Below are 56,391 nucleotides of genomic sequence, written 5' to 3' on the forward strand. Positions count from 1 at the left end.
CGGCACCCCGGCGGTTTTGTGCGAGCACGTCGGCACGCGGTGGGTCCAGCACCCCAGGGGCGCGGGGAACTGCGCGACCGGCCACGACCGGCCCGCAGCCGCCTCTCCGGGCGCACCCCTGCGGCGCGTGGGCGCCGAGGCGCGAAAACTACGCGTCGCGGCGAAGCGAAGGCTTCAGTTCCTTCAGGCGGCCCAGGAGGCCGTTGACGAACGAGGGCGACTCGTCCGTCGAGAACTCCTTCGCCAGCTGCACCATCTCGTCCAGCACGACCGCGTCCGGGGTCTCGTCGACCCAGATCAGCTCGTACGCGCCGAGCCGCAGAATGCTGCGGTCCACGACGGGCATCCGGTCGAGCGTCCAGCCGACCGAGTACTGGGCGATCAGCTCGTCGATCCGCTTCGCGTGCTCCGCGTAGCCCTCGACGAGCTGCATCGTGTACTCGCTCACCGGCGGCTGCCGGGTGTCGGTCCGGGAGTGCCGGATCCAGTCGGCGAGGACCGTCAGGACCTCGGTGCCGCGCTGGTCGCCCTCGAAGATGATCTGGAAGGCGCGCTTGCGGGCCGTGTTGCGGGCAGCCACGGTTAGCTGTTCACCCGGCCGAGGTAGTCGCTGGTGCGGGTGTCGACCTTGATCTTCTCACCGGTGGTGATGAAGAGCGGGACCTGGATCTGGTGGCCGGTCTCCAGCGTGGCGGGCTTGGTGCCGCCGGTGGACCGGTCGCCCTGGACGCCCGGCTCGGTCTCCTGGATCGTCAGCTCGACGGCGGCCGGGAGCTCGACGAAGAGCACCTCGCCCTCGTGCTGCGCGACGGTGGCCGTGAAGCCCTCGACGAGGAAGTTGGCGGCGTCACCGACGGCCTTGCGGTCGACCATGAGCTGATCGTAGGTCTCCATGTCCATGAAGACGAAGTAGTCGCCGTCCATGTAGGAGAACTGCATGTCGCGCTTGTCGACGGTGGCCGTTTCGACCTTGACGCCGGCGTTGAAGGTCTTGTCGACGACCTTGCCGGAGAGCACGTTCTTGAGCTTGGTGCGCACGAAGGCCGGGCCCTTGCCGGGCTTGACGTGCTGGAACTCGACGACGGACCAGAGCTGGCCGCCTTCGAGCTTGAGCACCATGCCGTTCTTGAGGTCGTTCGTGGAAGCCACGGTTGCGGAATCTCCTGGACTGGACTGACGTGGACGACGGCCGGGGCGAAGGCAGGCGCACTGCGCGAGGTCAGAGCGCGAGCAGCTCCTTGGTCGTGATGGTGAGTAGCTCGGGTCCGCCGTCCGCCTCGGGGCGTACGACGAGCGTGTCATCGATCCGGACTCCGCCCCGGCCGGGGAGGTGCACCCCCGGCTCGACGGTGACCGGCACGCAAGCGTCCAGTTTACCCATGGCCGCCGGGGTCAATTGAGGGTCCTCGTCGATTTCCAGTCCGACGCCGTGACCTGTGAGGACGGGAAGCGCCTCCGCGTACCCGGCGGAGTCCAGCACCTGGCGCGCCGCACGGTCCACGTCACGGCATGCGGCGCCGGGCACGAGGGACTCGCGTCCCGCGCGCTGGGCGGAGAACACCAGGTCGTACAGCTCGATCTGCCAGTCGGCCGGGGCGGTGCCGATGACGAAGGTGCGGCCGATCTCGCAGCGGTAGCCGCGGTAGGTGGCGCCGAGACAGACGGAGAGGAAGTCGCCCTCCTCCACCCGCCGGTCGGTGGGGCGGTGGCCGGGGCGGCCGGCGTTGGGTCCGGTCGCGACGGAGGTGGGGAAGGCAGGGCCGTCGGCGCCGTGGTCGACCAGGCGGCGCTCCAGCTCCAGGGCGAGATGGCGTTCGGTGCGGCCGACCAGGATGGACTCCAGGAGTTCGCCCAGGGCCTGGTCGGCGATCTCCGCGCCGATGCGGAGGCAGGAGATCTCCTCCTCGTCCTTGACCACGCGCAGCTGTTCGACGGCGCCGCCGACGCCGGTGAGGCGCACCCGGGGGGCGGCGTCCCGCAGCGCGCGGTGCCGGGTGACGGTGAGGTGGTGCTCCTCGACGGCGAGGGCGTCGACGCCCTGGGCGACGGCGAGGGCGGCGGCCTCCACGGCGGGGTCGCCGCCGATGCCGGTCATGACGTGCAGGCGCAGGGCCTCGTCGGGGCGGTGGTGCGGGACGCGGTCGTCCGGGGGCTCCGCGCACACCAGTACGTCCTCGGTCCTGCCGAGCAGCAGCACGGCGTTCTCGGGGGCGGCGCCGGACAGGTAGCGGACGTTGGCGGGCCGGGACACCAGCGCGGCGGTGCTGCCGCTCGCGTTGCAGCGTTCCCGGAGGCGCGTCCGGCGGACCGCGTAGACCTCAGACATGGTTCGAGCCTAGGAGCGGCGGCGGGATGTCGCCGGTCGAGCGGGGCCGACCGGGGGCCCGGCCGCCCGGCGCCGGGGCCCGCGTCCTCAGCAGGCGGGGCTCACCACTTCGGCGGGCTGGCTATCGCCCGGGTGAGGACGTCGTCGAGGACGCGGGCCGTCTCGGGCACGTCCAGCTGGGAGTTGTCGATGATCGGCAGCCCCGAGCCGTACCAGCCGGCCATGCGGCCGTGGATGCGGGCCACCTCCTCGTCGCTGAGGCGGCGGTTGCCGGAGCGCTCCGCGTTGCGCTCCAGGACGACGTCCAGGCCGGGCAGGAGGACGACGGGCAGCAGGCCGGGGCCGACGTGCCGCTTCCAGCCGCCGAGGCCGACCACCGGACGGTCGGGGAAGACCGCGTCGTCGAGGATGCAGGAGATGCCGTTGGCGAGGAAGTTGCGGGCGGCGAAGCCGCAGGTGCGGCGGGCCAGCCGGTACTGGGCCTCGGAGTTGTCGTTCCAGCCGGTCTGCGGGTCGGCGAAGCCGGAGCGGACCCATTCGCGGACGTCGTCCAGGCTGATGTGCGCGGTGGGCACCCGGCGGTGGTCCGCCCAGTACTTGGCCACGCTCGTCTTGCCGGCGCCCGCGGGGCCGATGAGCAGCACGGCGAGGGTCGTCGCGCCCGGGTCGGGGGTCGCCGGGGCCTGCGGCGGGCTCGGCACGCCGACCGGGCCGCCGGGCGGCAGCGTGACATGGCCGGTGGTGTCCGGCGGCGGGGGCATGGAGGCGTGCTGGGGGCCCGCCTGGGGCGGGGGCGCCGGGTAGCCGGGGGGCTGGGCGGGCATCGGGGCCGCGGGGCCCTGCGGGTGCTGACCTGGGTGGTGCGCGGCCGGTGACCAGCCGGCGGCCGGTCCGTGCCCCGGCTGGTGGGGCGGCGGCAGCGGAGAACCCACTGCGTGCTGCATCCGGTGCCACTCCGTCTCGTACAGGCAATGGGTCACTGACAGCGGGGGCCGTCCCCGCGTTACCGAACAGTACCGCCCCCTGCCGTCGGTCTGTGAACGGCCGGGGGCGGTGATGAGTGCCCGTCAGGCGGCCGCTACTGCCCGACCTCGCCGTAGGCGGCGAGCAGGACGGCCGGGTCGGGGCCCTCCAGCACGGTGGGCTTGGCGAGCCCGTCGAGGACGACGAAGCGCAGCAGGTTGCCGCGGGACTTCTTGTCGACCTTCATGTTCTCCACCAGCTTGGGCCACTGGTCGTGGCGGTAGTGCAGCGGGAGCCCGACGGCCTCGAGGACGGTGCGGTGGCGGTCGGCGGTGGCGTCGTCCAGGCGGCCGGCCAGCCGGCCCAGTTCGGCGGCGAAGTGCATGCCGACGGCGACGGCGGCGCCGTGGCGCCACTTGTACCGCTCGTTCTTCTCGATGGCGTGGCCGAGGGTGTGGCCGTAGTTGAGGATCTCGCGGAGGCCGGACTCCTTGAGGTCGCTGGAGACCACGTCGGCCTTCACCCGGATCGAGCGTTCGATCAGCTCGGCGGTGTGCGGTCCGGCCGGGGTGCGGGCGGCCTCGGGGTCGGACTCGATCAGGTCGAGGATCACCGGGTCGGCGATGAAGCCGGCCTTGATGACCTCGGCGAGCCCCGAGACGTAGTCGTGGACCGGGAGGGAGTCGAGGGCGGCGAGGTCGCACAGGACGCCGGCGGGCGGGTGGAAGGAGCCGACGAGGTTCTTGCCCTCGGCGGTGTTGATGCCCGTCTTGCCGCCCACGGCCGCGTCGACCATGCCCAGCACGGTGGTCGGCACGGCGATCCAGCGCACGCCCCGCAGCCAGGTCGCCGCGACGAACCCGGCGAGGTCGGTGGTGGCGCCGCCGCCGACGCCGACGACGACGTCGGTGCGGGTGAAGCCGGACTGGCCGAGCGCCTTCCAGCAGTAGGCGGCGACCTCGGCGGTCTTGGCCTCCTCCGCGTTCGGCACCTGGATGGCGACGGCCTCGTACCCCTGCCCGGCCAGGTCGGCGCGGAGCGCGTCCCCGGTCTCGGCGAGGGCCTCCGGATGGACGATCGCCACCCGCTGGGCCTTGTCGCCGATCAGCCCGGGGAGTTCGCCGAGCAGCTGCCGGCCGACCAGGACGTCGTAGGGCTCGGTGCCCGCGGTGCCCTCGACGTGGATGCGGGTCACTGCCTCGTTGCTCATGCTTCCTTCAGCTCCAGTGCGTCCAGGACCGCCTCGGTGACCTCGTCGGGCGTGCGGCCGTCGGTCGGCACGACGGCCGTGGCGACCTCCTCGTACAGGTGGCGGCGGGCCTCCATCAGCTCGCGCCACTGCTTGCGCGGGTTGACCGCGAGGAGCGGGCGGGCGGCGCCGAGTCCGGTGCGGCGCACCGCCTCCTCGACGTCCATCGACAGGTGGACGACCCGCTCACCGGCGAGCAGCGCCCGGGTGTCCGGGTCCAGGATCGCGCCGCCGCCCAGGGCGAGGACGCCGTCGTGCTCGGCGAGCGCCCGCCGCACGGCCTCCTTCTCCAGGGCGCGGAAGGCGGGCTCGCCGTCCTCCACGAAGATGTCGGAGATGGCGCGGCCCTCGGCGGCGACGATGTCGTCGTCGGTGTCCCGGAAGCCGACGCCGAGCCGGCCGGCGAGGAGCTGCCCGACGGTGGACTTGCCCACGCCCATCGGGCCGGTCAGGACGATCCGCGGGCTCACCGGATCGCCAGGTGGTCGAGGTACGAGGTGACGTTGCGGCGGGTCTCGGTGACGCTGTCGCCGCCGAACTTCTCCGCCACCGCGTCCGCCAGCACCAGGGCGACCATGGCCTCGGCGACGATGCCGGCCGCCGGGACGGCGGAGACGTCGGAGCGCTGGTGGTGGGCCTGCGCCGGCTCGCCGGTGGTGACGTCCACCGTCCTCAGGGCGCGGGGCACGGTGGCGATCGGCTTCATCGCCGCGCGGACGCGCAGCAGCTCGCCGGTGGACAGGCCGCCCTCGGTGCCGCCGGCCCGGCCGGAGACCCGCTTGATGCCCTCGGGGGTGCCGACGATCTCGTCGTGCGCCTTGGAGCCGGGGACCCGGGCCAGTTCGAAGCCGTCGCCGATCTCGACACCCTTGATGGCCTGGATGCCCATGAGGGCGCCGGCCAGCCGGGCGTCCAGCTTGCGGTCCCAGTGCACGTGCGAGCCGAGGCCCACGGGGACGCCGTAGGCCAGCACCTCGACGACGCCGCCGAGGGTGTCGCCGTCCTTGTGCGCCTGGTCGACCTCGGCGACCATCGCCTTCGACGTGTCCGCGTCCAGGCAGCGCAGCGGGTCGGCGTCCAGCTTCTCCACGTCCGCCGGCGTCGGGTACACGCCCTGCGGCGCCTTCACCGAGCACAGCTCGACGACGTGGGAGACGATCTCGACGCCGGCCGTCTCCTTCAGGTAAGACCGGGCCACCGCGCCGAGCGCCACCCGGGCGGCGGTCTCACGGGCGGAGGCGCGCTCCAGGATCGGACGGGCCTCGTCGAAGCCGTACTTCTGCATGCCGGCCAGGTCGGCGTGGCCGGGACGCGGGCGGGTCAGCGGCGCGTTGCGCGCGAGGCCGGCCAGCACCTCCGGGTCGACCGGGTCGGCCGCCATGACCTGCTCCCACTTCGGCCACTCGGTGTTGCCCACCATGACCGCGACCGGGGAGCCCAGGGTGAGTCCGTGCCGGACGCCGCCCAGGAACGTGACCTCGTCCCGCTCGAACTTCATCCGGGCACCGCGACCGTAGCCGAGCCGCCGCCTCGCCAGGTGGTCCGCCACCATGTCCGTGGTGATCGGCACGCCGGCGGGAAGGCCCTCCAGCGTCGCGACGAGTGCGGGACCGTGGGACTCCCCCGCGGTCAGCCAGCGCAACCTGCTCAACGGTGCTCCTCCGTGTTCGCGCCCTGGTACTCCCCCGCGCACGCTCCTGTTCGCGTACGCGCGCGGCGGGACGGGGTGCGCGGGTCCCGGTCCGCCGTCCTTCGATCCTCCCACGCCGGGCACGGCATCCGGCCGCCGGTCCACCTGACGGACGGCCGGGATCACCGGTCGGGCACGGGATTCAGGCCCGGTCGCCGCCCTCACGGCGCGGGGCGTACGGGCCGAGGAAGTCGGCGCCGCTCGGCTCCCGGGCGCCCGAACGGGCGGCGTCACCGCCCTGGTTTCCCGGCGCGTACGGGCCGAGGAAATCGGCGCCGCTCGGCCCGGACGGGACGGGCGCCCCCGTGCGCCGGGCGCGGCGGGCGGCGATCCTGCGCTTCAGCTTGAGCGTCCAGGCCGTCAGGAAGCCGAGCACCACCAGCGCCAGTACGGTGATCTGCACCCAGTCGGGCAGAAAGCCCAGCAGCGACTCGAACACTTGCGTCTTCCAGGACGCCAGCGGCACGCCTGCGGACATGAAAAGGGTCCCCTCCCTCGACGTTCCGCCCCCTGCGGAACGAGCAGGGATCCTACCGGGCGGCCAGGGCCTGTTCGCCCGCGCGCCGCATGGCCTCCAGCGGGGCCGGGGACCGGCCGGTCATCTGCTCCACCTGGAGCACCGCCTGGTGCACCAGCAGGTCGAGACCGCCGACCACGGCACCGCCGTACGCGGACCAGCGGGCCGCGAGGACGGTCGGCCACGGGTCGTACAGCACGTCGAAGAGGGCGGCCGGGCGCTCGGGCACGGCGTGGGCGAGGGAGTCGGTGACTCCGGCCGGGGTGGTGCTGACGACCAGCGGGGCGCGCAGGGCCTCCGCGGCGTCGTCCCAGGCCGCGATCCGCACGGTGACGTCGAGGCGTTCCGCCCACTGCCGCATCTCGTCGGCCCGGGCCTTGCTGCGCACGTGGACGACGATCTCGCCGGTGCAGACGCGGGACAGCGCGGCCAGCGCGGAGGAGGCGGTGGCGCCGGCGCCGAGGATCGCGGCGGTGTCCACCTTGTCGATGCCGTGCTCGTGCAGGGCCGCGACCATGCCGGGGATGTCGGTGTTGTCGCCGGTGCGGCGGCCGTCCTCGGCGCAGACGACGGTGTTGACCGCGTCGACCGAGGCCGCGGTCTCGCTGACGGCGTCGAGCAGCGGGATGACGGCCCGCTTCAGCGGCATGGTCAGCGACAGCCCCGCCCACTCCGGGCCGAGGGTCCCGAAGAAGCCGGGCAGCGCCTTCTCGTCGATCTCGAAACGGTCGTAGGTCCAGCCCCGAAGGCCCAGCTCGGCGTAGGCGGCCCGATGCAGCACCGGGGAGAGGGAGTGGGCGATCGGGGAGCCGAGCACGGCGGCACGGCGGGCGCCCGGCATCAGTCGCCCCTCGACGCGTTGAACTTGTCGACGAGCTTCTGGTGCTCCGCGATGGTCTTGGCGAACTCGGTCTTGTCCATGCCGTCGGTGGCCACGAAGTACATCCAGCCGTCCCGGGTCGGCTTCAGCGCGGCCTGGAGCGCCTCGTCGCCAGGGTTGCCGATCGGTCCGGGCGGCAGGCCCTTGTTGGTGTAGGTGTTGTACGGGTCGGGGTTGCTGTTGATCTCCGACTCGGAGATGTCGATCTCGCTCTGGCCCAGGAGGTAGTTGAAGGTCGAGTCGAACTGAAGCTTCTGGTTGGTCTCGGTGTTGGTCGGCTTCAGCCGGTTGTAGACGACCTCCGACATCTTGCGGAAGTCGTCGTGGGTCTTGCCCTCCGCCTGCACCAGGCTGGCGACCGTCACCAGTTCCCAGGGGCCTTCCAGGCCGAGGCTCGCCGCCTTGGTCTCGAAGTCCAGGGCCTCGTACTTCTCGGTGGCACGAGCCACCATCTGCTTGAGCACGTCCTCCGGCTTCTGCCCCTTGGCGACGGCGTAGCTGGAGGGGAAGAGGAACCCTTCGAGCGGGTCCTTCACGTCCGGGTGGTTCACGGCCCAGTCGGGCAGTCCGAGGGTCTTCCACCTGGTCTCGGCGACCTTGGCCGTGGTGCCCTTCGCGACCTCCAGACGCGCGTCGATCAGCTCGTAGACGGCGGCGTTGCGCTTGCCCTCGGCGATGATCAGGTTGTCGCGGCTCTTCGGGCTGAGCATCAGTTCGACCGCGCTCGCGGCCGACATCTCCTTCTGCAGCGTGTAGACGCCGTCCTGGATGTTCTTGCCGTCCGGGTTGGCCGCCTGGGCCGCGACGAAGGCGTCGACGCTCTTGACCACGCCCATCTTCTTGAGCACCTGGCCGATGGCGTAGCCGCCGGAGCCCTTGGGGATGGTGACGGTGACCTGCTCGCCGTTGCCGGCCCCCGCGAAGTCCGGGGCACTGCCGAAACGATCCTGATAGAACTGGTAGCCGAAGTAGCCCACACCGGCCAGTCCGCCGCCGAACACGGCGACGACCACGAGACAGGCCAGTCCGCTGCGCCGCTTCTTCTCCTTGCCGCCGCCGCCCCGGCGCTCGCCGCGTCCGCGCCGGTCACCCGGCTCGCCGTCACGGCCGTCCTCGTCGTCGCCGCCCGCGAAGAACGCGTGCTCGCCCTGGTCGGGCCCCGGGTCCCAGTCGGTCTGCGGCTCGGGCTCCGGCTCCGGCTCGGGCCGCCGCCGGCCGGGGGGCTCGGGCGGCGGGTAGGCCTCGGGGGTGCCGTAGTAGTCGGACTGCTCGCCGCCGTAGGGCGCGGGCTGCTGCGCGTACGGGTCCTGCGGGCCGCCGGCGTAGGGGTCCTGGGGATAGGAGCCCGTCGGCCAGCCGTTCTGGTCGTACTGCGGCTGCTGGTGCTGCTGATGCTGGGGCTGCTGCTGGTGCCCGGGCTGCTGAGGGTGGTGGGGCTGCTGAGGGTGGTGAGGCTGCTGAGGCGCGTACTGCTGACCGTACTGGTCGTACTGCGGGTACGCCTGATCGCCGTACCCGTGCTGGTCACCCGTGCCCCAGTCGCCGTACTGCTGCTGCGGCTGCTGCGGGTACTGCTGCTGTTGTTGGCCGCCGTAGGACTGCTGGGCCTGCGGGGCGGCCTGCTGTCCTCCCCATCCGCCGTCCCCGTACAACGGGTCGTCCGGATGCCACGGTTCGGAGCCTTGGCCCCGGCCATACTCAGTCATCGATCCCCTAGAGCCGCGAGGCGGCGGCAGCCCGGCCACCTGAAGACCACGGCTTCCGTTCCGCCTCTCTTTGTGCGGGGGCTGTTCGAACACCGCCCGCATCGCGCGGAACGTTACCGTATCGCGATCAGATGACCACTTCGACGCCCTCGCCGGGTGGTCTGCCTGACACCCGTTCGGATTCCAGTGCCTGCTGGAGGATGATCACAGCGGCGGCCTGGTCGATGACGGAGCGCCCCTTCTTGGACTTCACGCCCGAGGCGCGCAGTCCCTGACTGGCCGTCACCGTGGTCATCCGCTCGTCCACGAGCCGCACCGGAACAGGGGCGATCATACGGGCCAGCTCCTGGGCGAAGCCGCGGACCTTGACGGCGGCGGGGCCCTCGCCCCCCTTGAGGGAGCGAGGGAGACCGACGACGACCTCGATGGGCTCGTACTCCTCGACGAGCTGCCGCAGCCTGCGGTGCGCGGCCGGGACGTCCCGGCCGGGGACGGTCTCGACCGGGGTGGCGAGGATCCCGTCGGGGTCGCAGGAGGCGACCCCGATCCGGGCGTCCCCGACGTCGACCGCGAGGCGGCGGCCGCGGCGCAGGGCCGGGCCGTCCGCCTGCTCGTGCGCGGGACCGGTCACTTGGCGGTGTCCGCCACGAGACGCTCGACGGCGTCGACGGCCTCGCCGACGGCGGCCGGGTTCTGGCCGCCGCCCTGGGCGACGTCCGGCTTGCCGCCACCGCCGCCGCCGAGGGTCTTGGCGGCGGTGCGCACCAGGTCGCCGGCCTTGAGTCCGCGCTCGCGGGCGGCCTCGTTGGTGGCGATGACGGTGAGCGGCTTGCCGTTCACCGTGCTGAACAGGGCGACGACGGCGGCCCGGCCGCCCTGGATGCGGCCGCGCACGTCGAGCACCAGCTTGCGCAGGTCGTCGGCGGTGGTGCCGTCCGGGACCTGGCCGGTGACGACGGCGACGCCCTTGATGTCCTTGGCGGACTCGGCGAGGCCGGCGGCGGCCTGGAGCACCTTCTCGGCGCGGAACTTCTCGATCTCCTTCTCGGCGTCCTTCAGCCGGCCGAGCATGGCGGAGACCTTCTCGGGCAGCTCCTCCGAGCGGCCCTTGAGCAGCTCGGTGAGCTGGTTGACCACCGTGTGCTCGCGGGCGAGGAAGTTGTAGGCGTCCACGCCGACGAGGGCCTCGATGCGGCGCACGCCGGAGCCGATGGACGACTCGCCGAGCAGCTTCACCAGGCCCAGCTGGGCGGTGTTGTGCACGTGGGTGCCGCCGCACAGCTCCTTGGAGAAGTCGCCGATGGTGACCACGCGGACGCGCTCGCCGTACTTCTCGCCGAACTCGGCGATGGCGCCCTGCCGCTTGGCCTCGTCGATGCCCATGACGTCGGCGCGCACGTCGAGGTCGCGGGCGAGCACCTCGTTGATCTTCTGCTCGACGTCCAGCATGACCGTCTGCGGCACCGCGGACGGGGAGCCGAAGTCGAAGCGGAACCGGCCGGGCTGGTTCTCCGAGCCGGCCTGGGCCGCCGTCGGGCCGAGGGCGTCGCGCAGGGCCTGGTGGGTGAGGTGGGTGGCCGAGTGGGCGCGGGCGATGGCCTTGCGCCGGCGGTCGTCGATGGCGGCGTGGGCGCGGGCGCCGACGGTGACCTCGCCGACCTGGACGACGCCCTTGTGGACGTAGACGCCCGGGACCGGCTTCTGGCAGTCGCGGACCTCGATCACGGCGCCGGAGTCGGTGCGGATGCGACCGGTGTCGCCGATCTGGCCGCCGCCCTCGGCGTAGAAGGGGGTGCGGTCGAGGACGATCTCGACCTCGTCGCCCTCGGTGGCGGCGGGCGAGGAAACGCCGTCGACGAGGATGCCGACGACCGAGGACTCGCCCTCGGTGTCGGTGTAGCCGATGAAGTCGGTGGCGCCGGCCCGGTCGGCGATCTCGCGGTAGGCGCCGAGGTCGGCGTGGCCGGTCTTCTTGGCCTGGGCGTCGGCCTTGGCGCGCTCCCGCTGCTCCTTCATCAGGCGGCGGAAGCCGTCCTCGTCGACGGAGAGGCCCTGCTCGGCGGCCATCTCCAGGGTGAGGTCGATGGGGAAGCCCCAGGTGTCGTGGAGCAGGAAGGCCTTGTCGCCGGGCAGCACGTGGGAGCCGGCGGCCTTGGTCTCGGACACGGCGGTGTCGAGGATGTTGGTGCCGGCCTTCAGCGTCTTGAGGAAGGCGTTCTCCTCGGCGAGGGCGACCTTCTCGATCCGCTCGCGGTCGGTGATCAGCTCCGGGTACTGCTGGCCCATCATGCCGATGACGACGTCGATGAGGTCCTTGACGACCGGGCCGGTGGCGCCGAGGAGGCGCATGTTGCGGATGGCGCGGCGCATGATGCGGCGCAGCACGTAGCCGCGGCCCTCGTTGCCGGGGGTGACGCCGTCGCCGATGAGCATGGTGGCGGTGCGCATGTGGTCGGTGACCACACGCAGGGAGACGTCGGAGCCGTGGGCGTCGCCGTAGCGGACACCGGTCAGCTCGGTGGCCTTCTCGATGACGGCCATGGAGGTGTCGATCTCGTACATGTTCTGCACGCCCTGCAGAATCATGGCGAGCCGCTCGAGGCCGAGGCCGGTGTCGATGTTCTTGCTGGGCAGGTCGCCGAGGATCTCGAAGTCGTCCTTGCCGGTGCCCTCGCCCCGCTCGTACTGCATGAAGACGAGGTTCCAGATCTCCACGTACCGCTCGTCGTTGACGGCGGGGCCGCCCTCGGGGCCGAACTCGGGGCCGCGGTCGTAGTTGATCTCGGAGCAGGGTCCGCAGGGGCCGGGGACGCCCATGGACCAGAAGTTGTCCTTCTTGCCCAGGCGCTGGATGCGCTCCTTGGGCACGCCGACGACCTCGTGCCAGATGCGCTCGGCCTCGTCGTCGTCCTGGTAGACGGTGATCCACAGCTTCTCCGGCTCGAGGCCGTAACCGCCCTTGTCCTGGGGGGTGGTGAGCAGCTCCCAGGCGAGCTTGACGGCGCCCTCCTTGAAGTAGTCGCCGAAGGAGAAGTTGCCGCACATCTGGAAGAACGTGCCGTGGCGGGTGGTCTTGCCGACCTCTTCGATGTCGGGGGTGCGCACGCACTTCTGCACGCTGGTGGCGCGGTCGAAGGGCGGCTTGACCTCACCGAGGAAGTAGGGCTTGAAGGGCACCATGCCGGCCGGGACGAGGAGCAGAGTCGGGTCGTCCGCGATGAGCGACGCCGACGGGACGACGGTGTGCCCGCGCTCCTCGAAGAAGCTCAGCCAGCGGCGGCGGATCTCGGCCGACTCCATCAGTGGTCCTCATTCCGGTTGTACGGGTACGTCGGGTACGTCGACTTCTTCGGGCCCTCGACGTACGGGGGGCTGTTGCGGTTCTCGATCACGGCGTAGCCGCGGGGCGCGGGCAGTTCGCGGTCGACGGGGGCGTTGATGCCGAGCGCGTCGCCGAGTTCGGCCTCGCGCCGGTCCATGTGGTCGCGGACCTCGAGGGCGAAGTCCACCGCGCGGTCCTTGAGCCGGCCGCCGGCCTCGATCGCCTTGTGGGCCGCGGCGACCGCGAGATGCTCGGGGGTGAGCTGCTTGAGCTTGCGGTTGACCTTGGTGGTGGCCCAGACGCCGGCGGCGACGCCGGTGGTGAACCAGAACGTTCGGCGGAACATCGTCGGGTCAGTCCTTCTTTCCCCGGGTCCGCTTGTCGCGCCGTGCGCCCGGGACGGTGCGGCCGACGATCACGTCGCGCCGTGTCCTGGCCGGCGCGTCCTCCTTGCGGCCGCCGAGGGCCCGGCGCACGCCGTAGCCGAAGGCGGCGACCTTGACCAGCGGGCCGCCGAAGGTGGAGGCCACGGTGGTGGACAGCGCGGAGGCGTTGGAGGTGACCTCCTGGACGTCGGAGGCGATCGCGTCGACCCGTTCGATCTGGGTCTGCGCGGAGCGCACCGCCGTGGAGGCGTCCGCCAGCAGGGGGACGGCCTGGTCGGTCACGTCCGCCACCAGCTTGGTGGTCGCCCGGAGCGTCTGGGCCAGCCTCGCCAGTGCGACGGCGAGGAAGGAGACCAGGATCGCCCAGAAGACCGCCACCAGGATTCCGGCCACCTCGCCACCGGACACTGTGTGCACCCGCTCCCTTGAAACGCGCCTGAACATCGAGAAAGTCGTGTGACCGAGCCTATCGCGCCGGTGACGGGTCTCCGTACCGGATTACCCTGCGCCACGGCGTCGGTCCGGGGCGGAAGGCTCCGGGGCGCGGACGAGCCCGCCGCCTTCCCGCCCCGGAGGGCGGGAGGACGACGGGCTCGGGATACCGCGTGCCTGCCGGATCAGCGGGCGTAGTACTCGACGACGAGCTGCTCGTCGCAGATCACCGGGATCTCCTTGCGGTTCGGGTCACGGTCCAGGCGGAACGCCAGGCCCTTGAGGTTCACCTGGAGGTAGCGCGGGATCTCACCGTCGGGGGCGAAGCCACCCTCACGGGCGATCGTGAAGAGGGTCTTCTCCTTGCTGCGCTCGCGGACCTCCACGACGTCGTCCGGGCGGACACGGAAGGAGGGCTTGTCGACCTTCTTGCCGTTCACCTGGATGTGGCCGTGGGTGACCATCTGGCGGGCCTGGTAGATCGTGCGGGCGATGCCCGAACGCAGGACCAGCGCGTCGAGGCGGCGCTCGAGCTCGATGACGAGGGCCTCACCCGTCTTCATCGAGGTCTTGGCGGCGCGCTCGTAGGCACGGACCAGCTGGCGCTCGGAGATGTCGTACTGCGCGCGCAGACGCTGCTTCTCCAGCAGACGGACCTTGTAGTCCGAGTTCTGCTTGCGGCCACGGCCGTGCTCGCCCGGCGGGTAGGGGCGGGCCTCGAAGTACTTGACGGCCTTCGGGGTCAGCGCGATACCGAGGGCACGCGACTTCTTGACCTTGGGGCGGGACTGGTTCGCCACTTCTTTTCCTTTTCCTGTTTCGGCTGCCTCAGGGTTACGGGAGGTCGCATCCGCAGTTCGGGAATCCCGGCAGGTCCGCGAGGGACGAGCCAGGCAGCCGCTCCCTGGACTGGGCACATACGTGCAGCACACGAACGGCCCACCGACCGGTCCCGGGACTTACGGGTGGTGGTGGGCTGCCCGCGACACCTACGACGGTGCGCGACGCTCCTGGATCGAAGGATCCGGCTGGTCGTCCCGCCTGAGGCGCCGACCGGAGCCGGACACGGGACACAGCACTTCGCGTGATTCTACAGGGTGCTCAGGACCGCTTGCGACCGAGGTGCTTCCTGGTCCACTCCACGGCGTCCGCGTACCGCGCCTCGGCGCCGTGCCGGGTGGGCTCGTAGTACTCGCGGTCCTTGAGGGCGTCCGGGGCGTACTGCTGCTCGGCGATGCCCTCGGGCAGGTCGTGCGGGTAGGTGTAGCCCTTGCCGTGCCCGAGCTTGCCCGCGCCCTTGTAGTGGCTGTCACGCAGATGCGGCGGCACGGGACCGGCCAGTCCCTTGCGTACGTCCTCCAGGGCGGCGCCGATCGCGGTGGTGGCGGCGTTGGACTTGGGGGCCAGCGCGAGGGCGATGGTGGCGTGGCTGAGGGTGAGGGCGGCCTCGGGGAAGCCGATCATGGCGACGGCCTGGGCGGCGGCGACGGCGATGGGCAGCGCGTTCGGGTCGGCGAGGCCGATGTCCTCGCTGGCGGAGATCATCAGCCGGCGGGCGATGAAGCGGGGGTCCTCGCCGGCCTCGATCATGCGCGCCAGGTAGTGCAGCGCGGCGTCCACGTCGGAGCCGCGGATGGACTTGATCAGGGCGCTGGCGACGTCGTAGTGCTGGTCGCCGTCGCGGTCGTACTTCACGGCGGCGCGGTCGACGGTCTCCTCCAGCGTCGCCAGGCTCACCTCGGACTCGCCCTTGTCCAGGGCGGCGCCGGCGGCGGCCTCCAGGGCGGTGAGCGCGCGGCGGGCGTCACCGCCGGCGATGCGCAGCAGGTGGGCGGCGGTGTCGTCGGGGAGGGTGACGGCGCCCCCCAGGCCCCGCTCGTCGGTGAGCGCGCGCTTCAGCAGGTCACGGACGTCGTCGTCGGTGAGCGGCTCGAGGGTGAGGAGGAGGGAGCGGGAGAGCAGCGGGGAGATGACCGAGAAGTAGGGGTTCTCGGTGGTCGCGGCGATGAGCGTGACCCAGCGGTTCTCCACGGCGGGGAGCAGGGAGTCCTGCTGGGCCTTGCTGAAGCGGTGGATCTCGTCGAGGAAGAGGACCGTCTCCTGGCCGTACCCGCCGGAGGCGCGGCGGGCGCCGTCGATGACCGCGCGGACCTCCTTGACGCCCGCGGTGATCGCGGACAGCTCCACGAAGCGCTTGTTGGTGGCCTTGGAGACCACGTAGGCGAGGGTCGTCTTGCCCGTGCCGGGCGGGCCCCAGAGGATCACCGAGGAGGGTCCCGCGGGGCCCGAGGAGCCCTCGCCGACCAGTCTGCGCAGGGGCGAGCCCGGCTTCAGCAGGTGCTGCTGGCCCACCACCTCGTCGAGGGTGCGCGGGCGCATCCGGACCGCCAGGGGGCTGCCGGTCGGGTCCTTCTCCTGGCGTTCTTCTGCTGCGGCGGTGAACAGGTCGGGCTCCACGCTGAAACCCTAAAGCACCGCGCCGACAGCCCGGGGCGGGCGGTCAGCTGGTCCAGAAGTCCCACCAGCGGGTCAGGATCAGCATGCCGATGATGCCGATGTGCAGCACGGGCAGGACCCAGGTGAACTCGCCGAAGAAGCTCTTGAGCCAGGAGGGCGCGGGCAGGAAGCCCTTGCGGACGTTGAAGGACGTCACGTACCAGAACATGATGATCGTGGCGGCCCAGGCGAGGCAGCACCACAGGCACAGGGCGTTGATCCGGTACAGGGACTGGAACATCAGCCAGGCGCAGAAGCAGACGCCGAAGAGGGTGCCCGCGTTGAAGATGAGCCAGTACCAGCGGGGGAAGCGGGCCCGGGTGAGCAGGCTCATGCCGACGCAGACGACGATGCCGTAGGTGACCAGGCCGAGCATCGGGTTGGGGAAGCCGAAGACGGACGCCTGGTCGCTCTCCATGACGCTGCCGCAGGAGACGACGGGGTTGAGGCTGCACCCGGGGACGAACGTCTCGCCCTTGACCTTGGCCTCGAGCAGCTTGAACTTGTCGAGCGTGATCACCCAGGCGGCGAGCACGCCGGCCGCGCCGGTGATCACCAGGAGCAGGGCGAACGCACGGCTCGCGCCCTCGGTGCGGGGCGCTGCCGCGGCTCGCTGCTGCGAGGCGGAGGGTTCTGGCTCCATGTCGACGTCCCTGACTGTCGTCTTGCTCATCACGCCGATTCCGTCACTGGTGAGTGTGGACCTGCTTCGGGCAGGGGTCATTGTGCCGTACGGCCCCCTTCCCGCGCCGTTGGGCCGCGATAAAAACGTACGGGTGTTCGCCCGAAGGTGCGGGGTTTCGGCCGGTCCTCGCGGGGTGTCCGTACAGGCGTCCGGTGCGGGTCCGCCCGACAGGGTGGCGGCCCGGGACGCACGGTTGACGACGCGGGCGCCGGGCCCCCGCGGACGGGGACCCGGCGCCCGGGAACGCGCGTGTCAGCCGAGGCGGGACTCGAGCTCCGCCACGACCTCGTTCACGCCGACCGCCGTCTGCTCGCCGGACTCCAGGTCCTTGAGCTGGACCACGCCCTCCTCGATGTCGCGCTCGCCGAGGATCAGCGCGTACCGGGCGCCCGAGCGGTTGGCCGCCTTCATCGCGGCCTTGAGGCCCTTGCCGCCGTAGGCGAAGTCCGCGGCCACGCCGTTCTTGCGCAGCTCGGTGACCTTCGCGAACAGCACCCGGCGGGCCTCCTCGCCGAGCGGAACGGCGAACACGCTGGTGGCGGCGGGGAGTTCGAGCTCGACGCCCTCCGCCTCAAGAGCCAGCACCGTGCGGTCGACGCCGAGCGCCCAGCCGACGGACGGCAGCGCGGGACCTCCGATCATCTCCGACAGGCCGTCGTAGCGCCCGCCGCCGCCCACCGCGGACTGGGAGCCGAGGCCGTCGTGGACGAACTCGAAGGTGGTGCGGGTGTAGTAGTCCAGGCCGCGCACCAGCTTCGGGTCGTCCTCGAAGGTCACGCCCGCCGCCGTGACCAGCTCGCGCACCTCCTCGTGGTACGCCTTGCAGGCGTCGCAGAGGTAGTCGCGCAGCAGCGGGGCGTCGCCGAGCTGCTTCTGCACCCACTCGCGCTTGTCGTCCAGCACGCGCAGCGGGTTGATCTCCGCCCGGCGCAGGGTGTCCTCGTCCAGGTCCAGGCCGCGCAGGAAGTCCTGGAGGGCGGCCCGGTAGACGGGGCGGCACTCCTTGTCGCCCAGGCTGTTGAGCAGGATGCGGAAGTTCTGCAGGCCCAGCGAGCGGTACGCCTGGTCGGCCAGGATGATCAGCTCGGCGTCGAGCGCCGGGTCCTCCGCGCCGATCGCCTCGGCGCCGACCTGCGAGAAGTGCCGGTAACGGCCCTTCTGCGGACGCTCGTAGCGGTAGTACGAGCCGGAGTACCAGAGCTTCACCGGGAGGTTGCCCGCCCTGTGCAGGTTCGCCTCCAGCGCGGCGCGCAGCACGGAGGCGGTGCCCTCGGGACGCAGGGCGAGCTTGGTGCCGCCCTTGGTCTCGAAGGCGTACATCTCCTTGGTGACGATGTCGGTGGACTCGCCGACGCCGCGCGCGAACAGCTCGACGGTCTCGAAGCCGGGCGTCTCGATGTAGCCGTAGCCGGAGCCGCGCAGCGGGGCGGCGATCGCCTCACGCACGGCGAGGTACTTGGCGGAATCGGGCGGCAGCAGGTCGTACGTGCCCTTGGGTGCCTTGAAGGTGCTCACGGAAGTAGTCGTCACATTCCTCGTCGGGGAGCCTCCTGGGCTCCCGGGCCGGCGGCCACCTGCCGCAGATACGGGTTGGTGGCGCGCTCCTGGCCGATGGTGGTCTGGGGGCCGTGGCCGGACAGCACCACGGTCGAGTCGTCGAGCGGCAGGCACACGCGGGCCAGCGAGTCGAGCATCTCGGCCATGTCACCGCCGGGCAGGTCGGTGCGTCCGATGGAGCCGGCGAACAACAGGTCGCCCGAGAACATGACCGGCGGGATGTCGGCCGACTCGGGCAGGTTGAAGGTCACCGACCCCTTGGTATGGCCCGGGGCGTGCGCGACGGAGAACTCCAGGCCCGCCAGCTTCAGCGCGGCGCCGTCGGTGAGCTCCTTGACGTCGTCCGGCTCCCCCATCGTGAGCTCCCCCATGAGCGGCATGCCGATGGCCCGGCCTATGCCCTTCTCCGGGTCGCTCATCATGTACCGGTCGTCGGGGTGGATCCAGGCGGGCACGTCGTGCGCCCCGCAGACCGGGACCACCGAGGCGACGTGGTCGATGTGGCCGTGGGTGAGGACGACGGCGACGGGCTTGAGCCGGTGCTTGCGGACCGCCTCCGCCACACCGTCGGCGGCCTGGTGGCCCGGGTCGATGATCACGCACTCCTCACCGGCGGCGGGGGCGACGAGATAACAGTTCGTCCCCCATGCCCCGGCGGGGAACCCGGCAATGAGCACGATCGTCCTTCGTTTGTGTCGGTACGGGAGGCTTGCGACGGGGCTGCGCCCGTGGTCAGAGCCTACCGGCGCTGCCGATTCCTCAGCGAACCCATATACGGTACGGGGCACACGCAGGCGGTCGGCTCACCGCACGCACGCGTACCGGCCGGCACACGAGACGCATGAGGAGTAAATCCGGTGGTCAGCCAGGAGCAGCGGCGGCGTCAGCTCGCCCGGGAGAAGTTCTTGCGGCAGCAGCAGCGGCGTACCGAGGCGCGGCGCAGGTCGAGGGTCCGCAACGCGGTCGTCGCGTCGGTGCTCGGTGTGACCCTGATCGGCAGCCTCGCGCTGTACACGACGGGGGTGTTCAAGCAGGACGACGACAAGACCAACGCTGCTGCGGAGGTCACGCCGGAGGCCGAGCAGACCGGCAAGGCCCCGGACCCGTGCGAGAAGCCGGCCGAGGGCGCGGTCGAGAAGCAGACGTGGAAGAAGGAGCCGGCGATGTCGATCGACAAGTCGGCGAAGTACACGATGACGCTCGAGACCACCTGCGGGACGATAGACCTGGCGCTGAAGGCGTCGGCGGCCCCGCACACGGTCAACTCGTTCAACTTCCTCGCGAAGAAGGGCTACTTCGACCACACCAAGTGCCACCGGCTCACCACCAACGGCATCTTCGTGCTTCAGTGCGGCGACCCCACGGGCACGGGGACCGGCGGTCCCGGCTACACGATCCCGGACGAGAACCTGAAGGACGCGAGCCTGAAGAACAACACCTACCCGGCGGGCACGGTCGCGATGGCCAACACCGGGCAGAAGGACAGTGGCGGCAGCCAGTTCTTCCTGGTCTACGAGGACAGTCAGCTTCCGCCCAGCTACACACCGTTCGGCACCGTCTCGGACGCGGGCCTGAAGGTGCTGAAGAAGATCGCCGACGCCGGGGAGAGCACCGGAGCCGGCGACGGGGCGCCCAACGCGACGGTCGTGATCGACAAGGCGACCGTCACCGCATCCTGAGCCCCAACTGCGTAATTTCGGTCGCGCGGGATGCGGACAGGCATCCCGTCGGTCGCCTATGTTGGCCGTGACGAAACTGTGGACGATGCCCGGGGGAGCGCACAGGCCCCTCGACGGCATCATGTGGAGGAGGCGCTGTGAGCAGCGACCCGTGGGGCCGCGTCGACGAGACGGGGACCGTGTACGTGCGTACGGCCGACGGCGAGAAGGTCGTCGGTTCCTGGCAGGCCGGCTCTCCTGACGAGGCGCTGGCCTACTTCGAGCGCAAGTACGAGGGCCTGGTTGTCGAGATCGGCCTCCTCGAGAAGCGGGTGAGGACCACCGACCTGTCGTCCAAGGACGCCATGGCCGCGATCGGCCACCTGCGCGAGCAGGTCGACGCCCATCACGCGGTCGGTGATCTGGACGCCCTCAGGGGCCGTCTGGACAAGCTGGTGGAGCTGGTCGAGGCGCGCCGCGAGGAGCGCAAGGCCCAGCGGGCCCGGCAGTCCGAGGAGGCGCGGCAGGCCAAGGAGGCGCTGGTCGTCGAGGCCGAGGAGCTGGCGCAGTCCGACCAGTGGCGGGCGGCCGGGGAGCGGCTGCGGGCCCTGGTGGACACCTGGAAGGGTCTGCCGCGGCTGGACCGCAAGTCCGACGACGAGCTGTGGCACCGGTTCTCGCACGCGCGGTCGGCGTTCTCCAAGCGGCGCAAGCAGCACTTCGCGCAGCTGGACGCGCAGCGCGAGGACGCCCGCCGGATCAAGGAGCAGCTGGTCGCCGAGGCCGAGGCGCTGTCGGGCTCCACGGACTGGGGCCCGACCGCGGCCCGGTACCGGGACCTGATGGCGCAGTGGAAGGCCGCCGGCCGCGCCCAGCGCGAGCACGAGGAAGAACTGTGGAACCGCTTCCGCGGCGCCCAGGACGTCTTCTTCGCGGCCCGTTCCTCGGTGTTCGCCGAGCGTGACGCGGAGCAGGCGGAGAACCTCAAGCTCAAGGAGGAGCTGGCCGGCGAGGCGGAGAAGCTGCTGCCGATCACGGATCTGAAGGCCGCCCGGGCCGCGTTCCGTGCGATCAACGAGCGCTGGGAGGCCATCGGCCATGTGCCGAGGGACGCCCGCCCGAAGGTCGAGGGCCGGATGCACGCCGTGGAGCGCGCGATCCAGGAGGCCGAGGAGGCCGAGTGGCGCCGGACCAACCCGGAGGCCCGTGCCCGGGCCGAGGGTCTGACCGGTCAGCTCCAGGCCGCCGTGGACAAGCTGAAGGGCCAGATCGAGCAGGCCCGCGCGCAGGGCAACACCGCCAAGGCGGAGAAGCTGGAGCGTGAGCTGGAGGGCCGCCAGGCGCTGCTGGACCAGGCCCTGAAGGGTCTCCAGGAGTTCGGCGGCTGACCGGGGCTCGCACCCGGAGGACCGGAAGGGGCCGCCGTACTCGGTACGGCGGCCCCTTCCGTGTGTTCTACCCCCGGTTGCGGGCCGAGGTGACGCGGTAGACGTCGTAGACGCCCTCCACGCCGCGCACGGCCTTCAGGACGTGGCCCAGGTGCTTGGGGTCGCCCATCTCGAAGGTGAAGCGGGAGGTGGCCACCCGGTCGCGGGAGGTCTGGACGGCCGCGGACAGGATGTTGACGTGCTGGTCGGACAGCACGCGCGTGACGTCCGACAGCAGCCGGGAGCGGTCCAGCGCCTCGACCTGGATGGCGACCAGGAACACCGAGGACTGGGTGGGCGCCCACTCGACCTCGAGGATCCGCTCGGGCTCACGGGACAGCGAGTCGACGTTCACGCAGTCGCTGCGGTGCACCGAGACGCCGCTGCCGCGGGTGACGAAGCCGATGATCGGGTCCCCGGGCACCGGGGTGCAGCAGCGGGCCAGCTTGACCCACACGTCCTCGACGCCCTTGACGATGACGCCCGGGTCGGCGCTGGAGCGGCGCTTGCGGCGGCTGCGGGTGGGCGGGACCGACTCGTCGATCTCCTCGGTGGCCGCCTCCTCGCCGCCGAGGGCCTGCACCAGCTTCTGCACGATGTTCTGCGCGGAGACATGGCCCTCGCCGATCGCCGCGTACAGCGCGGAGATGTCCGAGTAACGCATCTCGTGCGCCAGCGTGACCAGCGAGTCGCCGGTGAGGATGCGCTGGATCGGCAGGTTCTGCTTGCGCATGGCGCGGACGATGGAGTCCTTGCCCTGCTCGATGGCCTCGTCGCGGCGCTCCTTGGAGAACCAGGCGCGGATCTTGTTGCGGGCGCGGGGCGACTTCACGAAGCCGAGCCAGTCGCGGGAGGGGCCCGCGCCGGCCGCCTTGGAGGTGAAGACCTCCACCAGGTCGCCGTTGTCCAGGGTCGACTCCAGCGGCACCAGGCGGCCGTTGACCCGGGCGCCTATGGTGCGGTGGCCGACCTCGGTGTGCACCGCGTACGCGAAGTCGACGGGGGTGGCGCCGGCGGGCAGCGCTATGACGTCGCCCTTCGGTGTGAAGACGAAGACCTCGTTGCGCGAGAGGTCGAAGCGCAGCGACTCCAGGAACTCGCCCGGGTCCTCGGTCTCCTTCTGCCAGTCCAGCAGCTGCCGCAGCCACGCCATGTCGTTGAGGTGGTCGTCCTTGCCCTTGCCGGACGACCTGGGCGCGTCGGAACGGACCTTGGAGGCGCCGGCCACGGCCTCCTGCTTGTACTTCCAGTGCGCGGCGATGCCGTACTCGGCGCGGCGGTGCATGTCGAACGTGCGGATCTGGAGCTCGACGGGCTTGCCGCCGGGGCCGATGACCGTCGTGTGCAGCGACTGGTACATGTTGAACTTGGGCATCGCGATGTAGTCCTTGAACCGGCCGGGGACCGGGTTCCATCGCGCGTGCACCGTGCCGAGAGCCGCGTAGCAGTCGCGGACGGTGTCCACGAGGACGCGGATGCCCACCAGGTCGTAGATCTCCGCGAAGTCACGGCCGCGGACGATCATCTTCTGGTAGACGCTGTAGTAGTGCTTGGGGCGGCCGGTGACGGTCGCCTTGATGCGGGCCGCCCGCAGGTCCTGCTGGACCTCGTCGGTGACGACGGCGAGGTACTCGTCGCGCTTGGGGGCGCGCTCGGCGACCAGGCGGACGATCTCGTCGTACATCTTGGGGTAGAGGATCGCGAAGGCGAGGTCCTCCAGCTCCCACTTGATGGTGTTCATGCCCAGGCGGTGGGCGAGCGGCGCGTAGATCTCCAGGGTCTCGCGCGCCTTCTTCTCCTGCTTCTCGCGCTTGAGGTAGCGCATGGTGCGCATGTTGTGCAGACGGTCGGCGAGCTTGATGACCAGGACGCGGGGGTCCTTGGCCATGGCGACGACCATCTTGCGCACGGTCTCGGCCTGCGCGGCCTCGCCGAACTTGACCTTGTCCAGCTTGGTGACGCCGTCGACGAGGAGCGCGACCACGTCGCCGAAGTCGCGGCGCAGGTCCTCCAGGCCGTACTCGGTGTCCTCGACGGTGTCGTGCAGCAGCCCTGCCATCAGCGTGGCCGGGTCCATGCCCAGTTCGGCGAGGATGGTGGTCACCGCGAGCGGGTGCGTGATGTACGGGTCGCCGCTCTTGCGCTTCTGGCCGCGGTGCCAGCGCTCGGCGACCTGGTAGGCGCGCTCGATCTGGCGCAGCGTGGCGTTCTCGATCTTCGGGTCGTTGCTCCGCACGATCCGGAGCAGCGGCTCCAGCACCGGGTTGTACGGGTTGGCCCGCTGGACGCCGAGGCGGGCCAGGCGGGCGCGGACGCGGTTGGAGGAGCCGGAGCGGGGCTGGCCGGTGTTGGGGCGGGCCAGGGACGCGGAGCGCTCGGGAGGGGAGGGCTTGGGCCGCGGCTGCTCGGGCTTGTCCACGGGAGCCCCCTGGGCGCGCTGCACCGGCCCGCGGGTGTCGTTCTTCGCCTGGGGCGTGTCCGGTGCGGGCTTGGCCGCCGGGGCCGAGGCGGGCTCGGGCTTGGCGGCGGTCAGGTGCTGGGCCTCGTCTGGCAAGAGGGCTCCTCGTGCGCGATCCGGGTCCCCCGGTCAGGCTCCGGAGAACCCATGGTAGCGAGCCCCGGCCCGCCGATCGCCTCCGGAGCGGTGTGAGGACCGTCAACAGGAGAAACGCACGAGGCGGACGCCGGATTCCTCCGGGTCCGCCTGCGTGGTGGGTACGGGGCCGTCTCCGGTGTCCCCGAGGGTCCTCAGACCGTGAGCAGCGCCTCCAGCGGGGCTCCCGCCAGGGCGGGCTCCAGCCGGGCCCGGCCGCCGAGGAAGCCGAGCTCCATCAGCACGGCGAGGCCCGCGACCTGGGCGCCCGCCCTGCGGATGAGCTGGAGGGACGCCTCGGCGGTGCCGCCGGTGGCCAGGACGTCGTCGACGACCAGGACGCGGTCCTCGGCGCCGAGGTCCTCGGCGTGGACCTCGATCTCGGCCGAGCCGTACTCCAGGTCGTACGCCTGGCTGAGGGTGGCCCCGGGGAGCTTGCCCGCCTTGCGGACGGGGATGAAGCCCAGGCCGGCGCGGACGGCGACCGGGGCGCCGAGGATGAACCCGCGGGCCTCCAGGCCGACGACCTTGGTGGCGCCGGCCCGGCGGGCGACGTCCGCGAGGGCCTCGGTGAGGGCGTCGAACGCCTTGGGGTCGGCCAGGAGCGGGGTGATGTCCTTGAACATCACGCCCGGCTCCGGGTAGTCCGCCACGTCCCGGATGCGGCTCAGCAGCAGGGCGGACAGATCGGCGTGGTCGGTCATCGGCGCTTCCCCGAGGGTCGGCCGCGGCCCCGGGCGCGGGACGCGGGCTGGTTGCGGGGTCCGACGACCGCCGCCGCGACGTCGGCGGGCTCGTCGTCGAGACCGTCGTCGGTCACGGGGGCGTCCTGGCCGTCGTCCGGGTCGCCGCCCTGGGCGCGCTTGGCCAGCACGCGCTTCTTCAGGCTCTTCATGGCCGGCTCGCGCTCCTTGAGGTCGGCGACGAGCGGGGTGGCGATGAAGATCGAGGAGTACGCGCCGGCGGCGAGGCCGACGAACAGCGACAGGGAGATGTCGTTCAGCATGCCGGCGCCGAGGACGCCGCCGCCGATGAACAGCAGGCCGGCCACCGGCAGCAGCGCCACCACCGTGGTGTTGATCGACCGCACCAGGGTGCTGTTGATCGACCGGTTGGCGATCTCGCTGTAGGTCCAGCGGGTCTGCTTGGTGATGTCCCTGGTCTGTTCCTTGAGGCTGTCGAAGACGACGACCGTGTCGTACAGCGAGTAGCCGAGGATGGTGAGCAGACCGATCACCGTGCCGGGGGTGACCTCGAAGCCGACGAGGGCGTAGATCCCGACCGTGATGGTGATGTCGTGGATCAGCGCGACGAACGCGGCGAGGGCCATGCGCCACTCGAACGCGATCGCCAGGTAGATCACGACCAGGAGCAGGAAGATCCCGAGGCCCTGCCATGCCTTGTTGGCGATCTGCTCGCCCCAGCTGGGACCGACCAGTTCGGCGTTGATCTTCTCGCCGTCGACCTTGAGGTCGTCGGCGAGCCGGTCCTTGATGGTGTCCGAGGTCTTGGTGTCGATGCCCGCGACCTGGATGCGCAGGCTGCCGTCACCGAGCTTCTGGACGATGGCGTCGTGGCCGGAGGCGTCCTCCGCGTAGCCCTCGGCGGTGGACACCGAGACGCTCATGTTCTTCGGGGTGGTGAAGACCGCGCCGCCCTGGAACTCGATGCCCATGTGCAGGCCGCGCACCGTCAGGCCGACGATGGCCGTGATGGTGATCAGGATCGAGATGCCGTACCAGATCTTGCGGTTCTTGACGAAGTCGTAGCCGATCTCGCCGTGGTGCAGTCGGGCGCCGAGGGTGCCGAGCTTCGACATCTCTCACGCCTCCTTCGTCTGGGCAGGGGCGGAGGGACGACGGGTGCGGCGCAGCGGCGGTTTCGCGCCCAGCGCCTTCGGGTCGAGACCGGACCACTTGTGGCCGCTCGCGAAGAACTTGCGGCGGGCCATCAGCGTCAGCAGCGGCTTGGTGAACAGGAAGACCACCACGACGTCGAGGACCGTGGTCAGACCCAGGGTGAACGCGAAGCCCTGCACCTTGCCGACGGTGACCACGAAGAGCACCGCGGCGGCGAGGAAGGACACGAAGTCGGAGACCAGGATGGTGCGCCGGGCGCGCGGCCAGGCCCGCTCCACGGCGGGGCGCAGCGAGCGGCCCTCGCGGATCTCGTCCCGGACCCGTTCGAAGTAGACGATGAACGAGTCCGCCGTGATGCCGATGGCGACGATGGCGCCGCAGACGGCCGGCAGGTTCAGCGCGAAGCCGATGGTCGGGCCGAGCAGCGCCATGATCACGTAGGTGAGGGCGGCGGAGACCAGCAGCGACGCGACGGCGATGAAGGACAGGCCGCGGTAGTAGAACAGCAGGTAGAGGATCACCAGCGCGAGGCCGATGGCGCCGGCGATCAGACCGGCCTGGAGCTGCTCGCCGCCGAGGGCGGCGGTGACGGTGGTGACGCTGTCCTCGCGGAAGGTCAGCGGCAGGGCGCCGTAGGACAGCATGTTGGCCAGTTCCTGCGACGACTGCTGCGTGAAGTTGCCGGAGATCTCGGCGTTGCCGCCGGTCAGGGCCTGCCGGACGTACGGGTCCGAGACGACCTCGCCGTCCAGGACGATCGCGAACTGGTTCTGCGGGGACTGCTTCTGCGCGAGCTGGCCGGTGATGTCGGCGAACTTCTTGGAGCCCTCGCCCGTGAACTTCATGGTCACGGTCCAGCCGGCGCCGGACGTGGTGTTCAGGACGGCGTCGGCCTCGTCGACGTCGGTGCCGTCGACGGCGGCCGGGCCGAGGATGTACTTCTGCCACTGGCCCTCGGAGTTCTGGCCGCAGGCGACGGTGGACTCGGAGGCCTTGGCACCGTCACCGGCGGTGGCGCGGACGCTCTCCTTGGTGCAGTCGAGCTTGGCGTACGCGGCCTGGAGCTTCGCGTCGGGGTCGGAGGCGCCGCCCGTCGCGGAGGCGGAGGGGCTGGCCTTGTCCGTGGGGGACGGGCTCTCGTCGGCCTTCAGAGCGTCGGTGACCGCGCGGCCCTGGGTGGTGGCGCTCGACGAGGGGGTCGCGGACGCAGAGGAGCCGTCGGTGGCCTCCTCGCTCGCGCCGTCCGTCGCCTTGTCCCCGGCCTTGTCGCCGGAGGGGTCGGCGGAGGGCTCGCCGGTCGCGCTCGGCTGCGGGGCGGCGCCGCCCCCGGCCAGCTCGGTGGCGATCACGGGACGGAAGTAGAGCTTGGCGGTGGTGCCGACCTGTTCCCGGGCCTGCTTGGAATTCGTGCCCTTGGGAATGTTGACGATGATGTTGCGGTCGCCCTGGGTCTGAACCTCGGCCTCGGAGACGCCCAGACCGTTGACACGCCGCTCCATGATGGAGACCGCGGTGTCCATGTTGGTCTTGTTGATCGCGGACTCCTGGCCCGCCTCAGGGACCGCCGCCAGCGTGATGCTCGTACCGCCGGCCAGGTCGATGCCGAGACGCGGAGTGGTGTGCCCGGAGGCGAACATCCCTCCGGTGAGCGCCACGATGGCGATCAGGATCAGAGCCAGCGAGCGCCACGGCTTGCTTGTGGCGCTCGCGTTCCGTCCCTTTTTGAGTGCTGCCACCTTCTCGTACTCCCTCTCGGGCCGCCTCGTCCCCGGTCGGGAGGCCGGCGGCCATGACATGGTGTCGGGATGATCCCGTGCGAGCCGGGCATGATCCGGGGCGCGCGGGCGGAGCCCGCGCGCCCCGGAACGCGGCTACTTCGCGTCGGAGTCGCCGTCGGACTTCTTCGCGCGCGCGTCCGCCGTGGCGTCGGCCGGCTCGTCCTCCGCGTCCTTCTTGCCGAGGTCGACAGGCGTGTCGTCGGAGTCGGCGGCAGCGTCGGAGGAGTCGTCGGTCTCGGTGAGGGAGGAGGCGTCGTCGGGGACGACGTCGGCGTCGGACTGCAGGTCGTGCTCGATGCCGTGCACGATGCGGTTGTACTCCTCGTCGGTCAGGACGGCACCGATCGAGTTCTTGGCGAACAGCAGCTCCACACCCGGCCCGGCGTCGAGGAGGACGGTGTCCTCGCTGACCTCCTTGACCGTGGCGTACATGCCCCCGATCGTGCGGACGCCGGAACCGGGCTGCATCTGGTTCCGCATCTCGATGGCCTGCTGCTGCTTCTTCTTGGCCGACCGGGTCATCAGGAACATGGCCCCGATGAGCACAATGAACGGGAGGAGGGTCAGGAGACTCACGGGTCGGAACTTCCTTCACACGACCGCGTTGGTGAACGGCCTGATGGTTGGGGGTATGTGGTGCCGCCGACAAGGGCGGCATCGGCGGAGTCTAAGCGAGTCCGCACCACCGGAACAACGCTCAGCATGGCACCGGGGTTCCTGCCCGGGCCAGCGTGCTCGCCGTCACGCCCCGAACAGGTCCCCTTGTCCGTTTCCGGGGGCCTGCGGCCGGGGCGGCGTGAGGCCGAGGTGCGACCAGGCCGCGGGCGTGGCCACCCGTCCCCGCGGGGTACGGGCGAGCAGCCCCTCCCGGACCAGGAAGGGCTCGGCCACCTCCTCCACGGTCTCACGCTCCTCCCCCACCGCGACGGCGAGCGTGGACAGGCCGACCGGGCCGCCGCCGAACAGCTTGAGCAGCGCCTCGAGGACCGCCCGGTCCAGCCGGTCCAGGCCCCGGGCGTCCACCTCGTACACCGCGAGGGCCGCGGCGGCGACGTCCTGGGTGATCCGGCCGTCCGCCTTGACCTGCGCGTAGTCCCGGACGCGGCGCAGCAGGCGGTTGGCGATGCGGGGCGTGCCGCGGGAGCGTCCGGCGATCTCGGCGGCGCCCTCGGCGTCGATCTCCACGTCGAGCAGGCTCGCCGAGCGGTGGACGACGCGCTCCAGCTCGCCCGGCTCGTAGAACTCCATGTGGGCGGTGAAGCCGAAGCGGTCGCGCAGCGGGGGCGGCAGCAGGCCGGCCCGGGTGGTGGCGCCGACCAGGGTGAAGGGCGGCAGCTCCAGCGGGATGGCGGTGGCGCCGGGGCCCTTGCCGACGATCACGTCGACGCGGAAGTCCTCCATCGCCATGTACAGCATCTCCTCGGCGGGCCGGGACATGCGGTGGATCTCGTCGAGGAAGAGGACCTCGCCCTCCTGGAGGGAGGAGAGGATCGCGGCCAGGTCGCCGGCGTGCTGGATGGCGGGGCCCGAGGTGATGCGGATGGGGGCGCCCATCTCCGCGGCGATGATCATGGAGAGGGTGGTCTTGCCGAGGCCGGGGGCGCCGGAGAGCAGCACGTGGTCGGCGGTGGCGCCGCGGGCGCGGGCGGCGCGCAGCACCAGGTCGAGCTGCTCGCGGACCTTCTCCTGGCCGATGAACTCGCCCAGGTCCTTGGGGCGCAGCGCGGCCTCGACGGCCTGGTCCTCGCGGTCGGCGACCGATTCCACCAGCCGCTCGGAGGCGGCGGTGTCGTTCGTGTCGTCCCAGTTCATGTGCGTGTGCCTCAGCTCTCCGTACGGACTCGGGCGCGGTGGTGGGCCGGCGGGCGGCGGTCTATCGGGCGCGGTTCAGCGTCTGGAGGGCCGCCTTGAGCAGCTGCCCCACCGGTACGGCGCCCTCGGCGGCCTCCGCCTGGGGGGTCACCGCGGCCACGGCCTCGTCGGCCTCCCGGGTCGCGTACCCCAGGCCGATGAGGGCGGCGTGCAGCTGGTCGCGCCAGCCGGCGGTGACGGGCGCGCCGACGGCGGGGGCGCCGGTGGGATCCCCGAGCCGGTCCTTCAGTTCCAGGAGCAGCTTCTGGGCGCCCTTCTTGCCGATGCCGGGGACGGCGGTGAGCGCCTTCTCGTCCCCCGTGGCCACGGCGCGGCGCAGGGCGTCGGGGCTGTGCACGGCGAGCATGGCCTGGGCGAGCCGGGGGCCGACGCCGCTGGCGGTCTGGAGCAGCTCGAAGACCTGGCGGCCGTCCTCGTCGGCGAAGCCGTACAGCGTCAGGGAGTCCTCGCGGACGACGAGGGAGGTGGCGAGCTTAGCGGGCCGGCCGACGCGGAGCGTGGACAGCGTGTCCGGCGTGCACCGGACGGCCATGCCGACGCCGCCGACCTCGACCACCGCGGTGTCGGGGGTGAGGGCGGCGACCGTGCCGCTGACGAAGGCGATCATGCCGTACGGCCTTTCGATGCGTGGGGGGCCGCGGGGGCCCGGGGGGTGGTCGGCGGGGTCCGCGGGGCGCGCGCCGCGTGGGCGGCGACGGCCTGCTGGAGGCGGTTCTGGGCGGGGGCGCGCCAGATGTGGCAGATGGCGAGCGCGAGGGCGTCGGCGGCGTCGGCCGGCTTGGGCGGGGCGTCGAGCCGCAGCAGGCGGGTCACCATGGCGCCGACCTGGGCCTTGTCGGCGCGGCCCGAGCCGGTGACGGCGGCCTTGACCTCGCTGGGCGTGTGCAGGGCGACGGGGATGCCGCGCCGGGAGGCGCAGAGGATGGCGACGGCGCTGGCCTGGGCGGTGCCCATCACCGTGCGCACGTTGTGCTGGCTGAAGACGCGCTCCACGGCGACGAACTCCGGGCGGTGCTCGTCGAGCCACTGCTCCAGGCCCTGCTCCACGGCGACCAGCCGGTGGCCGAGGTCGGCGTCGGCGGGCGTGCGCACCACTCCCACGCCGAGCATGGTCAGCGGGCGTCCCGCCACCCCCTCGACGACGCCGACACCGCACCGGGTCAGTCCCGGGTCCACCCCCAGTACGCGCACGCCGTCGCCCCCTTGCTCGATCACCTGTTTGTGCAGGCTATCGGGTGCCACCGACAAAGCGGCGGGCCGACGGGGTGTGTCCCGCCGGCCCGCCGCCCCGGTACGCGTCAGGCGTCGACCTTCTCCATGATCTCGTCGCTGACGTCGAAGTTGGCGAAGACGTTCTGCACGTCGTCGCTGTCCTCGAGCGCGTCGATCAGCTTGAAGATCTTCTTGGCGCCCTCCTCGTCCAGCTCGACCTGCATGGTCGGGACGAAGTTGGCGTCCGCCGACTCGTAGTCGATGCCGGCGTCCTGGAGCGCGGTGCGGACCGCGACCAGGTCGGTGGCCTCGCTGATCACCTCGAAGGACTCGCCGAGGTCGTTGACCTCCTCGGCGCCCGCGTCGAGCACGGCGGCCAGGACGTCGTCCTCGGTCAGCTCGCCCTTGGGGACGATCACCACGCCCTTGCGGTTGAACAGGTACGACACCGAGCCCGGGTCGGCCATGGAGCCGCCGTTGCGGGTCATCGCGACCCGGACGTCGGAGGCGGCGCGGTTGCGGTTGTCGGTGAGGCACTCGATGAGCACCGCGACGCCGTTGGGGCCGTAGCCCTCGTACATGATCGTCTCGTAGTCGGCGCCGCCGGCCTCCAGGCCCGCGCCGCGCTTGACCGCGGAGTCGATGTTCTTGTTGGGGACCGACTGCTTCTTCGCCTTCTGGATGGCGTCGTACAGCGTCGGGTTGCCCTCGGGGTCGGCTCCGCCCATCCGGGCCGCGACCTCGATGTTCTTGATGAGCTTCGCGAAGAGCTTGCCGCGCTTGGCGTCGATCACGGCCTTCTTGTGCTTCGTCGTGGCCCATTTAGAGTGGCCGGACATCTGCCTGTCTCCTTCGCGTAACCCATCTCTGCAACGAACGCAGGAATCCTACAAGGCATCGCCCCGGCGCTCCGCCCGCACCATGTCGGTGAAGAGGCGGTGCACCCGGTGGTCCCCGGTCAGCTCCGGGTGGAAGGACGTCGCCAGCGCGTTGCCCTGGCGGACCGCGACGATGTGTCCGTCGTGCTCGGCGAGCACCTCGGCGGACGCGCCGACGGACTCCACCCACGGGGCGCGGATGAAGACCCCCTCCACGGGTTCCCCGGACACGCCCTTGACCTCGACGGCGGCCTCGAAGGACTCGTTCTGCCGTCCGAAGGCGTTGCGGCGCACGATCATGTCGATGCCGCCGACGGTCTCCTGCCCGGAGCGCGGGTCGAGGATCTTGTCGGCGAGCAGGATCATGCCGGCGCAGGTGCCGTAGACGGGCATGCCCGCGCGCACGCGTGCGCGCAGGGGCTCCATCAGGCCGAAGAGCACGGCCAGTTTGGAGATCGTGGTGGACTCCCCGCCCGGGATCACCAGGCCGTCGACCTCGGCGAGCTCCTCGGGGCGCCGGACCGGCCCGGCCACGGCGTCCGCCGCGGCCAGGGCCGCCAGATGCTCCCGTACGTCGCCCTGGAGCGCGAGCACTCCGATCACGGGAGCGGTCATCACCAGCCCCGGTTGGCGTAGCGCTCGGTCTCGGGCAGGGTGTCGCAGTTGATGCCGACCATGGCCTCGCCCAGGTTGCGGGAGGCGTCCGCGACGATCTTCGGGTCGTCGTAGAAGGTGGTCGCCTTCACGATGGCCGCGGCGCGCTTGGCGGGGTCGCCGGACTTGAAGATGCCGGAGCCGACGAAGACGCCCTCGGCGCCGAGCTGGCGCATCAGCGCGGCGTCGGCGGGGGTGGCCACGCCGCCGGCGGAGAACAGCACGACGGGCAGCTTGCCCAGCTCGGCGACCTCCTTGACCAGCTCGTACGGGGCGCGCAGCTCCTTGGCGGCGGCGTACAGCTCGTTGTTGTCGTAGCCGCGCAGGCGGGCGATCTCGTTCTTGATCTGGCGCAGGTGGCGGACGGCCTCGACGACGTTGCCGGTGCCGGCCTCGCCCTTGGAGCGGATCATCGCGGCGCCCTCGGCGATGCGGCGCAGGGCCTCGCCCAGGTTGGTGGCGCCGCAGACGAAGGGGGTGGTGAAGGCCCACTTGTCGGAGTGGTTGACCTCGTCGGCCGGGGTGAGGACCTCGGACTCGTCGATGTAGTCGACGCCGAGCGACTGGAGCACCTGGGCCTCGACGAAGTGGCCGATGCGGGACTTCGCCATCACCGGGATGGACACGGCGTCGATGATGCCCTCGATCATGTCCGGGTCGGACATGCGGGCCACACCGCCGTCCTTGCGGATGTCGGCCGGGACGCGCTCCAGGGCCATGACGGCGACGGCGCCCGCGTCCTCGGCGATCTTCGCCTGCTCCGGCGTGACGACGTCCATGATCACGCCGCCCTTGAGCTGCTCGGCCATGCCGCGCTTGACGCGCGCGGTGCCGGTCGCGGGACCCTGGTTTTCGGAGAGCGTGCTGGACACGAATGACCTCGCTGGGGAAGAGGGGGATTGTGCAGCACTGAGGAAACGTGACCGGAGCAGGCCACATCAAGGGCCAATGGGGAGCCGGTGGCTCGTTTTCGGCCGAGGGCGGGGTGATCCGCGTCCGGATGCCGATGTCAGGCGGCCCGCTCGATCAGCGCCGCCGGCGGCTCGTCGTCCATCTCGAAGGCCATCGGGAACGGGGCGTGTCCGGCCAGCCGGAACCAGCGCACCTTGCGGTGCAGGCGCAGGGCGCGGGCGGCGCGCACGGCGTCGTTGTGGAAGCGGCGGGCCATCGGGACGCGGCGGACGGCCTCGGCGAGCTCGAGGGCGGCCTCCTCTCCCCCGGGCGCCTCCCGGACCCCGTCCACCTGCTGCGGGTCGGCGAACACGGCCCGCAGCGCCTGGCTCAGCTCGCTCTCGGCGACCTCCCGCTGCTCCTCGACCGCCTGCCGGGCGGCATGCGCGGCCTCGTACAGCACGATCGACGCGGCGGGGTCGAGCACTCCGGAGGTGGCCAGTTCCTGCGCCACGGAGGCGCGGCGCAGCAGTTGCGCGTCGAGCGCGGCGCGAGCGGCGTCGATCCGGGCGTGCAGGCGGTCCAGGCGACCGGCCGTCCAGCTCAGGTACAGGCCGACGGCGAGGAGGACGACGAGGATCCAGATCAGGGTTGCGGTCACGGGCGGCAAGGCTAGTACCGGCTCCGCCGGTCACGGTCCACGGGGCCGCAGCCCGGTGCGGGTCGGTCGCGCAGTTCCCCGCGCCCCTGAGGGCGTCCACTCGACGCCGCCTGCGCAAGGAGCCGCCGAGACAGCGCCGTACGCCGGGTGCACGCCGCATGTGGCTGGTCGCGCAGTTCCCCGCGCCCCTCAGGGGGCGCTGTCACCGCCGCCGCCTGCGGGCAGTCGTGCCGCTGGGGCGATGGGGGTACCTCCCGCTCGAGCGAAGCCGAGAGTGGGGGAGGGTGGGCGCAGGCGGCACCCTCACGGCGGGCCCGGGCTGCAGCGCCGTACGCCAGGTGCAGGCCGCATGTGGCTGGTCGCGCAGTTCCCCGCGCCCCTGAGGGGGCGCTGTCACCGCCGCCGCCTGCGGGCAGACGTGCCGCTGGGCGATGGGGGTACCTCCCGCTCGAGCGAAGCCGAGAGTGGGGGAGGGTGGGCGCAGGCGGCACCCTCACGGCGGGCCCGGGCTGCAGCGCCGTACGCCGCGTGCAGGCCGCATGTGGCTGGTCGCGCAGTTCCCCGCGCCCCTGAGGGGCGTCCACTCGCCGCGCCCCTGAGGGGCACCCCTTGGTTCAGTCCCGTGCCAGGCCCAGGCGGGCCCTCAGGCCCGTCGCTCGGTCGTCCGTGGCGACCGCCGCCGCGCCCGCGGTGACCGTCTCGTAGACGGAGAGAATGTCCGCACCGACCGTCGACCAGTCGAACCGACGCACATGCGCACTGCCCCGCGCCCGCAGCTCCTCACGGCGCACGGGATCCCCCAGAAGCCGCACCGCCGCCTCCGCGAGCGCGTCCGCGTCCTCGCTGGCGAACAGTTCGCCGGCCGCTCCCCGGTCCAGGACCTGGGCGAACGCGTCCAGGTCGGAGGCCAGCACCGGCGCGCCCGCCGACATCGCCTCGACGAGGATGATGCCGAAGCTCTCCCCGCCGGTGTTGGGCGCCACGTACAGGTCCACGCTCCGCAGCAGCCGCGCCTTGTCCTCGTCGCTGATCATGCCGAGGAACTCCACGCGCGAACGCAGCTGTGCGGGCAGCGACTCGACCGCCTCCTCCTCGTCGCCGCGCCCGGCCACCAGCAGCCGGGTCCCCGGGCGGGCGGCGAGGATCTTCGGCAGCGCCCGCATCAGCACCGGCAGGCCCTTGCGGGGCTCGTCGATGCGGCCGATGAAGCCGATGGTGTCGCCCTGCCACTCCGGGTTGGGCTCGGCCTTGGCGAAGAAGTCGACGTCGACGCCGTTGGGGATGACCACCGCGTCACCGCCCAGGTGTTCGACGAGCGTGCGGCGGGCGTACTCGCTCACCGCGATCCGCGCGCTGATCTTCTCCAGGGCGGCCTGGAGGATGGCGTACGCGGCGATCATCGCGCGGGAGCGCGGGTTGGACGTGTGGAACGTGGCGACGATCGGCCCCTCGGCGGCCCAGCAGGTCAGCAGGCCCAGCGAGGGCGAGGTCGGCTCGTGGATGTGCACCACGTCGAAGGAACCGTCGTGCAGCCAGCGCCGTACCCGCGCGGCGGACAGGAACCCGAAGTTCAGCCGGGCCACCGAGCCGTTGTACGGCACCGGCACCGCGCGGCCCGCGGAGACGACGTACGGGGGCAGCGGGGTGTCGTCGTCGGCGGGGGCGAGGACGGACACCTCGTGCCCGAGGCGGATGAAGTACTCGGCCAGGTCACGGATGTGGAACTGGACGCCGCCCGGCACGTCCCACGAGTACGGGCAGACGATGCCGATCCTCACGCCGCGCCCTCCCGGTCCTGCCCGGGGGCGTGCGCGGTCGTGTGCGTGGGGTCGAGGTCCTCGGTCCACAAACGCTGAAGCATGTGCCAGTCCTCCGGATGCTCGGCGATTCCCGTGGCGAAGGCGTCGGCCAGCGCCTGTGTCATCACGGACGTCTTCTCGGCGCGCGTGCCTGACTCGGGAACCTCGACCGGGGGATGCACCCGGCCCTGCATCACGGGCGACTCGTCGTACCAGAGGGTCACGGGCAGCAGCCGCGCGCCCGTGTGCTGGGCCAGCAGCGCGGGTCCCGCGGGCATGCGGGCGGCGTGCCCGAAGAAGCTCACCTCGACGCCCGAGGCGGACAGGTCGCGGTCGGCGACCAGGCAGACCAGGCCGCCGTCGCGCAGCCGCCGGGCCAGCGTGCCGAAGGCGGAGCCGCCGCTGTGCGGCAGTACCTCCATGCCGAGGCCCTCGCGGTAGGCGACGAACCGGTCGTACAGCGTCTCCGGCTTCAGGCGCTCGGCGACGGTGGTGAACGGTATGCCGAGCTTCGTGGTGACCCAGGCGCCGGCGAGGTCCCAGTTGGCCAGGTGCGGCAGCGCCAGGACGACGCCCTTGCCGGCCGCCATGCCCTCGGTGAGATGGTGCAGGTCCTTCGGGGTGAAGGAGTCGGCGATGCGCTCGGGGCTCCAGGCGGGCAGCCGGAACGACTCCATCCAGTACCGCAGGTACGAGCGCATGCCCGCGCGGGACAGCTCGGCGAGCCGCTCCGGACCCGCGCCCGGCACCACGCGCGCGTAGTTGCTCTCCAGCCGCAGCACACCCTTGCCGCGCCGCTTCCACGCGGCGTCGGCGATGGTCCGCCCGAGGCGCACCGCGACCGGCTCGGGCAGCTTCTTCACGGTGCCCCAGCCCGCGCCGTACAGGGCGTCGGTGAACCGCTCCCGGGCGCTCACCGGTCCGCCTCGCTCCCCAGCGCCTGCTGCTCCGCGGCCTCCGCCTCCGCGGACTCCCGGCGCACGGTGACCACACGCTGGATCAGCGTGACCAGGCTGCCGACCGCCACGGCCCACAGGGCGATCGGCAGCAGGTACTGGATGCCGGGCACGCCGAACGCGTGCAGGCCCGCGAGCCCGGCGGCGACCAGCGAGATCACCAGCCGCTCGGCCCGCTCCACCAGCCCGTTGACGGCGACCGGCAGCCCGATCGACTCGCCGCGCGCCTTGGTGTACGACACCACCTGGCCGCTGGCGAGGCAGAAGATCGACACCGCGCACAGCACGTTGTCGTCGCCCGAGCCCGCGTACCAGAGGGCGAAGCCGCCGAACACCGCGCCGTCGGCGACCCGGTCCAGGGTGGAGTCCAGGAAGGCCCCCCAGCGGCTGGAGCGGCCCAGCTGACGGGCCATGTTGCCGTCGACCAGGTCGGAGAACACGAACAGCGTGATGACGACCGTGCCCCAGAAGAACTCGCCGCGCGGATAGAACACCAGCGCGCCGGCCACCACACCCGCGGTGCCGATGAGCGTGACCGTGTCGGGGCTGACCCCCCGCCGGATGAGAAACGCGGCGAACGGTGTGAGGACACGCGTGAAAAATGCACGCGCGTACTTGTTCAGCATGGCCTTCCCGACGGTCGGTGGGGCCGCGTGGCCCCTGCTGGCCACCGGCGGGCCCATCGTAGTCACCGCGCACGAACACGGCTGCGGGGCACCCGGACCGCCGGGCACGGGCGCCGCCGTGATCGCCGCCGCACCCCGGGGACCTGCGCCGCGGCGGCGATCATGTCCTTCGTATGGACGCGCCGTGACGGGAGTGGAAAGCTCGAAGAACCGCGGGCGCCGCCGGAGCCGCACCGCAGGCGATGCCCCCGGACGGGGTCCGGGGAAGGCTTCCACGGGTCCGCGCCCACAGTGACCTCACCGTGCACGGGAGGCAGGATCATGGGCGACAAGGCGCACACACACCCCGGGGCCGCCGGCAGGGCACAAGCGGCCGACCGCCCCACGTCCGTACGGAACGTGGTGCTGGTCGGCCACTCCGGATCGGGCAAGACGACTCTGGTGGAGGCCCTCGCGCTGACCGCGGGGGCGGTGAACCGGGCGGGCCGCGTGGAGGACGGCGGCACCCTCTCCGACTACGACGAGATCGAGCACCGGCAGCAGCGCTCGGTGCAGCTCTCCCTGGTGCCGGTCGAGTGGAACGGCATCAAGGTCAACCTTCTGGACACCCCCGGCTACGCCGACTTCGTCGGGGAGCTCAGGGCCGGTCTGCGCGCGGCGGACGCGGCCCTCTTCGTCGTCTCGGCCGCGGACGGCGTGGACGGCTCGACCCGCATGGTGTGGGACGAGTGCGCGGCGGTCGGCATGCCCCGGGCCATCGTCGTCACGCACCTGGAGGCCGCCCGCGCCGACTTCGAGGAGATGACCCGGGTCTGCGCCGAGACCTTCGGCCGGGACGACCCGGACGCGGTGCTGCCGCTGTACCTGCCGCTGCGCGGCCCCGAGGGGCCCGACGGGCACGCGCCGGTCACCGGTCTGATCGGGCTGCTCACGCGCAAGCTGTTCGACTACTCCAGCGGCGAGCGCGTGGCGAACGAGCCGGTCGGGGACCAGGTGCCCATGATCGAGGAGGCGCGCGGCCGGCTGATCGAGGGGATCATCTCCGAGAGCGAGGACGAGACCCTCATGGACCGCTACCTCGGCGGTGAGGACGTCGACGTCAGGACACTGATCGACGACGCGGAGCGGGCGGTGGCGCGGGGCGTCTTCTTCCCTGTCCTCGCCGCCGCGCCCGCCGCCCCCGGCGCCCGCCAGGGACTCGGCACGGTGGAGCTCCTCGACCTGATCACCGGCGGCTTCCCGACCCCGCTCGAGCACGGCACCCCGGCGGTGACCACGCCGGACGGCCGTCCGCGCGAGCTGAAACCGTGCGACCCGGACGCCCCGCTGGCCGCGGAGGTCGTCAAGACGTCCTCCGACCCCTACGTGGGACGGCTCTCGCTGGTCCGGGTCTTCTCCGGGACGCTGCGCGCCGACCAGACCGTGCACGTCTCCGGGCACGGGCTGACCGACCGCGGCCACGAGGACCACGACGTCGACGAACGGGTCGGCGCGCTGTCCACACCGTTCGGCAAGGTGCAGCGGCCCGTGTCGCACGTCATCGCCGGCGATCTGGCGTGCGTGGCGAAGCTCTCCCGCGCGGAGACCGGCGACACCCTGTCCTCGAAGGACGACCCGCTGGTCATGGAACCGTGGGAGATGCCGGACCCGCTGCTGCCGCTCGCCATCGAGGCGCACAGCAAGGCGGACGAGGACAAACTGTCCCAGGGGCTCGCACGGCTGGTGGCCGAGGACCCGACGATGCGGCTGGAGCAGAACCAGGACACCCACCAGGTGGTGCTGTGGTGTCTCGGCGAGGCGCACGCGGACGTGGCGCTGGAGCGGCTGCGCAGCCGGTACGGCGTGCAGGTCGACGTCGTACCGCACCGGGTGTCGCTGCGGGAGACGTTCGGCGGCAAGGCGTCCGGGCGCGGCCGGCACGTCAAACAGTCCGGCGGGCACGGCCAGTTCGCGATCTGCGAGATCGAGGTGGAGCCGCTGCCGAACGGCTCGGGCATCGAGTTCGTGGACAAGGTGGTCGGCGGCGCCGTGCCCCGGCAGTTCATCCCGTCGGTGGAGAAGGGCGTGCGGGCCCAGGCGCTGAAGGGAGTCGCGGCGGGGCACCCGCTCGTCGACGTGCGGGTGACGCTCCTGGACGGCAAGGCGCACTCGGTGGACTCCTCGGACGCCGCCTTTCAGACGGCGGGCGCGCTGGCGCTGCGGGAGGCCGCCGCCGACGCGAAGATCCACCTGCTGGAGCCGGTGGCCGAGGTGTCCGTGCTGGTCGGCGACGACTACGTGGGCGCCGTGATGAGCGACCTGTCCGGCCGCCGCGGCCGGGTGCTGGGCACCGAGCAGTCGCCCGGCGGGCGCACGCTGATCAGGGCGGAGGTGCCGGAGATCGAGATCGGCCGGTACGCCGTCGACCTGCGGTCGCTGTCGCACGGCACCGGCCGCTTCAGCCGCCGCCACGTGCGGCACGAACCGATGCCGCCGCAGGTCGCGGAACGGATCAAGGAGGAGGCGCACGCGGCCTCTTGACGCGCCGGGCGCCCGCCGGTCACTCCGGCGGGCGCCCGTGTGCGCGGTCGCGCTTCCGCTTCACCCCGGGCAACTCCCCCGTACCGGAGAACGGCTTGGAACGACCCCCGGCGGACAGCGGTGGCTGCCTATACGCTGAACACCTGATCAACAGGTGTGCGCAGCACGGAAGTCGGGAAGGCCGCAAGACGACAGTCGCGGCGATCGGGGGCGGGAATGACCGTTGAGAGCGGTTACGCGGATTTCTTCGGTCCGCAGGTACCGCGCACGGGCGACGAGGGCCAGACACCCACCTTCGCTCTGGCCTCGGCGGCCTACCGGGACAACGAGGCCGACGAGATACTCAAGGCCAACAGCGAGTGGCACAAGTCCGAGGTCGGCAAGCCGCGGATCAACCTGTTCCGGCCCAACCTGGGCGAGGCGTTCTCCCGGGCGATCATCGACCGGATGCTCGGCTCCGGCCGCGCCCCGCTCATCCAGTCCTTCGGCACCCAGCCGCAGGTGGTGGTGGAACACGCGCTGGCGGCGCACCGCATCCGCCGCGAACGCGACAACTGGCTGACCGCCGTGATGGTGCTGTGCGGGCTGCTGTTCCTGCCCGGCCTGCTCGTGTGGCTGCTGGTGTTCCAGATCCGCACCACGATGGCCAAGCGCGACGACAAGCGGGCCGGCGCGCTCGCCACCGCCCTGCTGGTCGGCGTCGGCGCCCTCGCCGTGCTGTTCCTGCTCCGCATGCCGTTCACCGGCTTCTGGGCCTGGTACGCGCGCGCGGCGGTCGTGGCCCCGGTCGTGGGCTGGTTCTGGGCCAAGCAGATCTGCGAGCGCACCGCCCGGGACCTGCGGGCGCGGTGGGACAGCCTGCTCTCGGGCAGCAGTATCGGCGCCAAGGTGCCCGAGGCCGTGCCGAGCAGCCCCGGCGAGACGGCGGCCGAGCAGCTGCGCCAGTCGCTGGCCCGGCTCAGCGCCGAGCAGCAGTCCAACTCCGTGTTCTACGCCGGCCCCAAGGGGATCCTCGGGATGGGCACCCGCTGGGGCAGCTGGCAGCTCGCCGAGGACCTGGTGCCGGCCGACCCCGACCGGGAGATCCACCCGTTCCGCAGCTGGGACGTCATCAAGGCCGTCCACGACCGGCTGCGCATGCTGGAGCGCGGCCCGCTGAACACGGGCGGCTTCCCCAAGCCGACGATCCGCCACTGGATCGTCACACCCATCGGCGAGAACGCCACCTCGGTCTCCCGGCCCGAGGGCACGGACGTCGAGGCGTACCAGGTCAAGCAGCACGCCGTGCAGGAGATTTGCAACAAGCAGCAGTTCGGCGCCGGCGACCGGCACTACCTGGGCGTGCAGTGGACCCTGTGGGACGGCCAGCTGGTGATCACCATGCTGATCACGGTGACCGTGCTGCACGAGACCCTGCGCATCGAGGTCACCGGCCACGCCCTGGGTCCCGTGCACTCGCTGTTCACCACCAAGCCGGCGGCGAAGGAGAAGGAGGTCCAGAAGTCGATCAAGTTCTGGGAGACCCGCAAGGTCAAGCTCCCGCTGGTCGACTCGGACGAGGTGGTACGGCTCGCCGCCCGCGCGCCGCTCACCAACTACCCGCCGCTGCTGTACTGGCTGGGCGGCAAGCTGTCGCTCCCCGAGCCGTTCGGGCTGCGCCACGCCTGGGCGGACAAGCCCTGGCGGCACCGGTTCATGGCGGACGACGCGCTGCGGGCGGCGACGCCGGTGCTGCGCGTGGTGCACGCGGCGGCGATCAAGGTGCTGGAGGAGAACGGCGTGGACACCACGAAGTTCGGCTCCCGCTCGTCGTCCCTGTCCACGGCGGTCCAGGACGCGACGCCGAGCAAGGCCGACCTGTACGACGCGTAGCCGACGGGCGGGCGGGGTGCGGGTCAGGCCGTCGGCCAGGCCTCCGCCAGCATCTTGCGGGTGTCGGCCAGCAGCTGCGGCAGCACCTTGGTGTGGCCGATGACCGGCATGAAGTTGGTGTCGCCGCCCCAGCGCGGGACGACGTGCTGGTGCAGATGCGCGGCGATGCCTGCGCCCGCGACGGTGCCCTGGTTCATGCCGATGTTGAAGCCGTGCGCGCCGGACGCGGTGCGCAGCGCCGTCATCGCCTGCTTGGTGAACACGGCGAGCTCCGCCGTCTCCTCGACGGTCAGCTCGGTGTAGTCGGCCACGTGCCGGTAGGGCACGGTCATCAGATGGCCGCCGGTGTACGGGTACAAGTTGAGCACCGCGTACACCAGCTCGCCGCGGCGCAGGATCAGCCCGTCCTCGTCGGACTCGGCCGGGAGGGAACAGAAGGGACAGCCGTCGCCGGCACCGGGGCCGCTCGGCTTGTTCTCGCCCTGGATGTAGGCCATCCGGTGCGGGGTCCACAGACGCTGGAACGCGTCCTGCGTCCCCACTCCCAACTGCTGCTCCGGCTCACTCGTCATGCGTGCAGCATATGGCGTGACCGCGGGAGGGCGGCAAAAAGGCCCCCGGGACCGCTCCCGGGGGCCTTCGCGCGTACGGGTCAGACCTGCGCCCGCTCCTCGACGACCTTCGCGATCTTGGCGATGGCCTCGTCGACGGGGATGCCGTTCTCCTGCGAGCCGTCGCGGTAGCGGAAGGACACCGCGCCGTTCGCCATGTCCTCGTCGCCCGCGATGACCATGAAGGGCACCTTCTGCTTCTGGGCGTTGCGGATCTTCTTCTGCATCCGGTCGGAGGAGGAGTCCACTTCGGCGCGCAGGCCCTGCTTGCGGGCGGCGTCCGCGAACTTCTCCAGGTGGTCGACGTGGGCGTCGCCGATGGGGATGCCCACCGCCTGCACCGGCGCCAGCCACGCCGGGAACGCGCCCGCGTAGTGCTCCAGGAGCACCGCGAAGAACCGCTCGATGGAGCCGAACAGCGCGCGGTGGATCATGACCGGGCGGGTCTTGGAGCCGTCCGCGGCGGTGTACTCGAGGTCGAAGCGCTCCGGCAGGTTGAAGTCGAGCTGGATGGTCGACATCTGCCAGGTGCGGCCGATGGCGTCCTTGGCCTGGACGGAGATCTTCGGTCCGTAGAAGGCGGCGCCGCCCGGGTCCGGGACCAGCGGCAGGCCCTGCTTCTCGGCGACCTGGCGCAGCGTCTCGGTCGCCTCCTCCCAGGCCTCGTCGCTGCCGACGAACTTCTCCGGGTCCTTGGTGGACAGCTCCAGGTAGAAGTCGGTGAGACCGTAGTCGCGCAGCAGGTTCAGGACGAAGGTGAGCGTCTTGTCGAGCTCCTCCGACATCTGCTCACGGGTGCAGTAGATGTGCGCGTCGTCCTGGGTGAAGCCGCGGGCCCGGGTCAGGCCGTGCACGACGCCCGACTTCTCGTACCGGTACACGGTGCCGAACTCGAAGAGACGCAGCGGCAGTTCCCGGTAGGACCGCCCGCGCGCGTCGAAGATCAGGTTGTGCATCGGGCAGTTCATGGGCTTGAGGTAGTAGTCCACGCCCTCGTCGAGCTGCATGGGCGGGTACATGCCGTCGGCGTACCAGTCCAGGTGGCCCGAGGTCTCGAAGAGCTTCCCCTTCGTCGCGTGCGGGGTGTAGACGAACTCGTAGCCCTCCTCCTCGTGCCGCCTACGGCTGTAGTCCTCCATGACCCGGCGGACGATGCCGCCCTTGGGGTGGAAGACGGCGAGGCCGGAGCCGATCTGCTCCGGGATGGAGAACAGGTCGAGCTCCGAGCCGAGCTTGCGGTGGTCGCGCTTCTCGGCCTCGGCGAGGAACTCCAGGTGCGCCTTCAGCTCGTCCTTGGAGGGCCAGGCGGTGCCGTAGATGCGCTGGAGCATCGGGTTCTTCTCGCTGCCGCGCCAGTAGGCGGCGGCGTTGCGCATCAGCTTGAAGGCCGGGATGTTCCGGGTGGTGGGCAGGTGGGGACCGCGGCAGAGGTCCTTCCAGCACAGCTCGCCGGTCTTGGCGTCGAGGTTGTCGTAGATCGTCAGCTCACCGGCGCCGACCTCGACGTCCGCGCCGTCGTCGTGCGAGGCGGAGCCCTTGAGGCCGATCAGCTCCAGCTTGTACGGCTCGTCGGCGAGCTCCTCGCGGGCGGCCTCGTCGGTCACCACGCGGCGGGAGAAGCGCTGGCCGCGCTTCTGGATCTCCTGCATCTTCTTCTCGATGGCCTTGAGATCCTCGGGCGTAAAGGGCTTCTCCACGTCGAAGTCGTAGTAGAAGCCGTCCCGGACCGGCGGGCCGATGCCCAGCTTGGCCTCGGGGAACAGCTCCTGCACGGCCTGGGCCATCACGTGCGCCGTGGAGTGGCGCAGGATGTTGAGGCCGTCCTCGGAGGAGATCTCGACGCCTTCGACGGTCTCGCCGTCCTGGACCTGGTACGAGAGGTCCTTGAGCTCTCCGGCCACCCGCGCGGCGATGATCGAGCGCTCGCCGGCGAAGAGCTCGGCGGCCGTGGTGCCCGTCGTCACCACGCGTTCTTCCCGCTCGGAATCGCGTTGGATGATCACACGGACGTCTGACACCGGTCTCTCCTGACTGAAGGCTGTGGTCGCGGCGCCATACCGGAGCGCACGCATGGGTGCGATCGTACCGACCCGTGACCGGTGGGGGCGAAATCAGTCGTCGCAGGCCGGGCCGAAGGCCGTGCCGAAGTCGTCCGTGCTCTCCTGGAGCGCCTTGAGCAGCCGGTCGCGTTCGGCCTCGTCGACCTGGACCGGCGCGACCTCCCGCACCTCGGTGAGACGGCGGAACCCGCTGTGTCCGGTCAGGAGCCCGCGCATCCGCACCGGCAGTCCCATGAGGTGGGCGTGTCCGGCGGTCCGGTAGTCCTCCTCGCCGAGCGTGACGCGGAGGTGTCCGACGTCGGCGCCCGCGAGCACCCGCAGCCGCACCATGCCGTCGCCCTGGGGCTGCGACCGGTACATCCGGACGACCGCCCCGGTGACCGTGACGGTGACGGAGGGCTCCGCGCCGCGGTAGCGGCGGCCGGCCTCGAGCAGCACGGGCAGGTCGCCGGGCGAGAACTCCACGGGTGCGGCGCCTGACACGCACCCTTCGGGCACGCCTGCCGCCGGCGCCCAGTCCACGCGGATACGGGCGCCCTCGGTGCCCCGCACCAGGGTGACGAGGGCCTCGGTGAGCTCGTGGCTGACGCCGGCGCCGACGGCCGTGGCGAAGGCGTCCATGGAGCCGGTGACCCGCTGGAGGTCGACGGCCTCGCGCGCCGCGTGCAGGGCGTGGAACAGGCACACGGCGAGCGGGCGGCCGGTGGCGACGGGCACGAAGGCGGTGAGTCCGCGGCCGTCCGGTGCGGGGCCCACCAGCACGCCGTCGAGCGCGGCGGCGGCCGGGCCCCGGTGGCGGGCGCCGTGGTGGCCGGCGTGGGCGCGGGTGGCGAGCGCGGCGGCGAGCAGGGTGCGGCGGGCGGCGGTCCTGAGCTGTTCGTCGGCGGTCCAGGCGACGGCGTCGCCGGGGCCGGGCGGCAGGTCGCGGGACCAGCGGATCTCGTCGCTGGGCACGGCGAGGGCGAGCAGGATCTCGCGGGCGGAGGGCGTGCCGCTGCGGGACAGCGCGTGGAGGGCCTCGGCGAGCAGGTCCTCGCTGTCGGAGAAGGTGCGGCCGACGGGGACGAGGAGGCTGGTGCCGGTGCCGGGTCCTGGCGGGGCCCAGCGGCCGTAGCGTCCGGGGGCGCCGCCGCGCCGCTGCCAGCCGTGCCGGCGCAGGAGGGCGGTGAGCACGGCGGGGTCGGTGCCGGCGGCCTCGGGCGGGGGCGCGTCGGGGAAGGCGTCGGCGGGGTGCGGGCGTACGGGCCGGGCGGGTTCTCCGGTGGGGCGGTGGGTCACGGTCTGCCTCCCCTGCCGACCCGCGTCATGATCTCGCACAGGGCCCGGTCGTCGAAGATGCGTGAGGTGGGGATCCGTACGGTGGTGCGGCGGCGGCCGGTGACGGGGTGTCCGGCGAGGTTGACCCAGTAGCAGCAGTGGCGCAGGTCGAGCCGGTCGTGTCCGGCGCGCAGCCAGTCGTCCTGGGAGCGCGGCAGGATCATCACGACGAGGATCTTGTGCACGGAGACCGGAGTGCGGGCGAGCTTCTCCAGGTGGGCGTTGTCCAGGGTGAAGGAGAAGGAGCGTCCGCGGGGGTGCGGGGCGATCTGTGAGGTGGCCTTGAGCTGCACCTTGATGGTGACCTCGTCGTCGACGAGGTGGCCGGGGGCGCTGTGGCTGACGTGCCAGTCGATGCCGTTGTCCGGGAAGGGCTGGGACAGTGAGCAGCCCGCCGCCGCGGCGACGGCGTGGAGGTAGCCGACCTGCAGGGTCTCCATGCAGGCGGTGGTGGCGAGGGTGCCGCGAGCGGCCGGTGTGCGCTCCGGCAGCAGCCCGCCCCGTTCGGGCTGCGCGATGGCCATGACCAACAGCCTTCCAGAACAGTCGAATCCCATGCGCGGGTCGCTGAACTGCAAAGACCCGTACTCCTGTTGTCTCCTTCCGGCGTAGTGCGCAAACAGGGCGGGTATCACCGCTGCGAGCAGTGGGCGGCGCGTCAACTGCTGGTGGTGAGCGAGGGGTTGGTGGGTATGACGTGCTGGTACGAGGGGCCGCTGGCCGCCTTCGACACGGAGACCACGGGTGTGGACGTCGAGACCGACCGGATCGTGTCGGCCGCTCTCGTCGTCCAGGACGCGCCGGGCACGCGGGCGCGGGTGACCCGCTGGCTGGTGAATCCTGGCGTGCCGGTGCCGGCCGCGGCGACCGAGGTGCACGGTCTGACGGAGGATCATCTTCAGCGCAACGGGCGCTGGCCGGCGCCGGTGATGTACGAGGTGGCGCAGGCGCTGGCGGAGCAGGCGGCGGTGGGCCGGCCGGTGGTGGTGATGAACGCGCCGTTCGATCTGACGCTGCTGGACCGGGAGTTGCGCCGGCACCGGGCGTCGTCGCTGGCGCGCTGGTTCGAGCGGACGCCGCTGCTGGTGCTGGATCCGCGGGTGCTGGACAAGCATCTGGACCGCTACCGCAAGGGCCGCCGTACGCTGGCGGATCTGTGTGCGCACTACGAGGTGGAGCTGGAGGAGGCGCACGACGCGGCGGCGGACGCGGTGGCCGCGCTGGAGGTCACGCGAGCGGTGGGCCGCCGGTTCGCGTCGCGGCTGGAGCGGCTGTCCCCGAGTGAGCTGCACACCTTGCAGGCGGTGTGGCACGCGGCACAGGCGCGGGGCCTTCAGGCGTGGTTCCAGCGCACCGGCACGGAGGAGACCGTCGACCCGGCCTGGCCCCTGCGCCCGGCCCTGCCCGCGGCGGCGTGACCTCACGTCACCGGCATGCGACGACAGCGCGAACGGGGGCGTGGGTGGCGGAGCCCCCACACCGCGCGGCGAAGCCGCGCAGAACACAAAGAGAGCGACGTGGTCCGCCTTCCGGCGGACACACGTCGCTCTCGCGAGCGTGGGCGATACTGGGTTCGAACCAGTGACCTCTTCGGTGTGAACGAAGCGCTCTCCCACTGAGCTAATCGCCCGGGAACGCACTGAACAATACAGGGGTGAGGACGCTTCGTTCAAACCGCTTCCAGGTGCGCCGCCAGTCCGCGTCGCCCGGCCCGCAGCATCAGCGCGTGGTTGGCCCGGAAGAGCGGCCGTCCTGGCACGGCGAGCAGCCGCAGCAGCCGTGCCCGGACGTCGACCTCCTGCTCGTAGTGGGCGAGGCAGCCGTGGGCGCCCAGGTCGGTGACGGTCCACCGCGCCCAGCCGTCGATGTCGCCGGACAGCCCGGCCTCCAGCACCCCGTTCTCCCGGTCCCGCCGCCCTTCCCGCAGGGTGAAGGTGAGGTCGTACGGGAGGACGGAGCGGATCGTGACGATGCCGGTGGTGTCGTCGAGGCGGGCGACCTCGCGCACCTGCGGCCACCACCGGGGGTAGTCCTCGATCCGCTCCAGCACGCCGTACACGGTCGCGGCGGGCGCGGTCAGCGTCCACACGCTGCGGAAGCGGTAATGGTTCCGGTCCATGTACGGAGTGTGCCCGCCCGCGCGCCGCTCGTGCGTCACGGCATGCGGTCCCCGAGGAGGGCGAGGTTCTCGATGGCCGCGAGTCCGTAGAGGGCGGTGTCGTTGGTGGTGACCCAGGGGGCCTCGCTGCCGGCGACGAGGGCGGTGGGGCCGCTCACCTTCTCGGTCGTCCAGGGCGCGGACTCCTGGTAGCCGTCGGAGTCGTAGAACTTCGCCCATGCCCGCTCGGCCAGTGCCTTGTCGCCGGTGCGTACGGCGGCGTAGGCGTCGAGGCGGGAGTGGCCCTGGAAGAGGATCAGGCTGCCGAAGTCGGTGCCGTAGCGCGCGGCCTGTTCCGCCTTGGTGGCGTTGAAGTAGCGGCAGTAGTCGTAGTAGGCCTGTTCGAACTCCGGCATGTCGACGAGGTCGATCAGTTCGGCGCACAGTTCGTTCAGGCCGAAGACCGCGGACAGGTGGGAGACCTCGACCTTCGGGGTGCCGGCGACGGCGAACCGTCCGGTGTCCAGGTCGTACAGGGCGCTGCCCTGGACGAAGCCGTTGGGCTGGGCGGCGATGGTCTCCATGGTGGAGAGCACGCGGGCCCGGGCCTTCTGCCACTTGGGGCCTCTGCGTTCCCATTCGGTGAGCCAGGCGGAGACCAGGCCGCTCCAGTCGGTGCCGAAGCCGATGGACAGGGCGTTGCGGTCGGGGGTGTACGGCTCGGTGCGGATCTTGCGCAGCGGGTCGAGGGCGAGGAAGGTCTCGTCGGAGTCGACGTTGGCGTGCATGAGGTCGCCGGTGCGTTCGTCGGCGGTGAGGAAGTAGAGGAAGCGCCGGTACGTGGTGTTGGCGATGCGCTGCTGCTTGGCGCTGTCGGCGTGGTGCTGGACGCCGTGCCGGGTGCCGAGTCCTGCCCACTCGCCGAGGTGGTAGACGTCGACCTCGCCGGTGTGGCGGGTCATGGCCTCGGCGAAGCGGAAGATGTCGGCGCGTCCCGAGCGCAGGTAGGCGTACCAGAGCCACAGGTCGGGCGAGAGTTCGCTGTTGTCCCAGGCGTAGCCGCCGACGTCGTAGCGCCACTGGTGCCGGACGGTGTCGTAGGTGTGCATGATGTCGCCGTAGTCCCAGAAGCCGTACCAGCGGCGCTGTTCCACCTGGTCCTGGTAGTAGGTGAGGAGGAAGTCGAGGTGGTCCTCGATCCTCGCCTTGGCGGGGGTGGAGCGGTCGGGCTCGGCGAACAGGCCCTTGCCGAAGACGCCCGCCGTGATGAGCTGCCGGGGCGGTGCGGCGAGCTGCGGCGGCACGCGTACGGCCCTGGCGCGGGCGGCGAGCTGTTCGGCGGCGGGGGTGGCGGCCTCAGCCCAGAACAGCAGTTCGGAGGTGCGGGCGATGCCGTAGGGGGTGCCGAAGCCGGGCTCGTAGTCCTCGTAGGTGATGTTGAGGCCCTCGAGCTGTTCGGGGAAGGTGTCCTGGCCCATGCCGTCGTGGTAGAAGCGCAGGTCCATGGGCTGGGCCTCGGGTGACCAGAGCCAGAGGGTGACCTCGGCGGTGTCGGTGTGGGCGTCGCGGACGTCGAGCTGGGCGGGGTGCTTCTGCCAGAAGTCGCGCAGTCCGAAGGAGAGGCCGCCGCTGACGCCGCCGACGTAGCCGAAGCCGGAGGCGCGCCGCCCGCCGCCGGCGCCGATCCAGCCGTGGCCCTGCTTGGTGCGCTTGCGGACGGTGAAGCCGTCGGCGCAGAGCTGGGTGAGGGTGTGGTCGCCCCATTCGGGGATGTACTGCATGCGGCTGGTGACGCGCTGGTCCCAGGTGGTCGGGTCGGGCAGCTTGCGGCCCTCGAACTGGGCCTGCTGCACGGCGGCGCCGGGGTCGCGGCGCAGTCCGGTGATGCCCTTGACCGCCTCCCTGAGCATCCCGTCGCCCTCGCCGCCGAGCCGGATGTGCCGGTCGTACGTCGCGTCGCGCAGCGGGACGGAGAAGCGGACGCCGATGCCGCTGACGAAGTCGCCCCTGGCGCTGCCGGGTTCCTGCTTCCCGTCGTAGGTGATGGTGTGCACCATGCGGAAGGAGTCGGCGCCCGCGTAGAAGTAGAGGCGTACGGAGAAGGGCAGCAGGGTGTCGCGGCCCTTGCGGTGGGTGCCGTCGACGCGGACGACCGCGCGGACGGGACCGTCCTGCTCCACGGTGACGCCACAGACGGTGCCGTCGAACCGCTCGGTCCTGACCGTGACCTGGTCGCCGTCCTCGATCTCGGGCCGGCGCAGCACGACGAGGCGTCCGTCGCGGGCGATCTCGGTGGTGCCGCGGGTGACGGACCTGACCAGGGTGTCGCCGGTGGTGCCGATCCGGGCGGTGACGACGCCGGTGGAGACGGTGACGGTGGCGCCGCGCCGGGTGACGGTGACCTTCTTCGCGGGCGCGGCGGGGGTGCCGGGCTTCAGGGTGAGCGCGCCGGTTCCGGAACTGACGGCGTGGGCGGTCCATTTGAGGGAGCCGTCGGGCCAGTACGCGAGCGGCCAGGTCTGGACGGGGACGTCGGCGCCGTCGGCGTCCGTCACGGCGAAGGTTCGGCCCTCCGGGTGGGCGCCGCGGGGCCAGGGGACGCCGACGGTGGAGCCGGGGGCGGCGCCCAGGCCGCCCTCCTCCAGCCAGTCCAGGGTCACCGGGTCGGCGTCGGCGGGCCGGGCGGCGGGCGCGGCGGAGGCGTCCCGTGCGCCGAGGGTCCAGCCGATCCGGCCGGCGGCTCCGGCGACGGCGGCTGCCTTGACGACGGTTCTGCGGGGGATGGGGGACATGGCTTGTCCTTTTCTCGGCTGCGGGGGTGCGCGGCATGTGCATGGCTGTCAGGGGCATGACATAACTGAGGTGTGGCGCCGCAGCGCCCACCCCGTGGGCCGGGCGCCGCTCGTCAGCGGCGCCGGTGACGCTCCTCCACGGCGACGGCGGCCGCCGCGACGGCCCCCAGCACGGGGACCGCGAGAGGGGTGCTGAACCAGGCGGAGCAGACCACGACGGCCAGTCCCCCGATGAGCAGGAAGGATCCGGCGGGGTCACGGACGGTGTGCCGCCCGGCCCGCGCCAGGAGCGGCCGCCAGGACACACCGGGCCGCCACAGCGCCGCCGCGCGCAGCAGCGCGGCCGCCGCCCCGAGCAGCGCGAGCACCCCGACGGCCCCGACCGCCGGGCCGCCCGGCAGCCCCGCCCGTACCGCGCGCAGGTCGAACCACACGACGGCCACGGCCGCCCATCCGGCGAGCCCGACGAGCCAGCCGCCGCGCACCGCGGCCCGGAAGTCGGCGGTGAACTCGCGCCGGCCGCCCTGCTCGTGGGCCAGATGCCGGCGCAGGTGCCGGGTCCCCGCCGCCAGCGCGGCGGGGTAGGTGACCAGCGGCAGCGCGGCCAGCGCGATCCAGACGCCGGTCAGCAGGCACTCGGCGAAGAGCGCGAATCTCCCCCGGGCCGTCGGCCCGGTGCGTGCCAGGGACATCGTCAGCTCACTCAGCCCTTCAGTCCGGAGGTCGCCATGCCGTCGACGAGGTAGCGCTGGAAGGCGAGGAAGAACGCCAGCACCGGCAGCAGCGCGACCAGCGACATGGCGATCATGCCGCCGTAGTTGGCGAGGCCCTCCTGGTCGACGAACATCTTGAGTCCGAGGGAGACGGTGTACTTGCCGGGCTCGTTGAGGTAGATCAGCGGGCCCATGAAGTCGTTCCAGGCGTTGATGAAGGTGAAGATGGCGCTGGTGATCAGCGCGGGCCGGCACAGCGGCAGCACGATCGACCAGTAGATGCGCAGGTGCCCGCAGCCGTCGAGCCGGGCGGCCTCGTCCAGCTCCCGGGGCAAGTTCCGCATGAACTGCACCATCAGGAAGACGAAGAACGCCTCCGTGGCCAGGTACTTCCCCAGCAGCAGCGGAGTGTACGTGTTGATCATGTCGAGGTTGCGGAACAGCACGTACTGCGGGATCAGCAGCACGTGGTACGGCAGCAGCAGCGTGCCGATCATCAGGGTGAAGAGCAGATTGCGGCCCGCGAACCGGATCTTCGCGAAGGCGTAGGCGGTGAGCGAGCAGGAGATGAGGATGCCGATCACCGAACCCACCGCGAGGAACAGCGAGTTGAAGAAGAAGGTGGAGATGGGGATGTCCGCGATGCCGTCGGCGAGGCTCGTGTAGTTGGACACGGTCGGGTCGGCCGGGAAGAGATCGAGGCTGCCGACGACGTCCTCGCTCCGCTTGAACGACCCTCCGACGACCCACACCACCGGGTAGAGGATCACCGCGAGGACCGCCAGCGACCCGAGGTGCCAGGCGAACGAGCCGGGCAGCCGCCGCGCCCTCTTCGGCGACGGGGCGCGGGTGATGTCGGTGGCCTGTGCGGTCATCGGCCGCCCTCCTCGTAGTGCACCCAGCGCTTCTGGGACCAGAACAGCACCGCCGTGACCAGGGCGACCGCGACCAGCAGCATCCACGCCATGGCGGAGGCCAGGCCCATCCGGCTGTTCTCGAAGCCCTGGACGTACAGGTAGCAGGTGTAGACCATGGAGCCGTCCGCCGGACCGCAGGCGTTGCCGCCCGCGCCGCCGCCGACGATGTAGGCGGAGCTGAAGATCTGGAACGAGTGGATCGTCTCCAGCAGGACGTTGAAGAACAGCACCGGCGAGATCATCGGCAGGGTGATGTTCCAGAACTGGCGCAGCCTGCCCGCCCCGTCGACGTCGGCCGCCTCGTACAGCTCCCTCGGCACCTGCTTCAGCCCGGCCAGGAAGATGACCATGGGCGCGCCGAACTGCCAGACGGTCAGGGCGACCAGGCTGTAGATGATGAGGTCCGGGTCGCCGGTCCAGCCGCCGGCGTCGATGCCGAACGCCTTCTGCGTCCGGTCGACGATCGCGTCGTCCGAGAAGATCGCCTTCCAGACGATGGCGACGGAGACGCTCGCCCCGATCAGCGACGGCGCGTAGAAGGCGGCCCGGTAGAAGGCCTGCCCGCGCCGCTTCTGCGCCAGCAGCAGAGCCACGCCGAGCGCGACGAGCAGCTTCACCGGCGTGCCGACGACGACGTACCAGAGGGTGACCCGCACCGAGTGGCGCCAGCGCGGGTCGCCGAACATCTCGGAGAAGTTGTCCAGGCCGATCCAGCGCGGGGCGTCGAACAGGTTGTAGTCGGTGAAGGCGAAGTAGAGCGAGGCGGCCATCGGGCCCGCCGTCAGCAGCAGGAACCCGGCGATCCACGGGGACATGAAGAGATAGCCGGCCAGGTTCTCCCGGCGGCCGCGCCGCTTCAGTTCGGCGGGGCGCGGGGGTGCGTCCGGGCCGTGCCGCGGCTCGGCGTCCTTCGCCCGGGCCTCCGTCGCGGGGGCGTGTGTCACGGCGGTTCCCATCAGCTGCCGAGGGCGGTCTTCGACTCGTCGAAGAACTGCTCGACGGCGTCGGCCACCGACCGCTTGCCCAGCCCCAGCTCCTCGCCGATGCGCAGGAACGCGGCCTCGCAGATGTCGGCGCCGTTCGGGTGCGGGGTGATGGGCTCCAGCACGTCCGCCGCGACGAGGGACTCCTCGTAGGCGGCGATCGCCTTGTTCACCGGGTCGGTGGGCCGGTACGCCTCGTACTGCGCGGTGGTGGCGGGGACGCCGCGGTCGTAGCCCATGATCCTGGCGACCTCGGGGTCGTGCACCATAAAGTCGATGAACCGCGCGACCTCCACCGGGTGTTCGGTGCGCCGGGAGGCGCTCAGCATCAGCGAGCCGAGGTACTGGCCGGTCCGCTTGCCGTCGGTGGTGGGAATGGGGGCGAGACCGTACTCGCTCCTGCCCTCGGAGGTGTAGCGGACGGTGAAGTTGTCCCAGGTGAACTCGCTGCCCGCGAGTTCGGCGGAGAGCGCCGACTTGGGCTTGATCTGGGCGACCTTCTTCGGGTCGGCGAAGAGTCCGGACGTCACGCCCTTCTCCGCCTTCGTCCACCACCGGGTCAGGTCAGACTCGGTGAAACCGAGACCGTCCTCGGTGAAGAAGGCCTTGCCGTTCTGACGCAGGTACAGGTCGTAGAGGTACATGACGCCGTACATGCCGCTGTCGCCGGCCCGGCCCGTACGGTCGCGTACCCGCGCCATCGCCTCGTCGAAGTCGTCCCAGGTCCAGCCCATTTCGGGTGTGATGCCGGCGCGGGCGTAGACGGGCTTGTCGATGACGAGGGCCATCGAGTTGGACCCCACGGGCACGCCGAGGAGCTTGCCGTCGATCTCGCCGAACGTGTCGAGGCCCGCCCGGAAGCCCTCCATGCGCAGGTTGCCGGCCTTCACCTGCTCGTTGAGGTCCAGGAGCACATTCTTCGCGTCGTATTTGCGGAGGAATCCGATGGCATTCTGAAAGACGTCCGGCGGATTCCCGCCGGAGGCCTGCGTGTTGAACTTCTTCCAGAAATCCGAGTACGGCTGGAAGTCGGTCTTGACCTTGATCTTCGGGTGCTTCTCCTCGAAGAGGTCGATGGTCTTGTTGATGCGCTGCGCCCGGTCCTCCGCGCCCCACCACGCATAACGGATCGTCACCGTTCCGTCCCCGGAACCGCTTCCGCCACCGCAGGCGGTCGCCGTCGCACCGAGCCCCGTGACGGCGAGCGAGGCCCCCGCCGCTTTGAGGACCGTCCGCCTCTCCACACCCTTGCGCTGCTGCATACGAGCCTCCCCGCGACGGTTACGGACCGCTTCATGAATCGTTTCAAGTAAGCGCTTGCTGGCACAAGGTACGGAGGGCCCAGGGGTGCGTCAATGATTCGGACAGGAATTGCCGGCGGGCCCTCGCGGGCGCCTGCCGGCAGGCGCGGCGGGGACGGTCCCGGGCCGGGCGGGAAAGCGGCAGGTACCCGGCCCTGTGACCGACCGGCCGAACAGCGCGGCGGCGGCCGTGGCGGGCCGCGCGCAAGGTCACGGTTGGGTGAACGCGGGCGAAGCGGAACGGGCGCGAGGCTGCGCCGCGGGTCCGCCCCGCGCATACGACGAAGCGGCCCGGCTCACTGGTGGTGAGCCGGGCCGCTTGATCCCGGTGGGCGATACTGGGTTCGAACCAGTGACCTCTTCGGTGTGAACGAAGCGCTCTCCCACTGAGCTAATCGCCCGGGCGCAGGAAGAACATTACCCCATGTCAGCGGGTGCCCGTGACCACGGTGACCGCTGTGGCCGCCATGGCCGCCTTGACCCCTACGGCCGACATGACCGCCATGAGTGCCGGGGGCCGGGTGGGCCGGCCCCCGGTCCGTGTCACTGGTCCTTGATCTTCCAGGGCATCTGGAAACCGAACTTCCACAGGTAGAAGCCGGCCAGCGCGCCGACGATCACCAGACCGACCGACGTCAGGATGATGTTGCGACGGCGCACCCGCGGGTCCAGGGCCCGCTGGGCGGCCTCGGTGACCTTGCGCTTGGTCCAGCGCAGCACCAGCTGGGCCCAGACGAACTCGGTCGCCCAGATCGCCATGCCGCCGAATATCACGACCCATCCCGGGCCGGGCAGCGGCAGCATGATCACGCCGGCCGCCACCACGGCCAGACCGACGACGAAGACCCCCACCTGCCAGCTCAGATGCAGCGCACGGCGCGCCTTGACGAACTCGGGCGCCCTCGACCCGAGCCCCTGCTCGTCCCGACGCTCGCTCTCGTCCACCGTCACCCCGTGGGCCGCTGTCACGGCCTCGCCGGACTCGTTACTCCCCGTGTTCATACAGCCCAACACTACCGGAGCGCATGACATCACCGGAATGGACGCAGGACGCGAACGATCTCTCGGCCGGAAGAGTTACGTAATCCCACGCAAAACACTCAGAGGGGTTTACAACGGCACCGTAGGTGGCATGTCGATTTCGCCGACGTGCGAATCCCCGAGCGCACACTGAGCGAAAGGCCCTGGCGCTTATGAACACCACGGTCAGCTGCGAGCTGCACCTGCGCCTCGTTGTGTCGAGCGAGTCCTCCCTGCCTGTCCCCGCAGGCCTGCGGTACGACACGGCCGACCCCTACGCCGTGCACGCCACCTTCCACACCGGAGCCGAGGAAACCGTCGAGTGGGTGTTCGCCCGCGACCTCCTCGCCGAGGGACTTCACCGCCCCACGGGCACCGGCGACGTCCGCGTCTGGCCGTCGCGCAGTCATGGTCAGGGCGTCGTGTGCATCGCCCTGAGCTCTCCGGAGGGGGAGGCCCTGCTGGAGGCCCCGGCACGGGCTCTGGAGTCCTTCCTGAAGCGCACAGACGCCGCCGTGCCGCCCGGCACGGAGCACCGGCACTTCGATCTCGATCAGGAGCTCTCGCACATCCTGGCGGAGAGCTGATGAGGCCCTCCTGAAGCCGCCCGGCGCCGTCGACTCGGGGTGACGGCGCGGGCTTGGACAGCCGCGTGCGGGTTGTATGTGCATACGGCTTTCACACCGGTGCCGGTGCCGTGGGTTGTTGCGGCTCGGTGCCGGTGTCTTTTCGGGTGCCGGGGCGTCGGGGCGGGTGGCTGGGGATTCGGCGCCGGGTGCGGGGTGGTGGGGGCTGGGCGCGCAGTTCCCCGCGCCCCTGGGCCCCTGGGCCCCCGGGCGGGGGGGGTGGCTGGGGCTTCGTCCCCGTGCGGGTTTCCTGGGGTTCTCGCGCAGTTCCCCGCGCCCCTTCGGGGCGTTTCCTCGGGGCTTGGGAACCGTTCGTGGTTGTTTCGCGTTGGAATCGAAGCCATGTGCGGGGCGGGAAGCCACTACCATCGGCCACCACCGGCGGGCGCCCGCCCGACCCCCAGGCCAGGGAGCGAATCGTGCTGATCACCCATGACACCCGGTGTGCGCTGGACACCGTGGTGGACCTGGTGAACACCGCACCGGAG

The 56,391-nt window shown here is 71.4% G+C and carries 52 protein-coding genes and 2 tRNA genes (1 of these 54 only partly in view); 7 read left to right on the forward strand and 47 right to left on the reverse strand.

All coding sequences use genetic code 11. The annotated features are described in order from the left end of the window. Positions 1-148: 148 nt before the first annotated feature. From nusB to ACFOSY_RS26030, 19 genes are all read right to left on the reverse strand, one after another. Entirely contained in the window at positions 149-580 is a 432-nt protein-coding gene (gene nusB, locus ACFOSY_RS25940) for a transcription antitermination factor NusB (protein WP_394311110.1), read from the reverse strand. A 2-nt stretch (positions 581-582) separates the two neighbouring features. Beyond that, positions 583-1,149, reverse strand: coding sequence for an elongation factor P (gene efp, locus ACFOSY_RS25945; protein ID WP_006131211.1), 567 nt, complete (start codon positions 1,147-1,149; stop codon positions 583-585). 70 nt (positions 1,150-1,219) lie between these two features. After that, positions 1,220-2,326: an aminopeptidase P family protein gene (locus ACFOSY_RS25950; protein WP_394311113.1), complete on the reverse strand. Its 1,107-nt coding sequence runs from the start codon at positions 2,324-2,326 to the stop codon at positions 1,220-1,222. A 101-nt stretch (positions 2,327-2,427) separates the two neighbouring features. Next, on the reverse strand, positions 2,428-3,270 hold the full coding sequence (locus ACFOSY_RS25955) for a Pro-rich N-terminal domain-containing protein (protein ID WP_394311115.1): 843 nt from the start codon (positions 3,268-3,270) through the stop codon (positions 2,428-2,430). A 134-nt stretch (positions 3,271-3,404) separates the two neighbouring features. Then, complete coding sequence (aroB, locus tag ACFOSY_RS25960; protein WP_394311117.1) at positions 3,405-4,499, reverse strand: 3-dehydroquinate synthase; 1,095 nt, start codon at positions 4,497-4,499, stop codon at positions 3,405-3,407. Further along, on the reverse strand, positions 4,496-4,978 hold the full coding sequence (locus ACFOSY_RS25965; RefSeq protein WP_394311509.1) for a shikimate kinase: 483 nt from the start codon (positions 4,976-4,978) through the stop codon (positions 4,496-4,498). The genes aroB and ACFOSY_RS25965 overlap by 4 nt, the downstream gene beginning before the upstream one ends. Positions 4,979-5,004: 26 nt before the next feature. Further along, entirely contained in the window at positions 5,005-6,189 is a 1,185-nt protein-coding gene (gene aroC / locus ACFOSY_RS25970; RefSeq protein ID WP_394311119.1) for a chorismate synthase, read from the reverse strand. Between the two features lie 181 nt (positions 6,190-6,370). Further along, on the reverse strand, positions 6,371-6,706 hold the full coding sequence (locus ACFOSY_RS25975) for a hypothetical protein (protein WP_394311122.1): 336 nt from the start codon (positions 6,704-6,706) through the stop codon (positions 6,371-6,373). 52 nt (positions 6,707-6,758) lie between these two features. Further along, positions 6,759-7,586 (reverse strand): shikimate dehydrogenase, encoded by an 828-nt coding sequence (locus tag ACFOSY_RS25980; RefSeq protein WP_394311124.1) that lies wholly within the window; start codon positions 7,584-7,586, stop codon positions 6,759-6,761. Then, positions 7,586-9,331 (reverse strand): endolytic transglycosylase MltG, encoded by a 1,746-nt coding sequence (mltG, locus tag ACFOSY_RS25985; protein ID WP_394311126.1) that lies wholly within the window; start codon positions 9,329-9,331, stop codon positions 7,586-7,588. The genes ACFOSY_RS25980 and mltG overlap by 1 nt, the downstream gene beginning before the upstream one ends. A gap of 127 nt (positions 9,332-9,458) precedes the next feature. Further along, positions 9,459-9,962, reverse strand: coding sequence for a Holliday junction resolvase RuvX (gene ruvX, locus ACFOSY_RS25990; protein ID WP_394311128.1), 504 nt, complete (start codon positions 9,960-9,962; stop codon positions 9,459-9,461). After that, entirely contained in the window at positions 9,959-12,631 is a 2,673-nt protein-coding gene (gene alaS, locus ACFOSY_RS25995; RefSeq protein ID WP_394311131.1) for an alanine--tRNA ligase, read from the reverse strand. Before alaS ends, ruvX begins: the two co-directional genes overlap by 4 nt. After that, on the reverse strand, positions 12,631-12,999 hold the full coding sequence (locus ACFOSY_RS26000; protein ID WP_225656669.1) for a hypothetical protein: 369 nt from the start codon (positions 12,997-12,999) through the stop codon (positions 12,631-12,633). The genes alaS and ACFOSY_RS26000 overlap by 1 nt, the downstream gene beginning before the upstream one ends. Positions 13,000-13,006: 7 nt before the next feature. Next, the gene (locus ACFOSY_RS26005; protein ID WP_394311133.1) at positions 13,007-13,456 is read right to left on the reverse strand and encodes a DUF948 domain-containing protein; all 450 of its coding nucleotides are present in this window, start codon (positions 13,454-13,456) and stop codon (positions 13,007-13,009) included. Positions 13,457-13,656: 200 nt separating this feature from the next. Continuing rightward, positions 13,657-14,271, reverse strand: coding sequence for a 30S ribosomal protein S4 (gene rpsD / locus ACFOSY_RS26010; RefSeq protein ID WP_394311135.1), 615 nt, complete (start codon positions 14,269-14,271; stop codon positions 13,657-13,659). 301 nt (positions 14,272-14,572) lie between these two features. Next, positions 14,573-15,928 (reverse strand): replication-associated recombination protein A, encoded by a 1,356-nt coding sequence (locus tag ACFOSY_RS26015; RefSeq protein ID WP_394311138.1) that lies wholly within the window; start codon positions 15,926-15,928, stop codon positions 14,573-14,575. Positions 15,929-15,971: 43 nt separating this feature from the next. Further along, positions 15,972-16,640 carry a vitamin K epoxide reductase family protein gene (locus ACFOSY_RS26020; protein ID WP_394311140.1) on the reverse strand — a complete coding sequence of 223 codons (669 nt, stop codon included), beginning with the start codon at positions 16,638-16,640 and terminating at the stop codon, positions 15,972-15,974. 264 nt (positions 16,641-16,904) lie between these two features. After that, on the reverse strand, positions 16,905-18,167 hold the full coding sequence (gene hisS, locus ACFOSY_RS26025) for a histidine--tRNA ligase (protein ID WP_394311142.1): 1,263 nt from the start codon (positions 18,165-18,167) through the stop codon (positions 16,905-16,907). Positions 18,168-18,178: 11 nt separating this feature from the next. After that, complete coding sequence (locus ACFOSY_RS26030; protein ID WP_394311144.1) at positions 18,179-18,886, reverse strand: MBL fold metallo-hydrolase; 708 nt, start codon at positions 18,884-18,886, stop codon at positions 18,179-18,181. 180 nt (positions 18,887-19,066) lie between these two features. Here ACFOSY_RS26030 and ACFOSY_RS26035 point away from each other — a divergent pair, with 180 nt between their 5' ends. Together ACFOSY_RS26035 and ACFOSY_RS26040 are read left to right on the forward strand one after the other, a co-directional pair. Further along, positions 19,067-19,888, forward strand: a complete 822-nt coding sequence (locus ACFOSY_RS26035) for a peptidylprolyl isomerase (protein ID WP_394311145.1) — start codon at positions 19,067-19,069, stop codon at positions 19,886-19,888. A gap of 137 nt (positions 19,889-20,025) precedes the next feature. Then, entirely contained in the window at positions 20,026-21,255 is a 1,230-nt protein-coding gene (locus tag ACFOSY_RS26040; RefSeq protein WP_394311148.1) for a DUF349 domain-containing protein, read from the forward strand. A 67-nt stretch (positions 21,256-21,322) separates the two neighbouring features. Here the strand turns inward: ACFOSY_RS26040 and relA are convergent, their stop codons facing one another. From relA to pgsA, 15 genes are all read right to left on the reverse strand, one after another. Next, positions 21,323-23,848, reverse strand: coding sequence for a GTP pyrophosphokinase (gene relA / locus ACFOSY_RS26045; RefSeq protein ID WP_394311150.1), 2,526 nt, complete (start codon positions 23,846-23,848; stop codon positions 21,323-21,325). A gap of 194 nt (positions 23,849-24,042) precedes the next feature. Further along, positions 24,043-24,591, reverse strand: coding sequence for an adenine phosphoribosyltransferase (locus tag ACFOSY_RS26050; RefSeq protein ID WP_394311152.1), 549 nt, complete (start codon positions 24,589-24,591; stop codon positions 24,043-24,045). Further along, positions 24,588-25,706, reverse strand: a complete 1,119-nt coding sequence (gene secF / locus ACFOSY_RS26055) for a protein translocase subunit SecF (RefSeq protein WP_394311154.1) — start codon at positions 25,704-25,706, stop codon at positions 24,588-24,590. The genes ACFOSY_RS26050 and secF overlap by 4 nt, the downstream gene beginning before the upstream one ends. Before the next feature lie 3 nt (positions 25,707-25,709). After that, positions 25,710-27,482, reverse strand: coding sequence for a protein translocase subunit SecD (gene secD, locus ACFOSY_RS26060; RefSeq protein WP_394311157.1), 1,773 nt, complete (start codon positions 27,480-27,482; stop codon positions 25,710-25,712). Between the two features lie 135 nt (positions 27,483-27,617). Then, positions 27,618-28,100, reverse strand: a complete 483-nt coding sequence (gene yajC, locus ACFOSY_RS26065; protein ID WP_006136192.1) for a preprotein translocase subunit YajC — start codon at positions 28,098-28,100, stop codon at positions 27,618-27,620. A 165-nt stretch (positions 28,101-28,265) separates the two neighbouring features. Beyond that, on the reverse strand, positions 28,266-29,336 hold the full coding sequence (gene ruvB, locus ACFOSY_RS26070) for a Holliday junction branch migration DNA helicase RuvB (protein ID WP_394311161.1): 1,071 nt from the start codon (positions 29,334-29,336) through the stop codon (positions 28,266-28,268). A 61-nt stretch (positions 29,337-29,397) separates the two neighbouring features. Then, positions 29,398-30,003 (reverse strand): Holliday junction branch migration protein RuvA, encoded by a 606-nt coding sequence (gene ruvA / locus ACFOSY_RS26075; protein WP_006136195.1) that lies wholly within the window; start codon positions 30,001-30,003, stop codon positions 29,398-29,400. After that, a complete protein-coding gene (gene ruvC / locus ACFOSY_RS26080; RefSeq protein ID WP_394311511.1) occupies positions 30,000-30,587 on the reverse strand; it encodes a crossover junction endodeoxyribonuclease RuvC in 588 nt (195 codons plus the stop codon). The genes ruvA and ruvC overlap by 4 nt, the downstream gene beginning before the upstream one ends. A 107-nt stretch (positions 30,588-30,694) precedes the next feature. Then, on the reverse strand, positions 30,695-31,447 hold the full coding sequence (locus ACFOSY_RS26085) for a YebC/PmpR family DNA-binding transcriptional regulator (protein ID WP_031022794.1): 753 nt from the start codon (positions 31,445-31,447) through the stop codon (positions 30,695-30,697). Positions 31,448-31,495: 48 nt separating this feature from the next. Further along, a complete protein-coding gene (gene pdxT / locus ACFOSY_RS26090; RefSeq protein ID WP_394311164.1) occupies positions 31,496-32,101 on the reverse strand; it encodes a pyridoxal 5'-phosphate synthase glutaminase subunit PdxT in 606 nt (201 codons plus the stop codon). Next, positions 32,101-33,012 (reverse strand): pyridoxal 5'-phosphate synthase lyase subunit PdxS, encoded by a 912-nt coding sequence (gene pdxS, locus ACFOSY_RS26095; RefSeq protein ID WP_394311166.1) that lies wholly within the window; start codon positions 33,010-33,012, stop codon positions 32,101-32,103. Before pdxS ends, pdxT begins: the two co-directional genes overlap by 1 nt. Positions 33,013-33,149: 137 nt before the next feature. Next, a complete protein-coding gene (locus ACFOSY_RS26100; RefSeq protein WP_006136200.1) occupies positions 33,150-33,692 on the reverse strand; it encodes a LemA family protein in 543 nt (180 codons plus the stop codon). 614 nt (positions 33,693-34,306) lie between these two features. Beyond that, positions 34,307-35,470, reverse strand: a complete 1,164-nt coding sequence (locus tag ACFOSY_RS26105) for a glycosyltransferase family 4 protein (RefSeq protein WP_394311169.1) — start codon at positions 35,468-35,470, stop codon at positions 34,307-34,309. Further along, positions 35,467-36,408 (reverse strand): phosphatidylinositol mannoside acyltransferase, encoded by a 942-nt coding sequence (locus ACFOSY_RS26110; protein WP_394311171.1) that lies wholly within the window; start codon positions 36,406-36,408, stop codon positions 35,467-35,469. Before ACFOSY_RS26110 ends, ACFOSY_RS26105 begins: the two co-directional genes overlap by 4 nt. Further along, complete coding sequence (pgsA, locus tag ACFOSY_RS26115; RefSeq protein WP_394311173.1) at positions 36,405-37,130, reverse strand: phosphatidylinositol phosphate synthase; 726 nt, start codon at positions 37,128-37,130, stop codon at positions 36,405-36,407. The genes ACFOSY_RS26110 and pgsA overlap by 4 nt, the downstream gene beginning before the upstream one ends. A 264-nt stretch (positions 37,131-37,394) precedes the next feature. Here pgsA and ACFOSY_RS26120 point away from each other — a divergent pair, with 264 nt between their 5' ends. Next, the gene (locus ACFOSY_RS26120) at positions 37,395-39,593 is read left to right on the forward strand and encodes an elongation factor G-like protein EF-G2 (protein WP_394311175.1); all 2,199 of its coding nucleotides are present in this window, start codon (positions 37,395-37,397) and stop codon (positions 39,591-39,593) included. A gap of 216 nt (positions 39,594-39,809) precedes the next feature. Then, positions 39,810-41,465 (forward strand): hypothetical protein, encoded by a 1,656-nt coding sequence (locus ACFOSY_RS26125; RefSeq protein ID WP_394311177.1) that lies wholly within the window; start codon positions 39,810-39,812, stop codon positions 41,463-41,465. A 23-nt stretch (positions 41,466-41,488) separates the two neighbouring features. On the opposite strand, the gene ACFOSY_RS26130 is transcribed toward ACFOSY_RS26125, so the two are convergent. From ACFOSY_RS26130 to ACFOSY_RS26145, 4 genes are all read right to left on the reverse strand, one after another. Continuing rightward, positions 41,489-42,037, reverse strand: coding sequence for an HIT family protein (locus ACFOSY_RS26130; RefSeq protein ID WP_394311180.1), 549 nt, complete (start codon positions 42,035-42,037; stop codon positions 41,489-41,491). A gap of 80 nt (positions 42,038-42,117) precedes the next feature. Beyond that, a complete protein-coding gene (gene thrS / locus ACFOSY_RS26135; RefSeq protein ID WP_394311182.1) occupies positions 42,118-44,094 on the reverse strand; it encodes a threonine--tRNA ligase in 1,977 nt (658 codons plus the stop codon). Between the two features lie 93 nt (positions 44,095-44,187). Then, a complete protein-coding gene (locus ACFOSY_RS26140) occupies positions 44,188-45,414 on the reverse strand; it encodes a hypothetical protein (RefSeq protein WP_394311184.1) in 1,227 nt (408 codons plus the stop codon). Continuing rightward, a complete protein-coding gene (locus ACFOSY_RS26145) occupies positions 45,411-45,977 on the reverse strand; it encodes a DUF4365 domain-containing protein (RefSeq protein ID WP_190004194.1) in 567 nt (188 codons plus the stop codon). Before ACFOSY_RS26145 ends, ACFOSY_RS26140 begins: the two co-directional genes overlap by 4 nt. A 168-nt stretch (positions 45,978-46,145) precedes the next feature. Between ACFOSY_RS26145 and ACFOSY_RS26150 the strand changes: the two genes are divergently transcribed. After that, on the forward strand, positions 46,146-46,871 hold the full coding sequence (locus ACFOSY_RS26150) for a 3'-5' exonuclease (RefSeq protein WP_394311187.1): 726 nt from the start codon (positions 46,146-46,148) through the stop codon (positions 46,869-46,871). Positions 46,872-47,011: 140 nt separating this feature from the next. On the opposite strand, the gene ACFOSY_RS26155 is transcribed toward ACFOSY_RS26150, so the two are convergent. From ACFOSY_RS26155 to ACFOSY_RS26195, 9 genes are all read right to left on the reverse strand, one after another. Then, positions 47,012-47,083 (reverse strand) — tRNA-Val (locus ACFOSY_RS26155). Between the two features lie 39 nt (positions 47,084-47,122). Beyond that, the gene (locus ACFOSY_RS26160) at positions 47,123-47,572 is read right to left on the reverse strand and encodes an SRPBCC family protein (RefSeq protein ID WP_394311189.1); all 450 of its coding nucleotides are present in this window, start codon (positions 47,570-47,572) and stop codon (positions 47,123-47,125) included. 35 nt (positions 47,573-47,607) lie between these two features. Continuing rightward, positions 47,608-50,343, reverse strand: a complete 2,736-nt coding sequence (locus ACFOSY_RS26165; RefSeq protein WP_394311191.1) for an exo-rhamnogalacturonan lyase family protein — start codon at positions 50,341-50,343, stop codon at positions 47,608-47,610. Between the two features lie 113 nt (positions 50,344-50,456). Beyond that, positions 50,457-51,035 (reverse strand): hypothetical protein, encoded by a 579-nt coding sequence (locus tag ACFOSY_RS26170; protein WP_394311193.1) that lies wholly within the window; start codon positions 51,033-51,035, stop codon positions 50,457-50,459. An 11-nt stretch (positions 51,036-51,046) separates the two neighbouring features. Beyond that, positions 51,047-51,931, reverse strand: coding sequence for a carbohydrate ABC transporter permease (locus ACFOSY_RS26175; RefSeq protein ID WP_394311195.1), 885 nt, complete (start codon positions 51,929-51,931; stop codon positions 51,047-51,049). Further along, complete coding sequence (locus ACFOSY_RS26180; RefSeq protein WP_394311197.1) at positions 51,928-52,929, reverse strand: carbohydrate ABC transporter permease; 1,002 nt, start codon at positions 52,927-52,929, stop codon at positions 51,928-51,930. Before ACFOSY_RS26180 ends, ACFOSY_RS26175 begins: the two co-directional genes overlap by 4 nt. Beyond that, positions 52,929-54,218: an ABC transporter substrate-binding protein gene (locus ACFOSY_RS26185; protein WP_394311200.1), complete on the reverse strand. Its 1,290-nt coding sequence runs from the start codon at positions 54,216-54,218 to the stop codon at positions 52,929-52,931. The genes ACFOSY_RS26180 and ACFOSY_RS26185 overlap by 1 nt, the downstream gene beginning before the upstream one ends. A 368-nt stretch (positions 54,219-54,586) precedes the next feature. After that, positions 54,587-54,658, reverse strand: a tRNA-Val gene (locus tag ACFOSY_RS26190). Between the two features lie 142 nt (positions 54,659-54,800). After that, positions 54,801-55,259 carry a TIGR02611 family protein gene (locus ACFOSY_RS26195; RefSeq protein WP_394311202.1) on the reverse strand — a complete coding sequence of 153 codons (459 nt, stop codon included), beginning with the start codon at positions 55,257-55,259 and terminating at the stop codon, positions 54,801-54,803. A gap of 191 nt (positions 55,260-55,450) precedes the next feature. Between ACFOSY_RS26195 and ACFOSY_RS26200 the strand changes: the two genes are divergently transcribed. Beyond that, positions 55,451-55,864 (forward strand): SsgA family sporulation/cell division regulator, encoded by a 414-nt coding sequence (locus ACFOSY_RS26200; protein ID WP_004002642.1) that lies wholly within the window; start codon positions 55,451-55,453, stop codon positions 55,862-55,864. A 458-nt stretch (positions 55,865-56,322) separates the two neighbouring features. Beyond that, on the forward strand, positions 56,323-56,391 hold the 5' end (the start) of the coding sequence (locus tag ACFOSY_RS26205) for a CGNR zinc finger domain-containing protein (protein WP_394311205.1). The gene runs 492 nt beyond the window's last position; only the first 69 of its 561 coding nucleotides appear in the window; the start codon lies at positions 56,323-56,325; the stop codon falls past the right edge of the window.

It is taken from the genome of Streptomyces lusitanus (genome assembly GCF_042647945.1).
In the GTDB taxonomy this organism is placed as follows: Bacteria; Actinomycetota; Actinomycetes; order Streptomycetales; family Streptomycetaceae; genus Streptomyces; species Streptomyces pseudogriseolus.

Bases quoted from the DNA above. Each gene is read 5' to 3' on its own strand.
- ACFOSY_RS25950 (WP_394311113.1), bottom strand. From the start codon at position 2,326: ATGTCTGAGGTCTACGCGGTCCGCCGGACGCGCCTCCGGGAACGCTGC.
- ACFOSY_RS25955 (WP_394311115.1), bottom strand. From the start codon at position 3,270: ATGCAGCACGCAGTGGGTTCTCCGCTGCCGCCGCCCCACCAGCCGGGG.
- aroB (WP_394311117.1), bottom strand. From the start codon at position 4,499: ATGAGCAACGAGGCAGTGACCCGCATCCACGTCGAGGGCACCGCGGGC.
- ACFOSY_RS25965 (WP_394311509.1), bottom strand. From the start codon at position 4,978: ATGGGCGTGGGCAAGTCCACCGTCGGGCAGCTCCTCGCCGGCCGGCTC.
- ACFOSY_RS25975 (WP_394311122.1), bottom strand. From the start codon at position 6,706: ATGTCCGCAGGCGTGCCGCTGGCGTCCTGGAAGACGCAAGTGTTCGAG.
- ACFOSY_RS25980 (WP_394311124.1), bottom strand. From the start codon at position 7,586: ATGCCGGGCGCCCGCCGTGCCGCCGTGCTCGGCTCCCCGATCGCCCAC.
- mltG (WP_394311126.1), bottom strand. From the start codon at position 9,331: ATGACTGAGTATGGCCGGGGCCAAGGCTCCGAACCGTGGCATCCGGAC.
- alaS (WP_394311131.1), bottom strand. From the start codon at position 12,631: ATGGAGTCGGCCGAGATCCGCCGCCGCTGGCTGAGCTTCTTCGAGGAG.
- ACFOSY_RS26000 (WP_225656669.1), bottom strand. From the start codon at position 12,999: ATGTTCCGCCGAACGTTCTGGTTCACCACCGGCGTCGCCGCCGGCGTC.
- ACFOSY_RS26020 (WP_394311140.1), bottom strand. From the start codon at position 16,640: ATGAGCAAGACGACAGTCAGGGACGTCGACATGGAGCCAGAACCCTCC.
- ACFOSY_RS26050 (WP_394311152.1), bottom strand. From the start codon at position 24,591: ATGACCGACCACGCCGATCTGTCCGCCCTGCTGCTGAGCCGCATCCGG.
- secF (WP_394311154.1), bottom strand. From the start codon at position 25,706: ATGTCGAAGCTCGGCACCCTCGGCGCCCGACTGCACCACGGCGAGATC.
- ruvB (WP_394311161.1), bottom strand. From the start codon at position 29,336: ATGAACTGGGACGACACGAACGACACCGCCGCCTCCGAGCGGCTGGTG.
- ruvA (WP_006136195.1), bottom strand. From the start codon at position 30,003: ATGATCGCCTTCGTCAGCGGCACGGTCGCCGCCCTCACCCCCGACACC.
- ACFOSY_RS26085 (WP_031022794.1), bottom strand. From the start codon at position 31,447: ATGTCCGGCCACTCTAAATGGGCCACGACGAAGCACAAGAAGGCCGTG.
- pdxT (WP_394311164.1), bottom strand. From the start codon at position 32,101: ATGACCGCTCCCGTGATCGGAGTGCTCGCGCTCCAGGGCGACGTACGG.
- pgsA (WP_394311173.1), bottom strand. From the start codon at position 37,130: ATGGGCCCGCCGGTGGCCAGCAGGGGCCACGCGGCCCCACCGACCGTC.
- ACFOSY_RS26120 (WP_394311175.1), top strand. From the start codon at position 37,395: ATGGGCGACAAGGCGCACACACACCCCGGGGCCGCCGGCAGGGCACAA.
- ACFOSY_RS26125 (WP_394311177.1), top strand. From the start codon at position 39,810: ATGACCGTTGAGAGCGGTTACGCGGATTTCTTCGGTCCGCAGGTACCG.
- ACFOSY_RS26130 (WP_394311180.1), bottom strand. From the start codon at position 42,037: ATGACGAGTGAGCCGGAGCAGCAGTTGGGAGTGGGGACGCAGGACGCG.
- ACFOSY_RS26145 (WP_190004194.1), bottom strand. From the start codon at position 45,977: ATGGCCATCGCGCAGCCCGAACGGGGCGGGCTGCTGCCGGAGCGCACA.
- ACFOSY_RS26150 (WP_394311187.1), top strand. From the start codon at position 46,146: ATGACGTGCTGGTACGAGGGGCCGCTGGCCGCCTTCGACACGGAGACC.
- ACFOSY_RS26160 (WP_394311189.1), bottom strand. From the start codon at position 47,572: ATGGACCGGAACCATTACCGCTTCCGCAGCGTGTGGACGCTGACCGCG.
- ACFOSY_RS26165 (WP_394311191.1), bottom strand. From the start codon at position 50,343: ATGTCCCCCATCCCCCGCAGAACCGTCGTCAAGGCAGCCGCCGTCGCC.
- ACFOSY_RS26170 (WP_394311193.1), bottom strand. From the start codon at position 51,035: ATGTCCCTGGCACGCACCGGGCCGACGGCCCGGGGGAGATTCGCGCTC.
- ACFOSY_RS26175 (WP_394311195.1), bottom strand. From the start codon at position 51,931: ATGACCGCACAGGCCACCGACATCACCCGCGCCCCGTCGCCGAAGAGG.
- ACFOSY_RS26180 (WP_394311197.1), bottom strand. From the start codon at position 52,929: ATGGGAACCGCCGTGACACACGCCCCCGCGACGGAGGCCCGGGCGAAG.
- ACFOSY_RS26185 (WP_394311200.1), bottom strand. From the start codon at position 54,218: ATGCAGCAGCGCAAGGGTGTGGAGAGGCGGACGGTCCTCAAAGCGGCG.
- ACFOSY_RS26195 (WP_394311202.1), bottom strand. From the start codon at position 55,259: ATGAACACGGGGAGTAACGAGTCCGGCGAGGCCGTGACAGCGGCCCAC.
- ACFOSY_RS26200 (WP_004002642.1), top strand. From the start codon at position 55,451: ATGAACACCACGGTCAGCTGCGAGCTGCACCTGCGCCTCGTTGTGTCG.